At 50.6% G+C, this 57671-nt stretch carries 48 protein-coding genes and 1 riboswitch (1 of these 49 running past the window's edge); of the genes, 21 read left to right on the plus strand and 27 right to left on the minus strand.

Going from position 1 to position 57671, the window contains the following annotated elements; translation table 11 throughout:
• Nucleotides 1-205, plus strand: a 205-nt coding sequence (locus A3849_RS09640; RefSeq protein WP_178382651.1) for a transposase, incomplete at its 5' end; no start/stop codon positions are given.
• A 165-nt stretch (nt 206-370) separates the two neighbouring features.
• Here A3849_RS09640 and galU read toward each other — a convergent pair.
• The 5 genes from galU to A3849_RS09665 all read right to left on the minus strand — a co-directional run bounded on the left by galU (nt 371) and on the right by A3849_RS09665 (nt 7730).
• A complete protein-coding gene (galU, locus tag A3849_RS09645) occupies nt 371-1258 on the minus strand; it encodes a UTP--glucose-1-phosphate uridylyltransferase GalU (RefSeq protein ID WP_074111208.1) in 888 nt (295 codons plus the stop codon).
• Between the two features lie 274 nt (nt 1259-1532).
• Nucleotides 1533-4052 (minus strand): U32 family peptidase, encoded by a 2520-nt coding sequence (locus A3849_RS09650; RefSeq protein ID WP_074111209.1) that lies wholly within the window; start codon nt 4050-4052, stop codon nt 1533-1535.
• A gap of 199 nt (nt 4053-4251) precedes the next feature.
• Nucleotides 4252-6228, minus strand: a complete 1977-nt coding sequence (locus A3849_RS09655; RefSeq protein WP_083613425.1) for a stalk domain-containing protein — start codon at nt 6226-6228, stop codon at nt 4252-4254.
• Nucleotides 6197-7372 (minus strand): S1C family serine protease, encoded by a 1176-nt coding sequence (locus A3849_RS09660; protein WP_074111210.1) that lies wholly within the window; start codon nt 7370-7372, stop codon nt 6197-6199. The genes A3849_RS09655 and A3849_RS09660 overlap by 32 nt, the downstream gene beginning before the upstream one ends.
• Nucleotides 7373-7520: 148 nt before the next feature.
• The gene (locus tag A3849_RS09665) at nt 7521-7730 is read right to left on the minus strand and encodes a hypothetical protein (protein WP_074087233.1); all 210 of its coding nucleotides are present in this window, start codon (nt 7728-7730) and stop codon (nt 7521-7523) included.
• Between the two features lie 435 nt (nt 7731-8165).
• Here A3849_RS09665 and A3849_RS09670 point away from each other — a divergent pair, with 435 nt between their 5' ends.
• Both A3849_RS09670 and A3849_RS09675 read left to right on the plus strand, forming a co-directional pair.
• Nucleotides 8166-9815 (plus strand): nitrite/sulfite reductase, encoded by a 1650-nt coding sequence (locus A3849_RS09670; RefSeq protein WP_074111211.1) that lies wholly within the window; start codon nt 8166-8168, stop codon nt 9813-9815.
• A gap of 6 nt (nt 9816-9821) precedes the next feature.
• Nucleotides 9822-10058, plus strand: a complete 237-nt coding sequence (locus A3849_RS09675; RefSeq protein ID WP_074111212.1) for a DUF3977 family protein — start codon at nt 9822-9824, stop codon at nt 10056-10058.
• 103 nt (nt 10059-10161) lie between these two features.
• On the opposite strand, the gene uvrA is transcribed toward A3849_RS09675, so the two are convergent.
• The 3 genes from uvrA to uvrB form a co-directional block, all read right to left on the minus strand.
• Entirely contained in the window at nt 10162-13035 is a 2874-nt protein-coding gene (uvrA, locus tag A3849_RS09680) for an excinuclease ABC subunit UvrA (protein ID WP_074111213.1), read from the minus strand.
• Nucleotides 13036-13224: 189 nt separating this feature from the next.
• The gene (locus A3849_RS09685; RefSeq protein ID WP_218619221.1) at nt 13225-13596 is read right to left on the minus strand and encodes a hypothetical protein; all 372 of its coding nucleotides are present in this window, start codon (nt 13594-13596) and stop codon (nt 13225-13227) included.
• A 67-nt stretch (nt 13597-13663) separates the two neighbouring features.
• Nucleotides 13664-15655: an excinuclease ABC subunit UvrB gene (gene uvrB / locus A3849_RS09690; RefSeq protein WP_074111215.1), complete on the minus strand. Its 1992-nt coding sequence runs from the start codon at nt 15653-15655 to the stop codon at nt 13664-13666.
• A gap of 180 nt (nt 15656-15835) precedes the next feature.
• On the opposite strand from uvrB, the gene A3849_RS09695 reads away from it, so the two are divergent.
• The 3 genes from A3849_RS09695 (at nt 15836) to A3849_RS09705 (ending at nt 18188) form a co-directional block, all read left to right on the plus strand.
• A complete protein-coding gene (locus tag A3849_RS09695) occupies nt 15836-16621 on the plus strand; it encodes a flagellar motor protein (protein WP_074111216.1) in 786 nt (261 codons plus the stop codon).
• A complete protein-coding gene (locus A3849_RS09700; protein ID WP_074111217.1) occupies nt 16618-17481 on the plus strand; it encodes a flagellar motor protein MotB in 864 nt (287 codons plus the stop codon). Before A3849_RS09695 ends, A3849_RS09700 begins: the two co-directional genes overlap by 4 nt.
• Before the next feature lie 71 nt (nt 17482-17552).
• Nucleotides 17553-18188 carry a hypothetical protein gene (locus tag A3849_RS09705; protein WP_074111218.1) on the plus strand — a complete coding sequence of 212 codons (636 nt, stop codon included), beginning with the start codon at nt 17553-17555 and terminating at the stop codon, nt 18186-18188.
• Nucleotides 18189-18318: 130 nt separating this feature from the next.
• Here the strand turns inward: A3849_RS09705 and gcvH are convergent, their stop codons facing one another.
• Nucleotides 18319-18711 carry a glycine cleavage system protein GcvH gene (gene gcvH / locus A3849_RS09710; RefSeq protein WP_074111219.1) on the minus strand — a complete coding sequence of 131 codons (393 nt, stop codon included), beginning with the start codon at nt 18709-18711 and terminating at the stop codon, nt 18319-18321.
• 184 nt (nt 18712-18895) lie between these two features.
• Nucleotides 18896-18991: riboswitch (glycine riboswitch) on the plus strand.
• Between the two features lie 185 nt (nt 18992-19176).
• Here gcvH and gcvT point away from each other — a divergent pair.
• The 3 genes from gcvT to gcvPB are packed head-to-tail and all read left to right on the plus strand — an operon-like array spanning nt 19177 to nt 23107.
• Nucleotides 19177-20301 (plus strand): glycine cleavage system aminomethyltransferase GcvT, encoded by a 1125-nt coding sequence (gene gcvT, locus A3849_RS09715; protein ID WP_074111220.1) that lies wholly within the window; start codon nt 19177-19179, stop codon nt 20299-20301.
• Complete coding sequence (gene gcvPA, locus A3849_RS09720; protein WP_074111221.1) at nt 20298-21650, plus strand: aminomethyl-transferring glycine dehydrogenase subunit GcvPA; 1353 nt, start codon at nt 20298-20300, stop codon at nt 21648-21650. The genes gcvT and gcvPA overlap by 4 nt, the downstream gene beginning before the upstream one ends.
• The gene (gene gcvPB, locus A3849_RS09725) at nt 21647-23107 is read left to right on the plus strand and encodes an aminomethyl-transferring glycine dehydrogenase subunit GcvPB (protein WP_074111222.1); all 1461 of its coding nucleotides are present in this window, start codon (nt 21647-21649) and stop codon (nt 23105-23107) included. Before gcvPA ends, gcvPB begins: the two co-directional genes overlap by 4 nt.
• A 73-nt stretch (nt 23108-23180) precedes the next feature.
• Here the strand turns inward: gcvPB and A3849_RS09730 are convergent, their stop codons facing one another.
• On the minus strand, nt 23181-24023 hold the full coding sequence (locus A3849_RS09730) for a helix-turn-helix transcriptional regulator (protein ID WP_074111223.1): 843 nt from the start codon (nt 24021-24023) through the stop codon (nt 23181-23183).
• A gap of 223 nt (nt 24024-24246) precedes the next feature.
• Between A3849_RS09730 and A3849_RS09735 the strand changes: the two genes are divergently transcribed.
• The 6 genes from A3849_RS09735 (at nt 24247) to A3849_RS09760 (ending at nt 30843) form a co-directional block, all read left to right on the plus strand.
• Complete coding sequence (locus A3849_RS09735; RefSeq protein ID WP_074111224.1) at nt 24247-24447, plus strand: hypothetical protein; 201 nt, start codon at nt 24247-24249, stop codon at nt 24445-24447.
• Between the two features lie 51 nt (nt 24448-24498).
• Nucleotides 24499-24702: a hypothetical protein gene (locus tag A3849_RS09740; protein ID WP_074111225.1), complete on the plus strand. Its 204-nt coding sequence runs from the start codon at nt 24499-24501 to the stop codon at nt 24700-24702.
• A 49-nt stretch (nt 24703-24751) separates the two neighbouring features.
• Nucleotides 24752-25405, plus strand: coding sequence for a CPBP family intramembrane glutamic endopeptidase (locus A3849_RS09745; protein ID WP_074111226.1), 654 nt, complete (start codon nt 24752-24754; stop codon nt 25403-25405).
• 263 nt (nt 25406-25668) lie between these two features.
• Nucleotides 25669-27891, plus strand: a complete 2223-nt coding sequence (locus A3849_RS09750; RefSeq protein ID WP_074111406.1) for a peptidase domain-containing ABC transporter — start codon at nt 25669-25671, stop codon at nt 27889-27891.
• Complete coding sequence (locus A3849_RS09755; RefSeq protein WP_074111227.1) at nt 27888-29546, plus strand: beta-barrel domain-containing protein; 1659 nt, start codon at nt 27888-27890, stop codon at nt 29544-29546. Before A3849_RS09750 ends, A3849_RS09755 begins: the two co-directional genes overlap by 4 nt.
• Before the next feature lie 16 nt (nt 29547-29562).
• Nucleotides 29563-30843: a hypothetical protein gene (locus tag A3849_RS09760; protein ID WP_074111228.1), complete on the plus strand. Its 1281-nt coding sequence runs from the start codon at nt 29563-29565 to the stop codon at nt 30841-30843.
• A gap of 137 nt (nt 30844-30980) precedes the next feature.
• Here A3849_RS09760 and A3849_RS09765 read toward each other — a convergent pair whose 3' ends face one another.
• Nucleotides 30981-31790, minus strand: a complete 810-nt coding sequence (locus A3849_RS09765) for a helix-turn-helix domain-containing protein (protein ID WP_074111229.1) — start codon at nt 31788-31790, stop codon at nt 30981-30983.
• A gap of 386 nt (nt 31791-32176) precedes the next feature.
• On the opposite strand from A3849_RS09765, the gene A3849_RS09770 reads away from it, so the two are divergent.
• From A3849_RS09770 to A3849_RS09780, 3 genes are read left to right on the plus strand one after another with little or no spacing between them, the layout of a single operon-like run.
• A complete protein-coding gene (locus A3849_RS09770; RefSeq protein WP_074111230.1) occupies nt 32177-33193 on the plus strand; it encodes an ABC transporter ATP-binding protein in 1017 nt (338 codons plus the stop codon).
• A gap of 9 nt (nt 33194-33202) precedes the next feature.
• Nucleotides 33203-34018: an ABC transporter permease gene (locus A3849_RS09775; RefSeq protein ID WP_256700719.1), complete on the plus strand. Its 816-nt coding sequence runs from the start codon at nt 33203-33205 to the stop codon at nt 34016-34018.
• 18 nt (nt 34019-34036) lie between these two features.
• A complete protein-coding gene (locus A3849_RS09780) occupies nt 34037-34834 on the plus strand; it encodes an ABC transporter permease (RefSeq protein ID WP_074111231.1) in 798 nt (265 codons plus the stop codon).
• 168 nt (nt 34835-35002) lie between these two features.
• On the opposite strand, the gene A3849_RS09785 is transcribed toward A3849_RS09780, so the two are convergent.
• From A3849_RS09785 to A3849_RS09805, 5 genes are all read right to left on the minus strand, one after another.
• Nucleotides 35003-38005: an efflux RND transporter permease subunit gene (locus A3849_RS09785; RefSeq protein ID WP_074111232.1), complete on the minus strand. Its 3003-nt coding sequence runs from the start codon at nt 38003-38005 to the stop codon at nt 35003-35005.
• Nucleotides 38006-38271: 266 nt separating this feature from the next.
• Complete coding sequence (locus A3849_RS09790) at nt 38272-38595, minus strand: L-rhamnose mutarotase (RefSeq protein ID WP_074111233.1); 324 nt, start codon at nt 38593-38595, stop codon at nt 38272-38274.
• Between the two features lie 300 nt (nt 38596-38895).
• Nucleotides 38896-40056, minus strand: a complete 1161-nt coding sequence (locus A3849_RS09795; protein WP_074111234.1) for an ABC transporter permease — start codon at nt 40054-40056, stop codon at nt 38896-38898.
• The gene (locus A3849_RS09800; protein ID WP_074111235.1) at nt 40049-41218 is read right to left on the minus strand and encodes an ABC transporter permease; all 1170 of its coding nucleotides are present in this window, start codon (nt 41216-41218) and stop codon (nt 40049-40051) included. Before A3849_RS09800 ends, A3849_RS09795 begins: the two co-directional genes overlap by 8 nt.
• A 19-nt stretch (nt 41219-41237) precedes the next feature.
• Nucleotides 41238-42173 carry an ABC transporter ATP-binding protein gene (locus A3849_RS09805; RefSeq protein WP_074111236.1) on the minus strand — a complete coding sequence of 312 codons (936 nt, stop codon included), beginning with the start codon at nt 42171-42173 and terminating at the stop codon, nt 41238-41240.
• Between the two features lie 168 nt (nt 42174-42341).
• On the opposite strand from A3849_RS09805, the gene A3849_RS09810 reads away from it, so the two are divergent.
• A complete protein-coding gene (locus A3849_RS09810; RefSeq protein ID WP_083613427.1) occupies nt 42342-43514 on the plus strand; it encodes a sensor histidine kinase in 1173 nt (390 codons plus the stop codon).
• Nucleotides 43515-43555: 41 nt separating this feature from the next.
• A complete protein-coding gene (locus tag A3849_RS09815; protein WP_074111238.1) occupies nt 43556-44212 on the plus strand; it encodes a response regulator transcription factor in 657 nt (218 codons plus the stop codon).
• Between the two features lie 84 nt (nt 44213-44296).
• On the opposite strand, the gene A3849_RS09820 is transcribed toward A3849_RS09815, so the two are convergent.
• The 5 genes from A3849_RS09820 to ftsE all read right to left on the minus strand — a co-directional run bounded on the left by A3849_RS09820 (nt 44297) and on the right by ftsE (nt 50274).
• Nucleotides 44297-45616, minus strand: a complete 1320-nt coding sequence (locus A3849_RS09820; RefSeq protein WP_372237757.1) for a PDZ domain-containing protein — start codon at nt 45614-45616, stop codon at nt 44297-44299.
• A gap of 101 nt (nt 45617-45717) precedes the next feature.
• Nucleotides 45718-47187, minus strand: coding sequence for a S41 family peptidase (locus A3849_RS09825; protein WP_074111239.1), 1470 nt, complete (start codon nt 47185-47187; stop codon nt 45718-45720).
• A gap of 120 nt (nt 47188-47307) precedes the next feature.
• A complete protein-coding gene (locus tag A3849_RS09830) occupies nt 47308-48621 on the minus strand; it encodes a murein hydrolase activator EnvC family protein (protein ID WP_074111240.1) in 1314 nt (437 codons plus the stop codon).
• 62 nt (nt 48622-48683) lie between these two features.
• Complete coding sequence (ftsX, locus tag A3849_RS09835; RefSeq protein ID WP_074111241.1) at nt 48684-49598, minus strand: permease-like cell division protein FtsX; 915 nt, start codon at nt 49596-49598, stop codon at nt 48684-48686.
• Nucleotides 49588-50274, minus strand: a complete 687-nt coding sequence (gene ftsE / locus A3849_RS09840; protein WP_074087436.1) for a cell division ATP-binding protein FtsE — start codon at nt 50272-50274, stop codon at nt 49588-49590. Before ftsE ends, ftsX begins: the two co-directional genes overlap by 11 nt.
• 317 nt (nt 50275-50591) lie before the next feature.
• On the opposite strand from ftsE, the gene A3849_RS09845 reads away from it, so the two are divergent.
• On the plus strand, nt 50592-52016 hold the full coding sequence (locus tag A3849_RS09845) for a VanW family protein (RefSeq protein ID WP_074111242.1): 1425 nt from the start codon (nt 50592-50594) through the stop codon (nt 52014-52016).
• 133 nt (nt 52017-52149) lie between these two features.
• Here the strand turns inward: A3849_RS09845 and A3849_RS09850 are convergent, their stop codons facing one another.
• The 6 genes from A3849_RS09850 to A3849_RS09875 form a co-directional block, all read right to left on the minus strand.
• Nucleotides 52150-52755, minus strand: a complete 606-nt coding sequence (locus A3849_RS09850; protein WP_074111243.1) for a DL-endopeptidase inhibitor IseA family protein — start codon at nt 52753-52755, stop codon at nt 52150-52152.
• A 162-nt stretch (nt 52756-52917) separates the two neighbouring features.
• A complete protein-coding gene (gene pilO, locus A3849_RS09855) occupies nt 52918-53535 on the minus strand; it encodes a type 4a pilus biogenesis protein PilO (protein WP_074111244.1) in 618 nt (205 codons plus the stop codon).
• Nucleotides 53516-55141: a pilus assembly protein PilM gene (gene pilM / locus A3849_RS09860; protein WP_074111245.1), complete on the minus strand. Its 1626-nt coding sequence runs from the start codon at nt 55139-55141 to the stop codon at nt 53516-53518. Before pilM ends, pilO begins: the two co-directional genes overlap by 20 nt.
• 15 nt (nt 55142-55156) lie before the next feature.
• Nucleotides 55157-55906 (minus strand): prepilin peptidase, encoded by a 750-nt coding sequence (locus A3849_RS09865; RefSeq protein ID WP_074111246.1) that lies wholly within the window; start codon nt 55904-55906, stop codon nt 55157-55159.
• Nucleotides 55907-55982: 76 nt separating this feature from the next.
• Nucleotides 55983-56474: a type II secretion system protein gene (locus A3849_RS09870; RefSeq protein WP_083613428.1), complete on the minus strand. Its 492-nt coding sequence runs from the start codon at nt 56472-56474 to the stop codon at nt 55983-55985.
• Between the two features lie 133 nt (nt 56475-56607).
• Nucleotides 56608-57671, minus strand: the 3' portion of a protein-coding gene (locus A3849_RS09875; protein WP_074111247.1) for a type II secretion system F family protein. Its footprint extends 142 nt past the window's final position; only the last 1064 of its 1206 coding nucleotides appear in the window; its start codon lies beyond the right edge, outside the window — the gene reads right to left on this strand; the stop codon is at nt 56608-56610.

Raw genomic sequence — 57671 nt, forward strand, 5'->3', positions numbered from 1 at the left:
TGAGGAAGGTTACGGCCTGGCCGTACGCCGAATGACGGAACCGGAAAGTGTATTTGGACAACTGAAAAATAACCGGGGCTTCCGGCGCTTTCTGCTTCGCGGCATGGAAAAAGTGACGCTTGAGGTCGGTTGGCTTTGCCTTGCCCACAATCTCTTGAAGCAAGCTGCAAATGACCAAAAACAAAGAGCAACATTTCTCCAGTGACGGGAGAAATGTTGCTCTTTTGACCTTTTTACGGTTTTGAAAATGAGAAGGGTTTGTCTCTACTCGTAGAAAACTACTTTTGGGACAGCCCCTTTTGGGATTGAATAATTATTGATTAGAGATGAATCCGGAGACCAGGGTCAAAAAAATGCTGTCCGCAGCCCTTTACTTCGCTGCTTTCTGCGCTTCGCTGTCAATCACTGCTTTGAGGTAGTCGAGCAAGCCTTCCTTGAGCTCCTCATGCTGAAGCGCATAGTGAATGGTGGTCTGGATGAAGCCCATTTTCTCACCGACGTCATGGCGTTTGCCTTCGAAATCATAAGCAATAATGCGCTCCACTTCGCTCAAGCGGGAGATGGCGTCAGTCAGCTGAATTTCACCGCCTACACCCACCTGCTGCTCACCAAGCATGTCAAAGATACGCGGAGTCAGGATATACCGCCCCAGAATCGCGAGGTTGGACGGAGCCTCTTCTCTCTTGGGCTTCTCCACCAGACGATTGGCTTTGAAGACCCGTTCGGCCAATTCCGTACCATCCACCAGACCGTAACGGGAAACCTCTTCCCAAGGTACAGGTTGAACGCCTACAATGGAGGATTTATATTGTTCGTAAATTTCAATCATCTGCTTCAGGCAGGGTTTGTCCGCTTCAACAATATCATCCCCAAGAAGAACAGCAAATGGCTCATTGCCGATAAATTTACGGGCACACCAGATGGCATGACCGAGACCTCTGGGTTCCTTTTGACGGATGTAGTGGATATCGGCCATTTCGGAGGATTTGCGTACAGACTCCAGAAGCTCCCACTTTTGCTTCTCAGCCAGATTGAATTCCAGCTCAAATGAATTGTCGAAATGGTCTTCGATCGCACGTTTGCCTTTCCCCGTTACAATAATGATATCCTCAATACCGGAAGCAACCGCTTCTTCAACAATATACTGGATCGTTGGTTTGTCTACAATCGGCAGCATTTCTTTGGGCATGGCTTTGGTCGCGGGCAGGAAGCGGGTGCCAAGACCGGCTGCGGGAATAATAGCTTTACGGATCTTCATGACAGGACTCCTTCTATGATCTTCTCACATTTCCATTCCCATCCAAAAGGGAAAAGGCATATTTGTTTTAATTATAGCAGTTTTAGGTGTATTTTGGCAGGGATGTTAGTTGAAGCCGCAATGGATATGTACTAAAAAAGGGCCAGTGCGCTAAGAGCCTGTCTACAAGCTTCCTCACTCACACTGACCCTGGAATTGTATTAGGATGAACTACAGGCACTATATAAACAGAACCTGCTTTGTTGCTGATCGAACTCCGCCCGAACGCTCCGGTTTACTTCGCGTTCACCAATTGACCGCGCGTAACTCCAAGCTGGTTGGTAGCCTTGAGGCTTTTCCATACCTGTGTGCCGGAAATCTCTCCGCGCAGTGCACGGCTATAGAGGCTGAGAACTTCAGCAACCTGATCCGGCGTTTCTTCCAGAAATTCGACACGGAAGGAGTTCACACCGAGCTCCCGGAAATTGTTCAGATATTCCGCTCCCGACTGCTCCACTGCGTTGTAGACTGTATTCCGGCAACCCTCATCTACACGAACAGGGTGGGCCATGCCGATGCGGTCCTGCAGGGAAGCCCGCTGCTCCTCGCAGGGGCGGCCGCAGTTCGTATAGTCCGTGCCTTCGCTCATGAAGGTGCAGTAGACACAGTGCTCGGTATGGAACATCGGCAGATGCTGATGGATCACGACCTCCATTCGCGACGTATCGCTGTGTTCCAGCAGATCTACCATCTGCTGGATGTTCAGGTCGTAGGACGGTGTAATTGCGTCGCAGCCTGCGTTCAGGAACAGATCTACCGCTTTGTGATTGGCGATATTCAGGGAGAAATCGCCGATTAGGCGAGGATGTACAGCATCGGGCTGCTCCATGCGGCGCTTCAAATAGTAATAGAGCGCTCCGGTATTGCGCACCAGGACAGCATCCGGCTGCAAACGCAGGATGTTGGCATGGTAGCCGTTCTCACCTGGCATATGAATGCGTGGCGTAGCCAGTGCAATACTGGCCCCCGCAGCCCGTACAGCGTCCACCGCTGCCGGGAACTGCTTGATGAATTCGAAGTCGGCGTATATGTTCTTTACGCCGGCTTCGAGGGCAGCCTGCACCTGCGGCAGGCTGCGGCACAGCACGGTGAGCTCCGCTTCACCGCGCGGAACTGCGGCGCCCCTGCGGGAAGCGCCGCCGTAGACCTCTACCTCCCGTTTCACGTAGACGGGAGGTTTCGGGCGCTCGCCCGCAAGCAGCTCCACCGCCTGGCGGCGGATGCTGTTGAGCTCGCGCATAGGCACGATCACGTCGCCTTCCAGGTGCGACTCCATAGCCTCCAGCTGGAATACGGTCCCGCCCAGGCGGCAGAATTGCTCTTCCAGCAGGGCGGCATCCATCGGACGCTTCTGCGCGGCTTCCAGCAGCAGCTCCGAATCCACACGGACCGTCACGTTCTTCTGAACGTCGGTCCACCAGGTGGCAAGCGGCTCACCCGCCCGCCCCTCTACCTTCACATGCACCGGGAAGACCCGGTAAGGCTTCTCGGTTTCGTAGGTCTGACGCAGCGCCTTGTCCAGCGCAGGGTCATTCGTCTTCCAGATGCGGTCGCCGACATGGAGGCGGCGCAGATCCACGTCATTGCGTCCTGGCACGATATCAATGATCCAGCCTTCCCCGGCTTCTCCTTCCAGCTTCACGCCCTTACGGCGCAGATCGTAGACGCGTCCGCCTTCTTCTTTCTTCGTCGGATCACCAGCGTCAAAAACAATGCCATCTCCACGCTTCAGCGGTGCATGAATGCGGCACACTACACCATCACGCAGAATCTGCTCTACGGTCCCCATATAGACGCCGCGGCTTTTCGGGAAGGTGCCGTCCACAAGCTTTTTATTGTTTGTGCCTTCCAGGAAGCCATGCGTGAAGCCGCGGGAGAAGCTCTGCTGCAGCTCGCGGATATCTTCCTTGGAGGTTGGTGACCAATCCCCTTCAAAATACCGGTCAATTGCCTTACGATATTTACTTACCACATTAGCTACATATTCCGGACTTTTGAGGCGGCCTTCGATTTTGAAGGAGGTGACTCCTGCCTCAATAAGCTCCGGCATCAGATCTATCGCCGCCAGATCCTTAGGCGACAGCAGATAAGTGACATCACCCATCGGCTTGATCTCGCCATCCACCATCAGATCATACGGCAGACGGCAGGCCTGAGCGCATTCCCCGCGGTTAGCAGAGCGTCCGCCCCACATTTCCGAGGTCAGGCACTGGCCGGAATAGGAGACGCACAGCGCCCCATGCACAAAAACTTCCATGGGCAGGCGCGCCTGCTCCCCGATCGTACGGATTTGCTTCAGGTTATTCTCGCGTCCGAGCACTACGCGTTCCAGCCCCCAAGGCTTAGTGAACTCCACCGCCTCCGGTGAAGTAATCGTCATTTGCGTCGAGCCATGGATCGGGAAGTCCGGGGAGATCTCGCGGATCATTTTGACCAGACCTAAATCCTGCACGATAACTGCGTCCACACCCGCATCTACACAGGTATCAATCAGTTCCTTAGCGTCAGGCAGCTCATTCTCAAATACCAGTATGTTAAAGGTCAGGAACCCCTTCACACCATAGCTGTGCAGGAATGCCATAATCTCCGGCAGCTCGTCCATGCGGAAGTTGTTCGCTCTCGCCCGTGCATTAAACTTTTCCACGCCAAAAAAGACAGCGTCTGCCCCATTCGCCACCGCCGCACGCATGCAGTCCCAGTCACCCGCAGGAGCCAGCAGCTCCACGTCTTCTCTGCGTATTCCTTGCTCGTTCATTTATATCCTCCCAAACCGCTTTACCAGCGGGTCATTTAAAGCTTTTTAACCTGTTAATTGTATCAAACATCACACCAGTTCGCCATTGATTTGCCAAGATTTATAGGGATATGGTTAATTTAAAAAAAGAACGCCCCAACCTGCCAAGAATGGCAATAGGACGTTCTTAGTCAGACCACGTAATTATATTCGTAATCCCCTACTCCCCACCCTCCGTTATGTGGAAGGACTTTAGCGTTGTATCGAGAGCTGCTTGTTGGACAGGCGTCGAGTTGGCGTCATTCACGTTTATGGTGAGGGTGTAGACCAGATCATTTTTACCAAAAACCACTTGCTTCATATGTCCTGGGATACCGCCCCTAGTCTGGCGGACCGTCAGCAGCGTGGCCGGGACTCCCGCAAACGTAATCTCCTCCATGCTGATTAGCTGAGGGCCTTTGGGATCATTTTTGCTGTTCTTGTAGTAACTTTGCAGCAAGCCTACCGCATAATCCACGGAACCCTCAGGGGTAGCATTGATCTGGAAGCGTCCGCCGGTGAACCGGTATTCTACAGTCTGACTCTCAAAAACATCCTGATAAGGTATCCACAGCCGTGGAATATCTATGCTGTAGCCGTAGGTCTTGGAGCTTTTGGTTACAACTTGGCTGCGGAGCGCTATGTAATCATCGGTCTCCAGCCTGCCAAAGTTCTCCTTGATCCTGGAAAAATCAATATCTACGGAGCTTAAGATCGTCTTAAAAAGAGCCTTGTCCTCATCCTGCCCCGCTGCTGCCAAATATTCCACGTAGTAGCGGTAGCCGGATTTTTGCAAAAGGATCTGATACTCTGTACTCCAGCCGCTGCCCGGATTCAGATCCGTTTCCTTCACGCGCACAGGCTCACCGGAGACCACGGCCTCTATATCCTTCTGCATGGTATATGCACCCGGCATAAAGGTATCACTAACCTGTGAATCCAGATCTTTGCTCCAGTTCTCCAGTGTAGACCCGGATGGCGCTGAAGAAACCTTTACAAGCAGATGGCTTCCCTTGTTACTCTCGTAATACAGGTGTTGATCATCCATAGTCCAACCTGCAGGAACCTGTAGAGTTATTCCGTAATCGTCGTTGTATCCTTCGCGTAGACCGTTTTTGACCGTTGAGAGATCACGGATACTCTTGTCGCCGGCGTTAAATGAAGGGACAAATGAGTTCAACAGTGAAGCATATTGATTCAGATCCTTGTAATTCCCTGCATTATCATCAGTCAGGTAGAGCTCATATAATTTCCCGTTACTGTAATATTGACGGCCTTCCCACAATGCACCGCTGGAATCCTTACTGACAATCCGGGCGTAGGGAACCTCCGCATTCGGAAAAACCACCCGGTCCAGAATCGTCTCCCCGCCTTCTTCAGCAGCGCGAACCAGTCTCTCCAGCAATTCATCAGGATCTGCTGCTATTTCCAGCGGTGAAGCATGAACCTCCAGATAATACAGATTCTCTGTACTTGTAAAAGTAGCTACACTTTCATTGCCGCCGCTGTCGCCGACCACCAGACCGGATGGATAGTTCATACTCCACCCATAGTAACTGTTGCCAATCCGTGTTTTGCCGACATCACTGTCGATTCCGCCGCTCTCCGGCGTTTCTTCTTCAGCCTCTGACGGCGAGAGCGTGATTAGCAGTCCGCCACCGCTGCCAGGAGAAACCCGCGCTCCCAGAACTCCGGCCACAAAACGCATCGGTACGAGCAGTGTTCCCGAAACCATACGCGGGGGAACGGGTAGCGTGATCTTGACCCCGTCCTTCCAGGCGGTTGTACTGCCGATGGTCATGGCCCCGGTATGGGGCCCGTACATCACCTTGACCACATCGCCCGCTTCAAGGGAGACTCTGCTGCCGAAGGCTTTTTTGAAAACACCCAGCGGCACGAGCACCGTTCCGTTAATCTCTATGGGCTTTTGAATCACAACCTTCTCGCCGTTTACGGTTGCGGTAGTGCTACCGACCTTGAGATTCAGCTGCAGCAGCTTCTGCTCCGCTGCCTGCACCTGCTGGAGTGGCAGAACTGCCAACAGCATTAACACTGCCAGCAACGCGCACATCCCGGACCGTATCATTCTGCTTATTGTCTTCCGGCCTGCTTCCACTGGCAGTCCGCTATTCTTCTGTCTGTGCTTCAGCATCTCCATCACCTTCCGCCTCCTCTCCCCCGGTCAGCGGGTCACCTTGACCCAGCACCAGCTTACGGGTCACAATATCCCCGTCACTTTGCATCAGCAGCTTCACTGCTGTACCCGGTTTATAACTCTTGAACCACTCATTAATATCGACCAGTGAAGCAACACGATGTCCGTCAATCGCATACAGCACATCGCCTGCGGTAATCCCCGCCTGTTCTGCTTCTGCAGATACGACCTTGGTTACAGTCAGCGGGTCCTGTGCAGGCAGCCCAACAATCGCGGACCAGCTCTCCTCAAGCTCCAGGCCCAGGCTGGGACGTTTTACCTCACCATATTTGAACAACTGGTTCATAATGTACTGAACGGTATCTGCCGGAATAGAAAAACCCATATTTTCCACACCAACCGCAGCGTATTTCAGGCTGTTCACCCCCAGCACTTCCCCTTTCATGCTAACCAGCGGACCGCCGCTGTTCCCGGGGTTAATAGCCGTATCACTTTGAATCAGCCGATAGGCGGCATCGACGGCCCGGTTCAGTCCGCTGACCACACCCACCGTAGCCGAATTCCGCAGCGAAAAGGAAATAGGGGTCCCGATAGCAATTACCTTTTCTCCCACCTGGAGCTTGCTTGATGCACTGGCAAACCTGGCGGGCTTCAGGGATTTGGCATTGATTTTGATTAGCGCCAGGTCACTGACTTCATCGATATACGATGTTGTGATACTGTAACTTTTAGCGTCTGACGTTACCACTACCGCGTTCTGCAAGCCTTTTATGACATGCGCATTGGTTATAATCCAGCCGTCCGCTTTGACTATAATTCCCGACCCATGGGTCAGATTGAACCGGTCATCCGGTCCGCTGCTGTGGTCGCCGGAATATTTGCCGATAATGCCCACCACAGAGGGAGATACCTCCTTAATAATCTGCGGCACCGCGTCATCCGTCATTACGACATTCTTTTTGCCGGCAGCTGTTGCAGCTCCTACTTGTTTGAAAACCCCAAGCTTGAAGTCCTTGGCTCCAGCCGGACTACTGCCTGGAATTGCTGCTGCAAGTGCTGAATGGGCACCACTTCCCGTACCGGACAGCAGCACTCCGCACAGTAGCAGGCATAGACTCTTTCTATACTTTCGTTTCCCCCACCACATCCATCTTCACCGGCCCTCTCTGTATCTATGAATTGCTGAAATCTAATGGATATACCTTAAGTAATGATAAAAAGACGCCTTCAGCAGCGCCAGTGGCGGTTAAAGGTGTCTTCCTAGAATATAATGCTCTGCAATTGTCACTTGTGTACTAACTTATCCAGTTCATCACCATTGCATAGTCCGAAACCACGAACACCAGCAGACTCACCACTCCAAAGGCAATGGCGAATTTGTTCTTCTGGGGTGCCCGTAGCAGCCGGATCACTCCAATGAAGATCAGAACGGTGAACAAAATCATAAATACATCGAAGGTATGAAATTTAGACGGTCCTTGCGCGGCAGCTTCAGCAAGCAGCATGGCATTACCTCCCCAAGAGTATTGTCAAGCTAGTTCATCTATTCCATATCTCCTTCTATGTTATCGCTACCATTTCAGTGACGCAATAGAAAATCCTTAAAAACTTATGTAATTGTCACAAAAAATTTTTTTCTCCGGGAAAATATACTGCACATCAGCAATTTAGATCATAGAAGTTGCTGTTGTGCATCTTTGTCAAAGAACTCAGCTTATATCTATTTATTCAACGAATATACCCCTCTTTGAATCTTACGACGGACATGCTCTGCATATGCCTATTTGAACTATCAGCAAGTCCTTATTTATTGATAAACAATCGTTATACTGTAGTGCTACAACCCTCACTGCCGGCCTACTCCAGACTATGTTACCATCGGGCTTATAATCTTAGGGCTTCTTGATTCATCCGATACATAACCAGAAAGGAAGTTAGATATGGCTTACGAACCGATATGGAACGCTTCACCAGAGAAACTGAGCAAATTCGAATTCGTCAAATTGCAGAAGGACGGCCTGGATGTGATCCGCACCATTATTGAAAAATATGCCCTGGAGGGCTACAGCTCCATCCCGGCCGATGATATGGATCTGTTCAAATGGGCCGGGGTGTATCAGCAAAAGCCGCGTGATGGCCATTTCATGATGCGTGTGCGGATCAATACCGGTATTATGACTTCAGGCCAAGCCAGAGCACTGGCTGAAATCGGCAGATTGTACGGGCAGAACATGGTTGATGTCACTACACGCCAAGCCATCCAGTTCCACTGGCTTACTGTCGAGAATCTGCCGGATATCTTCAAGCGTCTCGAAGCCGCCGGACTGTATTCCTTCGAAGCTTGCGGCGACTGTCCGCGGACAATTGTCGGCAACCCGCTGGCAGGGATCGACAAGGATGAGCTGTTTGATACGACGGATATAGTAGAGCAGCTGAATGACTTTTTTATGCTGAACCGTGACTTCTCCAACCTGCCCCGCAAATTCAAAATCTCTGTGTCTGCTAACAAGTACAATAACGCACAAGCGGAAATTAATGATTTGGCTTATACACCTGCGCTAAAAGTCATCGATGGTGTTGAAACTCTGGGGTTCCATCTGATGGTTGGCGGCGGACTGTCAGCCAAACCACATCTGGCGCAAAAGCTTGATGTCTTCGTAAAGCCTGAAGAGGCACTAAAGGTAGCTGCCGGTGTTGTCACACTGTTCCGGGATTACGGCTACCGGGAGAAACGTCATCATGCCCGTCTGAAATTTCTTGTCGCCGATTGGGGCGCGGAGAAATTCAAAGAAAAACTGATTGAAGCCGTAGGCGAGCTGCCCACGCGCGGCGAGGACCAGACGATTGGCTGGCAAGCCGCTTATTTTGACGGAGTCCATCCACAGGTTCAGGAAGGTCTCAGTTATGTTGGCTTGAATGTTCCCGTCGGCCGGATGAACAGCGATGAGCTGGATCAGTTAGCTGAGCTTGCGGATCAGTACGGTGAAGGCAAGCTCCGCACCACAATGTCACAGAACATCATCATCAGCGGGGTTCCGAATGAGAAGCTCAGCGCTCTTCTGGAAGCCCCAGTGCTGCAGCGGCTGTCGCCATCAGCCAAACCCTTCATCAGCCGCACAGTCGCCTGCACGGGCAATGAATTCTGCAACCTGGCCCTCGTCGAGACCAAACAGAGAGCTGTCAGTGTCGCTGCCTATCTAGATGAGCATATCCGGCTTGATGAGAAGCTGCGCATTCACTTCATCGGCTGCCCCAATGCCTGCGGACAAAAGCAGGTTGCCGATATCGGCCTGCAAGGCACGCTGATCAAGACACCGGACGGCATGACCGATGCGTTCGATATTGCTGTTGGTGGAACGCTTGGCTGCGGAGACCATGGTCCTGCAGCTGAATTCGCCCGGCCATTGAAGGGCCGCGTACAGGCAGAACGGGTGGGACCCGTTCTGGAGCAGCTCATTTCCTTCTACACGGAACAGCGTCAAGACCAGGAGAATTTCCATGCATTTACGGGACGCGTAGGCGTACCTGCCCTTCAGGAACAGCTTACCGCTATTTTGAAAGCTGAACCTGTAACTACGTCCAAGGAGTAATGTCTTCTGAAATATATTGAGTTCGGTGTTGGCAACAGATGGCTTCTAAGAACGGAAACAGAACTGACTGATGGCACAGAGATCGAAGAAAAGGGAGTGGTGCACCCTATCAAATTCCACTCATTGTATATTAGAGTATGGATAAGAAAGACCGTATGGATTATGGATTTCAGAGAGGGCTTCAAGCGTTCAAGAAAAACGCGCAATGCCTTCAAAATCATCATCGGGGTCAGCAGTCATTAATTAGTTCCCATTTATGTAAAAGGGCCGTGGTGCATTGCCACGGCCCTTTCTTGTTTTTGGCTACAATCTGGAAACGCCACTGCCCTGCTTCGAATCCTATCGGTTATACGCTATCCGAGGTCTGCAGCTCCAGAGCTTTGGTGCGTTCGGTGTCACGGAGTAATACCGGTTTCAGGTATCTGCCGGTGTAGGACTCCTCCACTTTGATGATCTTCTCCGGTGTTCCTGTAGCAAGAACAGTCCCCCCGCCGCTACCGCCTTCTGGGCCCATATCAATGATATAGTCGGCGGTCTTGATCACATCGAGGTTATGCTCAATGACGAGCACGGATTCACCAGAGTCTACCAGACGATGCAGTACCTCAAGCAGACGGCCTATGTCATCTACATGCAGTCCCGTTGTCGGCTCATCCAGAATGTATAATGTCTTGCCGGTACTGCGCCGGTATAACTCGGAGGCCAGTTTCACCCGCTGTGCCTCACCGCCGGACAAGGTGGTTCCCGGCTGACCAATATTGATGTACCCTAGACCAACATCCAGCAGGGTCTGCATTTTACGGTGAATCTTCGGGATATTCTTAAAGAATTCTGTTGCATCTTCTACGGTCATTTCCAGTACATCGGAGATGCTTTTGCCTTTATACTTCACTTCCAGCGTCTCACGGTTGTAACGTTTACCCTTGCATATTTCGCAGGGAACATAAACATCCGGCAGGAAGTGCATCTCAATCTTAATAATGCCATCCCCACGGCACGCCTCACAGCGTCCGCCTTTGACATTGAAGCTGAACCGGCCTTTCTGGAAGCCACGCACCTTGGCTTCGTTCGTCTTGGAGAACAAATCACGAATATCATCGAAGACGCCCGTATAGGTTGCCGGATTGGAACGCGGTGTACGTCCGATTGGCGACTGGTCAATTTCAATGACTTTGTCCAGGTTTTCCAGCCCGCGGATTTCTTTGTGCTGACCCGGCCGCACCTTGACAGCCTTATTCAGCTGACGCGCTAGACTCTTATAGAGAATCTCATTAATAAGCGAAGACTTGCCCGAACCCGAAACACCGGTTACGGCCGTGAAAACACCAAGTGGAATTTTGACATTCACATTCTTCAGGTTATTCTCTTTGGCCCCGCGGATTTCAATCCAGCGATCATCTGTAGCGCGCCGATCGGAGGTAACCGGAATGAACTTGCGTCCGCTTAAGTACTCTCCGGTCAGGGAATTCGGATCATTCATAATCTCCTGAGGTGTGCCTTGTGCCATAACCTGCCCGCCATGAATACCCGCACCCGGACCAATATCGATAATATAGTCGGCAGCCATCATCGTATCTTCATCATGTTCAACCACAATCAGGGTATTGCCTAAATCACGCATATGCCCAAGTGTTGAGATGAGGCGGTCATTGTCCCGTTGATGCAGTCCAATACTCGGTTCATCGAGAATATACAGCACGCCCATCAGACTGGAACCGATCTGGGTCGCCAGCCTGATCCGCTGCGCTTCACCGCCGGAGAGCGAGCCCGCTGCACGGCTGAGCGTCAAATAGTTCAAACCTACGTTGACCAGGAAGCCGAGCCGGCTGCTGATTTCTTTGAGAATCAGGTTGGCAATGGCTGTTTCCTTCTCACTCAGAGCAATGTTGTCGAAGAATTCAAGGCAATCCCCAATCGACAGATCGGTAACATCGGCAACATTCCGTTCGTTGACTGTTACGGCGAGAATTTCCTTCTTCAATCTTTTGCCTTTGCACACATGGCAAGGTTTGGCACTCATGAAGCCTTCAATGAACTCACGAATGCCATCGGAAGCCGTCTCCCGGTATCGCCGCTCCAGATTGGGAATAATCCCTTCGAAGGCGACAAGCGCGTCCTTCCGCTGGCCAAAGTCATTCTCATAACGGAAGCGGATCTTCTCGCTGCCCGTTCCGTTCAGCAGCTTCTGCATATGTTCTGGCGACAGACTGCTTACCGGCACATTTTGCGGGATTTTGAAATGCTCGCAAACCGACTTCAGAAATTGCGGGTAGTAGTTCGAAGTGCTGCCGGTCCAGGCCAAAAAGGCGCCTTCTTCAATGCTCTTCTCTTGATCAGGAATTAGAAGATCCGGGTCGACAACCATCTTCACACCAAGCCCATCACATTCCGGGCAAGCTCCGAAGGGGCTGTTGAAAGAGAACATCCGCGGCGCTAGTTCCTCGATACTGAACCCGCAGATCGGACAGGCAAAGTTCGAGCTGAACAGCAGCTCCTCCTGGCCAATGATATCAACCAGAATTTGCCCGCCGGACAGTTTCAGCGCGGTCTCCAGCGAATCCGTCAGCCGGGTCGTCACATCCTCCTTGATGACGATCCGGTCCACCACGACCTCAATCGTATGCTTCTTATTCTTCTCGAGCACGATGTCCTCAGTAACCTCACGCAGTTCACCGTTTACGCGCACACGGACAAAGCCTTGCTTCGAGATGTCGCTGAACAGTCCCTTATGTTCACCCTTGCGCCCTGAGATTACCGGTGCCAGAATCTGCAGCCGGGTCTTCTCGGGATACTGCATAATCCGGTCTACCATCTGCTCCACGGTCTGTGACGTAATTTCGATGCCATGATCCGGACAATGCGGATGCCCTACCCGGGCAAACAGCAGCCGGAGGTAGTCATAAATCTCCGTAACCGTACCTACGGTAGAACGCGGGTTGCGGCTTGTTGTCTTCTGGTCAATGGAAATCGCCGGGGATAACCCGTCAATCGAATCAACATCGGGCTTCTCCATCTGGCCCAGAAACTGTCGTGCATACGCTGACAGGGATTCCACATAACGGCGCTGTCCTTCTGCGTAGATCGTATCGAATGCAAGCGACGATTTGCCTGAGCCGCTAAGTCCCGTCAGCACGACGAAGCGGTCACGCGGAATCGTTACGTCAATGTTCTTGAGATTGTGCGCTCGCGCACCCTTAATTACAATATTTTCATTCGCCAACGGTATAACCTCCTAAAGACCTTTTAAAATTGTAAAAATATTTTCCTGAAAAAATTTTCGATCCCTCCCAAACCCTCCCTTAGCCAAGGGAGGGCCCCAAGGGTTGCACCCTCTGGACACCCGCAATGCTACTGACGAAGGAGGGAGGACGGATGGGCTTAGTTGATGTGGACTGAAGAGCACTTGTCCCTAAAGGGACCGCTGGAATGTAGGCGCTTCTGGGAAAACCGCTGTCCCTTCGGGATGCGCAAACTGCAAACTGCGGGCTGTCCCTTCGGGATGCGCAAACTGCAAACTGCAGGCTGTCCCTTCGGGATGCGCAAACTGCAAACTGCAGGCTGTCCCTTCGGGATGCGCAAACTGCAAACTGCGGGCTGTCCCTTCGGGATGCGCAAACTGCAAACTGCGGGCTGTCCCTTCGGGATGCGCAAACTGCAAACTGCAGGCTGTCCCTTCGGGATGCGCAAACTGCAAATTGCGGGCTGTCCCTTCGGGATGCGCAAACTGCAAACTGCGGGCTGTCCCTTCGGGATGCGCAAGAAAGATGAGCAATTTATCCAAAAGGAACGGCCATATGCAGCGCCGTTCCTGTACTTTATTGTAAATCAAGTATGCATATGGCACTGCCTCACTCTGCCCGAAGCTCCAGCAGAGCATCGCGCAGCTCTGCGGCACGCTCGAATTGCAGATTCTTGGCAGCATCCTTCATCTCGGCCTCAAGACGCTGCATCAGGCTTTGACGGTCCTTCTTGCTCATCTTGCCGCCCACGCCGGTGAGATATTCGGCCTTGGACTCGGCAACCTTAGTCGCCTCGATGATTTCGCGAACTTTTTTGTTGATCGTAGTGGGTGTGATTCCATGCTTCTCGTTATAGGCAATCTGCGTTTCCCGGCGGCGCTGGGTTTCGAACATAGCCTTTTCCATCGAGTCTGTGATACGGTCACCGTACATGATTACACGGCCATTGGAGTTACGTGCCGCACGGCCGATGGTCTGAATGAGTGAACGCTCGGAGCGCAGGAAACCCTCCTTGTCGGCATCAAGAATCGCTACGAGGGATACCTCCGGCAAATCCAGACCCTCTCGCAATAAATTGATCCCCACGAGAACATGGAAGGCGCCTAACCGGAGATCACGCAGAATCGCCATACGCTCCAGCGTCTTAATGTCAGAGTGCATGTAGCGGACCTTGATTCCGATTTCCTTGAAATAATCAGTCAAGTCCTCGGACATTTTCTTGGTCAGAGTCGTAACCAGTACACGCTCGTCGCGCTCCACCCGGTCACGGATTTCACTGATCAGATCATCAATCTGCCCCTCTGTCGGACGAACCTCGATAATCGGGTCCAAAAGACCCGTAGGCCGGATAATCTGCTGAATCATCGTCTGGCAATGTTCAATTTCATAAGGGCCTGGTGTGGCGGACACATATACAATCTGAGTCACCTTGTCTTCGAATTCTTCGAACTGCAGCGGCCGGTTGTCCAGCGCGGACGGCAGGCGGAAGCCATGCTCCACGAGAACTGTCTTGCGCGCGCGGTCACCGTTGTACATCGCCCGGATCTGTGGCAATGTCGCATGGGACTCGTCGATTACAATCAGCATATCGTCAGGAAAATAATCCATAAGTGTGTATGGGGTTGCTCCCGGCTCACGGAAGGTGAGCGGTCCGGAATAGTTCTCGATCCCGGAGCAGAAGCCGACTTCCTTCATCATCTCAATATCGTAACGGGTCCTCTGCTCCAGACGCTGGGCCTCCAGCAGTTTGCCTGCATCCCGGAGCACAGCCAGCCGTTCTTCCAGCTCACGCTCAATATTAACCAGAGCCACACGCATGGTTTCTTCCTGGGTGACAAAGTGCGATGCCGGGAAAATAGCCACATGGTCGCGTTCCCCGATCAATTCTCCGGTCAATACATCAATTTCAGTAATCCGTTCCACCTCATCACCGAACAGTTCTACACGGATGGCATGCTCGCCTTGTGAAGCCGGGAAGATCTCCACCACATCACCGCGCACGCGAAAAGTGCCCCGCACAAAGTTAATGTCGTTGCGTTGGTACTGGATATCCACGAGCCGGCTCAGAATCTGATTCCGCGGCTTCTCCATACCCACACGCAGCGACAGCAGCAGGCTTCCGTATTCCTGCGGAGAACCGAGGCCGTAAATACAGGAAACACTGGCCACAATGATGACGTCACGCCGTTCGAACAAGGAACTGGTCGCTGAGTGGCGAAGCTTATCAATCTCTTCATTTATGCTGGAATCTTTCTCGATGTAGGTGTCGGAGGAGGGAATGTACGCCTCTGGCTGGTAATAATCGTAGTAACTGACAAAGTAGTCTACAGAATTGCTTGGAAAAAACTCCTTGAACTCACTCGCAAGCTGGGCAGCCAGCGTCTTGTTGTGCGCAATAACCAGCGTGGGCCGGTTCAGCTTGGAAATCATTTGTGCGATGGTAAAGGTCTTCCCTGTACCGGTCGCTCCCAGCAGCGTCTGGTGCTTCTTGCCCTGCCGGATGCCGTCTACTAATTCCTGTATGGCATGAGGCTGATCGCCCTGGGGTGTGTACTCGGACTCCAACTGAAAAGTCTGCGTACTGACGACAATATCATTCATTTGCCCGTCTCCCCTCTATCGTCTAAAATATATAAATATATTATAATTGTGGCCCTGATGATTCTCTCTCCATACGTTCTGAAATATATGGAAGATAAGAATACTTGTTCCCGTTTATTATACAGTGTTGCCCAGATTCATGCAAACCATAATATATAGAAATTTAAGGAGCTTGAACTCATGGATATTACTTCAATTATCGGCTTGCTGGCTGGTCTGGCAGCACTCATCGGCGGCTTTTTCTGGGAAGGCGGAAGCCTGTCCGGCCTGCTGCAGTTAAATGCTGCACTCATCGTATTCGGAGGCACGCTTGCCGCCGTGCTGATCAGCTTCCCGGCCTCCAGACTGCGCTGCGTGCCAGCGGCGGTGCGGGTAGCTTTTGGCAGACATGCGGACACCATGGAAGAACAGGCAGAAGAGCTGATCTCCATGGCCACAGTCACAAGACGCGGCGGTGTGCTGGCCCTGGAGAAAAGAGCCGAAGAGCATCCCGACCCCTTTACCAGTGAAGGACTCATGCTCATTGTTGACGGAACAGACCCCGAGCAGGTCCGGCAGATTCTGGAGCTGGAGATGGATGCTAAAGAGCTCAAATACGAAGGCTATGCCAAAATTTTTGAAGCCGCAGGCGGCTATGCGCCCACCATGGGCATCATCGGTACGGTTATGGGTCTGATCCGCGTGCTCAGCAGTCTTACCGATCCTTCTAACTTGGGAGCTTCCATCGCAGTTGCTTTTACAGCGACTCTATACGGTGTGGCCAGCGCTAATCTAATATTTTTACCCATTGCCTCCAAGATCAAATCCCGCAGCCAAAGTGAGCTGGGTACTATGGAAATGCTTATGGTAGGCATTCTTGCCCTGCAGAACGGGGATCATCCCCAGCTTGTGCGTAAAAAACTCCGTTCCTTCTTGAACCGTTCCGCCAAGGAACACGGCAGCGATATTACCAGAGGTCCCTCATGAGACAGAGAAACCGCAGAAAGCCTCGCACAGATGGACGGGAAAACCGCGACCGTTGGATGATCACCTATGCAGATCTGATTACACTGCTGCTTATTTTCTTCGTGATTTTGTTTGCCATGAGCAGTTTGGATACACATAAGTTCAACATCGTCACGAGCTCTTTATCGGACACTTTTAGAAGCGGAAATCCGGTATTAGATGGTGGAAATGGTGTTCTGGATGGTCAAAAAGGGCTGCAATCCGCAGGAACGGGGAATGGGAAGAACGGGGGGAGCGGAGACAGCTCTGATACAGGTCAGGAGCAGGAAAATGCAGCTACCGGCCCGGCGGCCAGTCCACCCCCTGCCGACCCGGAGCCTTCGGCGCGTGAGCAGGCCTTCCGCGAGCAGGAAGCCAAACTGGCTGCGCTCATGGGCGTCATCACCCAATATGTCAAAGACAACAATCTGGGTGACCAGATCTTTGTGGCGGATAAACCGCAAGGCATTGCGATTACGCTCAGCAACCGTTACTTGTTCGATGTCGGCAGGGCCGAGCTCAAAGCGCCCGCGCTCCCCGCGCTGCGGCAGCTGTCAGGACTATTCCGCGGCATTGGAGCAACAATCAGTATCGAAGGCCATACTGATAATACGCCGGTGTCTGCCGGTTCCCGTTATAACGACAACTGGGAATTATCCGGCGCCCGTGCCCTCTCGGTGCTGCGCTTCTTTTTAGATAAAGAGGGATTGAACCCGGATACGTTTCAATATGCCGGATATGCAGATACCCGTCCAGCAGTGAGCAATTCCACTCCAGAAGGACGGCAGAAAAACCGGCGCGTGGAGATTACGGTGCTGCGGCAACTTCAGGAAGAGGAGTAGCATTACCTTTCAGCTCAGAGTCAGCAGAAGACCAATGAATATACTTGTGCTGGTAAAGGAGACTGAACGCGATGCAGGCCACTGAAGGAGCAACACCTGACCCCACCCGTTTTTCGAGGAATTTGCGGCTTTTCGTATCATTGATGGTTACCGCTTTTTTTCAAATTTTCTTCACCCCGCTGGCTGGTGCTGCCGTCGCAATCCTGATGTTATTCTCGCCATACTCCATTTTCTGGGGGAATAGTACTGCAGCATATAGCGCCAGTGATCTGTTATGGATGGGCGGGAATTTTCTGCTGGCCGGGGGGGCATTTGCCCTGCTCTGGCTCGGGTATTGGTGGATGCTGTATGGGCTGGCAGAAGACCGGCACATCCGTTTGTTCCCCTTGCACGTCCTTTTCGCCTATTTCCCGCTTCTTTTTTTTCTGTACCAGATTGATCCTGGATATGATCCTATGGCGATGATCGTGGGCAATGCCGGGGAGTCGACCTTCATGGTATGCATGGCTATGACTCTTGCGATACTGTTCCCCTTATACTCGTTTGGCGTGTACTATTTCGTGCTAAGGCCTGCGGGACGGCCACGGAAGCGTTACCGTTTCACCCTGCTCTGCATGGTGTTCGCGGTTATTGCGATCGCCCTGCTTCCTGTGTTATGGCACATCGCACCGCTGCTGTATCCCGGGCTTCTCGAATTCCCTAATTAGCGGCAGATTCCAATGTATGAGTACACATGAAAAATCACAAAAAGACAGACCTCACACATTAGTAACACGAATTGTGATGTGAAGGCCTGTCTCTATTTTATATGCCGGAAACTAGTGTCCGCAGGGTATTCTATTCTTCAATTAACTTGCCATAAGCTGCCGCATCCAGCAGTCCGGACGCCACTTCGGCAAACTCCCCAGTGATTTCCAGTTCAAAAATCCATCCGCCGCTGTAAGGCTGATCGTTAATCAGCTCCGGGCTGGCTTCGAGTGCATCGTTGATTCTGGTCACTGTTCCCGATACCGGAGAATAGAGCTCAGATACCGTCTTGACGGATTCGATGCTGCCTACGCTGTCGCCAGCCGAGAGGGCCGCACCCACTTCAGGAAACTCCACGAATACGATATCACCAAGCAAATGCTGGGCATGATCCGTAATTCCGACACGTACTATGCGCCCTTCACCCTGCTGTGCCCATTCATGCTCTTCGCTGTACAACAGGTTGTCTAGCACTTCACTCATTCTTAAGCCGCCTCTTTTCCAAATTTGGAGTTGTAAAATTAGTTATAGACTAAGTTATTGCGCCGCTCAATGTCAATATAACTGACAGGAAAATAAAATTTGTCATCTTTTTGACGTTTTTTTGTTGACAGCGGAGTTGTATACCCGCTTTAATGGAGTCAGTAGAAAACAATACGGTTTGCGAATGATGGCATAGGGAGAGACTGTCTCTGAGAAGACAGCGCCGAAGGAGTAAGCCCGGGAGGGTGAATCTCTCAGGCAAAAGGACCTTTGCCGGACGCATCTCTGGAGAGCTATCTGAAACCTGCCCGGCAGGGATTCAGATCACCAACGGGGAAACCTGCGCGCTGGTCAGCAGGGTAACTCTCAGGTACAAAGGACAGAGCGAAAGGCTTATATGCGGGTTGTGCATATTTGTCTTTTGCCTGTCCTTTTTCGCATGTAATCAGACAAGGGAGTGAGCCGATGGATGCTTTGAAAAGAACACCTTTTTACGACCTTTACTCCGCCTATGCAGAGTCCAGATGTATTGATTTCGGCGGCTGGGAGCTGCCGGTGCAATTCACGGGAATCGTGAAGGAGCATGAGGCGGTCCGCCGGCAGGCCGGACTATTCGATGTATCGCATATGGGCGAATTCATGGTCAGCGGCAACGGCTCGGAAGCCTTTCTGCAGCGGATGACCACGAATGATGTTAGCCGTCTTCAGGATGGCGGTGCGCAGTACACCCTGATGCTCTACCCAAGCGGTGGTGTAGTCGATGATCTGCTGGTCTACCGCCTCGGCGAAGAGCGTTACATGCTGGTCGTCAATGCCTCCAATATCGACAAAGACTTCCAGTGGCTGCAGGAGCATCTCACAGATGAATTCAGCGGCGTGACGCTGAACAATGTCTCCGATGAGACGCTGCTGCTCGCACTGCAAGGCCCTCTGGCTGAGACGATTCTGGCCGAAGTTACCTCAGCTCCCATCGCGGAGCTTGCACCGTTCCATTTCATCGAGCGCGCTGTAGTCTGCGGCGTTGAGGTTCTGCTCTCCCGGACCGGGTATACCGGTGAGGACGGTTTTGAGCTGTATGCACCGCTGGACACAGCAGCTGTGCTGTGGAATGGCCTGCTTGCGGCAGGCGCTCCGCACGGTCTGACTCCCGCCGGACTCGGCGCACGCGATACGCTTCGTTTCGAAGCCAAGCTGCCGCTATATGGTCAGGAGCTGTCGGCGGACATTACACCGCTGGAAGCGGGAGTCCAGTTCTTCGTGAAGCTGGACAAAGCCGATTTCCTAGGCAAGGACGCACTGGTGAAGCAGAAGGAAGCCGGACTGCCCCGCCGCCTCGTGGGCCTGGAAATGATTGACCGCGGGATTCCGCGCTCGCATTATCCGGTCTACGCGGATGGTGTGAAGATCGGGGAGGTCACTACAGGCACACAGTCGCCAACGCTGAAACGCAATTTGGGTCTGGCGCTGCTGGACGCCGCCTATTCGGAGCTTGGAACAGAGGTATACGTGGAGATCCGCGGCAAACAGCTTAAGGCGGCCGTGGTCAAAGCGCCATTTTATAAAAAAAGCCAAGGAGTGAAGCCGCAATGAAGCACCGTTATCTGCCGATGACCGAGCAAGACCGTAACGAGATGATGGAGGCTGTCGGGATTCAATCCGTGGAGGAGCTGTTTGCCGACATCCCGCAGGCTGTCCGTTATCAGGGAACGATGCCGATGTCAGAGGCACTTGATGAATACGCACTGCTGCGCCATATGAAAGAGCTGTCTGACCGCAATGCCAGCTTCGACACCCATGCCAGCTTCCTCGGTGCAGGGCTCTATGACCATCATATCCCCGTTGTCATTAACCATGTGATTTCCCGCTCGGAATTCTATACCGCCTATACCCCTTACCAGCCGGAGATCAGCCAAGGCGAGCTGCAGGCGATCTTCGAATTCCAGTCCTATATCTGCGAGCTAACCGGCATGAAAGTAGCGAATGCCAGCATGTATGACGGTGCGACCGCCTTCTCGGAAGCTGCGGTGCTTGCCGCCGGTGCGACAAAACGCAAAAAGCTGATCGTCTCCCGCACCGTTCACCCCGAAGCACGCCAGGTACTGCGTACCTCAGCGGGTGCATGGGGCCTGGATGTTGTGGAGATTGACTACGCAAACGGAGTAACGGATCAGGCCAAGCTAGCCGCCGCAATTGACGGTGACACAGCCGCCGTACTGGTACAGTCACCGAACTTCTTCGGCGCCATTGAGGACCTTGGTGCGATGGAGCCGCTGATCCATGCCGTGAAGGGCCTGCTCGTGGTCAGTGCCAATCCGCTGGCACTCGGCATTCTCGAAACACCGGGCAAGCTTGGCGCCGACATTGTAGTCGGTGACGCCCAGCCGCTAGGCATTCCGGCTTCACTCGGTGGTCCAACCTGCGGCTTCTTCGCCGTAGCCGAGCCCCTCATGCGCCGCATGCCGGGCCGGATCGTCGGCCAGACCATTGACCGTAACGGCAAACGCGGTTTCGTGCTGACACTGCAGGCACGCGAGCAGCATATCCGCCGCGAAAAAGCGACTTCCAACATCTGCTCCAACCAGGCGCTGCTCGCACTATGCGCTTCCGTCTACCTGTCCGTCATGGGCAAAGAAGGCATGCGCGAGGTTGGGGAGCTCAACATCCGCAAAAGCCATTATGCAGCCGGCAAGCTTGGCGAATTAACTGGCGCAGCCCCAGCGTTCACGGCACCGTTCTTCAATGAATTTGTTCTGAAACTGCCGGAAGGCTCCAGCGTCAGCGAGATTAATTCCAGGCTATTGAAGGAAGGCTACCTCGGCGGCTATGATCTGGGCCGGGATTATCCTGAATTGAACGGACATATGCTGGTTGCCGTCACCGAGAAAAGAAGCAAAACGGAAATTGACCAATTCAAAGTGGCACTGGAGGGTTGTATATGAAACCGGAACAAAGTCTGATCTTTGAGCTTAGCCGTCCCGGCCGCACGGCCTATTCCCTGCCCGTGTGCGATGTTCCGCAGGAAGAGAGCATCGATGCCCTGATTCCCGCCGGACTGCTGAGAAGCGAGCCGGTAGTCTTGCCGGAAGTATCGGAAGTGGATGTCATCCGCCACTATACCGCACTGTCCCGCCGCAACTTCGGCGTGGATAACGGCTTTTATCCGCTCGGCTCCTGTACCATGAAATACAATCCGAAGATTAACGAAGACGTTGCCCGTTTCACGGGACTGGCCAAGATTCACCCTTACCAGCCGGAAGAGAGCATTCAGGGTGCCCTTGAACTGATGCATACTCTGCAAAAGGATCTGGCTGCCCTGACCGGCATGGATGCCGTGTCTCTGCAGCCAGCCGCTGGTGCCCATGGTGAATGGACCGGCCTGATGATGATCCGCGCCTACCATGAGAGCCGCGGCGAGACCCGCTCCAAGGTCATCGTGCCCGATTCCTCGCACGGCACCAACCCGGCCAGCGCCTCTGCAGCCGGCCTGGAAACGGTAACGATCCCATCCAACGATAAGGGGATGGTTGACCTTGAGGCTCTGAAAGCGGCTATCGGCAGCGATACCGCAGCCCTGATGCTGACCAACCCGAGTACACTCGGATTGTTCGAGACGCAAATCATTGAAATCGCTCAGATCGTACACGAAGCAGGCGGCCTGCTCTATTACGACGGAGCGAACTCCAATGCAATTATGGGCATTACCCGCCCCGGCGATATGGGCTTCGACGTCGTGCATTTGAATCTGCACAAGACGATGAGCACCCCGCACGGCGGCGGCGGTCCGGGAGCAGGACCGGTCGGTGTAAAAGCGAAGCTGATTCCGTTCCTGCCACAGCCGACGGTGATCCAAAACGCAGACAGCAGCTACTCGCTGAACTACGGCGGTCCGGAATCGATCGGACGCGTCAAAGCCTTTTACGGCAACTTCGGTATTCTGGTCCGTGCCTACGCCTATATCCGCACCTACGGACCGGACGGCTTGCGTGAAGTTTCTGAGAATGCCGTGCTGAACGCTAACTATATGATGCACCGGCTCGCGCCGTATTTTGAAATCCCGTATCCGGGTATTTGCAAGCATGAGTTTGTCATGTCCGGCCGGAATCTCAAGCAGTACGGGGTACGGACATTGGATGTAGCCAAGCGGTTACTCGACTTCGGCTACCACCCGCCAACCGTATATTTCCCGCTGACGGTAGAGGAATGCATGATGATCGAGCCAACCGAAACCGAAAGCAAGGAAACGCTCGACGGGTTCATCGAGACGATGATCCAAATCGTCAAAGAAGCCCAGGAAACACCGGAAATCGTGATCAATGCTCCGCATACTACGGAGATCAGCCGTCTCGACGAGACACAGGCTGCGCGCAAGCCGGTACTGAATTGTTCCTGCGGTTAACAAACTTATTTAGTTAATTAAAGGAGCCCATTTTTCACTATGGGCTCCTTTTTGAACAAGAAATAAATGCCTTTTATATAAGAAGTTTTGGGTTGTTTTCGAAATTAGGTGAAAGCTTCTTAATGAACTGCCAACGGTCAGTTACATTCATTTTATTATATATGCTCTTAATTACATTTCTCACTGTACCTTCACTAATCCCTAAACCGTTGGAAATAAATAATGCACTTTTTTCTGATAACCACATTTGAGCTACGTCTTTTTCTCGTCTGGTCAAGCTATATTCATCGAAACTCATTTCCAGCTTAAGAAACTGTAACTCGGGGTTAGTCCACATCCACTTATCGCTTACATTTTCTGCTATCTGCCTCATTAATGGGACAGCCAATTCGATTTGCTGCCCCTTATTAAAAGAGATATCCACATAACCTTGTACAACACCCTCTGAATAAAGAGGTGAACATACACAGTTCCAATCAAAAAATAAAGGATTTGTATGTTCCTTCCCTTTAACTACTCCAATAGAATTCATTTCCATAGCTAGTGAAACAGCATTCAGTCCGAGATCTTGTTTGGAAAAACTCGTTCCAACACCTAAGCCGACCTTATTGAGTTCGTCTTTTATATCAGGTGATGAAGGATACAAATCAAGGATTTCTCCCATATCATCGGTCAGAAAAGCTGCAAAGTCTACTGATATGTACTTACTAATTTTAAGCATCTCGTTATGTAAGGAAGTAATCATTGCTTTATGATATATAGAATCCGGCTTAATCTCCGAAAAAGAGAGCGCGCTCTTATTATCGTGAGCTATTGAACTGCTAATTTTACTCAATGAATAGAACGAATCCAATTGTTCCTTTTCTAGGTCTTCAGGTGAATACCAAAATTTTGTCTGATCGTAAGCTGTTGTCAATTATAGCCCTCCTGATTTCCATCATTTGTATTACCGAAAAAGAATAACATTCTAAAATGATATATTCAAGTAACTATGAAATGATTCAGAAAAGATAATACAGTAAAAGATTCCTATCATAATTAGGAAGAAATGTAAATACCCACTTCTTAACATTTAACACCAATAATTCCTATGGTAATCTTTTTTATGTAATACACTACATAAACAGGGAGGTATTTTAGTGAAAACATCTTTTACAGAACTAACCCTTTCAGAATTGGAGCAAATTCAAGGGGAAGGGGTTTGGAGCGATTTGGGATACGCTGTAGGTTATGGCTTACATCAAGCATATGAGGGGGCAAAAGATGTTGTAGGGCTAACTAAAGAAGCAATGAACCCTATGAACTGGATTAACAGTTATTACCCAGGATTCAAGCCTTGATTTGTTCATTTTCAACCTTTAAAAAACCATTATTAAAGGAGAGGTAATATTATGAATATTAACGCATTCACTGAACTTTCACAGAATGAAGCACTAGAATTAGAAGGTGGCGGTTGGTTAGACACAGTGTTGGATTTTTCTAAAGAAGTTGGAAAAACCACGCTCGGAAAAGTGGTTGCCGTTGTTAGTTTTGTTCAGCCAGCTTATGACTTTGCAAAAGGTGTAAAAGCTGGTTGGGATGGATACTATAATTAATAACACCCCCCCAATATAAATTTATATTGGGGGGCTATTGGGGATAATTATGCTTAACGACAACGGGAAATATTATTTAACAAAAGATCTGGTGCAATTAATTACACTTTTCTTTATATGTAACTTATTTCTTTCAATTAGCTTAGGTTTTATTTTCAGAAATGACTCTATTATCAACTATATTGCAATATTTGCTCAACTTCTTTCCTACATTATTACCTTAAGTTTATCAAGCAAATTAAAGAAAGATATTCTTAAATTATCCAACTTTATAGGTTTAAATCATTTGTTTACTTACATAATTGCCCTTGTCTCATTAGGACTTTTTTATTTTGCAGTTATGTTCTTTGTGGATTTTTTAAAATGGGACCACATTTCAGAACAACTAACCTTGGTTGAAACCCTTAAACCCGGATACTTAAAGAGTTTTCATATTATTTCTTTCTTAATTTTATCGTTTCCGTTTCCTTTTTTTGAAGAATTAATTTTCAGAGGTTTCCTCATTAATTTCTTTAAGGAACGCTTCTCCTATATTGCCGCAATTATAATATCATCCTTACTTTTTGGTCTTTTACATGAAGGGCATTTTTTCACAACCACTATCTTTGGAGTGATACTATGCCTTGAAAATAAAGTTACCAAATCTCTTACACCTGGAATAATAACTCATATCTTATGGAACTTTTTGAATTTAACTTTTTAACTCTGATACTTAGAATCAAGATTTTAAAAAACTTTATGGGAGCACTCCATGAAAAAAAGCAAATTTGATATATTGATACTTTTTATATTCTCAGTTCATTTATTTAATTTATTTTTTTCTTTTTTCAAAATTCATTCTATTGAATGGTTTTCTTTGTTTATTGTATTAGTGCTTCTAATTATGTATATACATTTCCATTACAATAAATCATTACAAAAAAACAAATAATAAAGAATAAAATCACATTATAGGTGGGAATTGATCTGTTCAAAAAATACGTATGCATTAAACAACATGATTATAAAGATTGCGGAGCCGCCTGCATCGCCATGGTTACGAAACATTATGGACTTAACTATCCAATTACTAAAATACGGGAAGTTGCGGGAACAGATAGTAGAGGTACAAGCGCATACGGCTTGGTTAAAGCTGCAGAAAAAATAGGTTTTACCGCCAAGGCCGTAAAAGGAAATCACGAGGCATTTTTTGAAAACTTCCCACTCCCGGCCATTGCTCACGTGGTTATAGACCAAACCCTATTGCATTATGTTGTCATTCATAAAATTACGAAAAAAACAATTGTCATCGCAGATCCCGCGAAAGGCATTGTTAAATATACACCGGAAAACTTTTTCAATATCTGGACCGGTGTTCTCATATTAATGGTACCCACTCCCCAGTTTAAAAAGGGCGACGAGTCTAAAGGGTTATTCACTCGTTTTTTTGGATTACTGATTCCTCAGAAAAGAATGCTGCTCGGCATTTTTTTAACATCTATGTTATATACAGTACTGGGTATTCTTTCAGCGTTCTATTTTCAATTTCTATTAGATGAAATTCTTCCATTTGGACTAAAGAAGACTCTTAATATCATCTCTGCCGGGGTGATAGTTTTATATATCTTTAAGGTTTTATTGAATGCTTTCCGCAGTCATATTCTACTGACACTGAGCCAGAAGCTCGACATTTCGCTAATTCTTGGCTATTACCACCATGTATTAAAACTACCCATGAACTTTTTCGGCACCCGTAAGACTGGCGAAATCATCTCAAGACTTATGGATGCCTATAAGGTTCGGGATGCTATTTCCAGCGCAACACTCACCATCATGATCGATATTATAATGGTCATTGCCGGGGGGATTATTCTTTATTCGCAGAGTTCCCTTTTGTTTGGTGTAACTGTAATGCTGATTCCTTTGTATTTAATATTAGTGTGGGGATTCCACAAGCCATTCGAACGGCTGAACCGTGAACAAATGGAGAAGAACGCACAGCTCACCTCCTACATTGTCGAATCTATTGACGGTATCGAAACGGTCAAAGCCTATCATGCGGAATCCAAGGTTGGCTTTGAGATGGAGCAGAAATTCATCACGTTTCTGAAATCTGTATTCAGCTTTGGTATTTTCAATAATATACAGGGCTCACTCAAAGGTCTGGTCCAATTGCTTGGAGGCGTAGCCATCCTTTGGGTAGGTGCCAATCAAGTAATTAAAGGAAATATGACTATGGGCCAACTAATTACATACAACTCATTACTGGCTTACTTCCTGGAGCCGATACAGAATCTCATCAACCTTCAGCCCACCCTTCAAACAGCCGTTGTAGCTGCTGAGCGATTAGGAGAAATTCTTGATTTGGAAGCGGAGAAGCTTGAAGATGAAGACAAGAAGATTCAGCCTTCTTCATTAAAAGGTGATATTAAATTTGATCGTGTCAGCTTCAGGTACGGTACACGTTCCCTTGTACTTCATGATATCGATTTGACGCTTAGACAGGGCGAAAAAATTGCATTTGTCGGTGAAAGCGGCTCCGGTAAAACAACACTAATCAAACTGATCATGCAATTTTACCAGCATGAAAAAGGCGATATCTTAATCAACAACTACAATATCAAAGATATTCATCTGGATAGCTTAAGAGAGCGGATTGCATATATCTCACAAGATACTTTCTTTTTTAGCGGAACGATACGAGAGAATCTATGCCTGGGTGTGGATCAGGATATAGATCTGGAGCAGATTGTTGCCGCCTGCCAAACCGCACAAGCCCACGAATTTATCAATCAGCTGCCTCTACGCTATAACACGATGTTGGAAGAGAATGCCACCAATATCTCTGGAGGCCAGAAGCAGCGACTGGCAATCGCCAGAGCGGTTCTTAAGCAGCCGGATATCCTTATCATGGATGAAGCAACCAGTAATCTGGATTCTACGACGGAGAAGGCTGTATCTGAGACTATCAATGCTTTTGAAGACATGACCACAGTTATTATCGCTCACCGGCTGAGTACAATTATGCGTTGTGACCGGATTTATGTGATGGACCAAGGTCGGATTATTGAGCATGGAACACATCAGGAGCTTCTGGATTACCGTGGGAAGTACTATGGACTTTGGAAGGATCAACTCCCCGGAGTTGAACAAAAACAAGAACAGCCAATTCAATACGTTGCCGGGATAGGCGAGGTGTCTCTTGTATGAGTGCAAAAATTCATAACCTATCAGAAATGTCGGATAGCAGAGAAATTATGGAGTCCAAAACCAGTCCTGTGATCTCTATTTTCATACTCATTCTATTTACTATATTGGCTGCTGCGTTAGTTTGGTCCTATTACGGCCAGATGGATGAAGTTGCCAAGGCTTCTGCTATAGTCAGACCTAATGAGAAAGTCAGTACCATTCAGACTTCATCTGCCGGAAAAGTCGAACAGGTATACATTCATGAAGGAATGCAGATTAAGCAGGGAGAACAGCTATTCAGCTTTGAACATAAAGATCTGGATATAGAATTATCCAATCGGAATTCCGAAATCAATAAGATGACTAAGAAACTGCAGTATCTACAGCTTTATAAACAAAGCATTAGCAGTTTGACCAATAAATTTTCTTCTAAAAAAGCAGACGAAGTTTACTATTATGACATGATAGAGCAATTCCTGCTTGAATACAGCCAGCAGCAGCAGAGCTTTCAGGCAAGCCAAGATCAGCTTACAGCTTCCATTCTTGAGAATAAAGGGTTGCAGGAATCTGCTGCTATCAGTACCGAATCCAGCTCAAATAAATCTCTTCAGAATAAAATAGAATTAGAGCGGAAGAAGAACCTGTTGGATGTTGAAATCGCAAACGAAAAATTGCTCGCGCAATCCATCAAAGCAAATCAAAATTTGCTTCCGCCTGAAGATACCAAACGGATAGAACAATATAACACATACCAAGGTAAATACGTCCAGTTGTCTAACCTGTCTGCCGAGAAAAAAGAAATCTACGACCGCTCGCTCAGCTTGGGGAACCGCCTTGTGCCGCAATCCCAGATTACAGACGAACAGCATCAATATGAAAGTTCATATTTGCAAATCGGCCAATTCCAAAACGAAGCTGTGCTGAGCGCAGAGAGCAATATCACCAATTTCAATCAGCAATTGACTGAGATAGAGAACAGCCTTGACTTGCTAAACAATGGACATGACCCTTCTGTCTCGGAACGAAAAACTTTTGAAATGCAAAAGAAACAGCTCGCCGAACAGCAAAATGATCTGCTGAATCAAGAGAAGCTTAACCGATCAACCGAAGAGACTTCATTGGAAAAGCTGAAACTCGACCGTATTGTTCAGATTCATTCGGTAATTGAAGAAGATAAAAAAGCTTTAACCATGCTCCAAGAGAATGTTAAGCAAATTGAGCTTGAACGAGACAAAAAGCTGCTAGTAGCACCTATTTCCGGTACAATTAATATTTTAAAAGAAACGAACACAGGGGATATGGTGCAAGCAGGCGAATCCTTGATCTCCATCATTCCCACCAATGAGTCAAAATATAAAATGAGCATTGCTGTACCTAACGCTGAGGCAGGAAAAATAGCGGTTGGAAATAAAGTCGATTTCAGCTTTTCTGCCTTTCCTAAACAAAGTTTTGGTTCCCAAAAAGGTACGATTACGTCAATAAGCACAGATTCAATTGTTCAGCAGGACGGCATGAGCTACTATCTGGTGGAGGCAACGATATCCAATGATCCACTTGTTAATCGAAGAGGTGAGCGTGGAGAACTTCGAGTAGGGATGACAGCACAAGCATCTGTTATTACCGATTCCAAGAAAATCATTGACTTTGTTCTTGAAAAAATCAATTTAAAAGAATAGCGAGGATGCCAGCTAAATGTTAAAGAGATCAATACTCTTGGTTCTGTCCTTTTTACTACTTCTTTTCCCACAATCCATTACAGTACATGCTGATACACAGGGATCTATTCCATCAAAATCACTTTCTATAGAAGAGGCAGTGCAGCTAGCATTAGCTAACTATGCAGATATTAAGCTCACGCAATGGAATATAGCGAAAACAGATTCCCAGTTGTTGTATGTATCCACTGAAAAGAAAAAGTTGGAGCAAAAAAACGTATCCGTGGCCAACGGAATGCTGCCAGTAAATCCTGATATTTTTATAAAAGGCATTCCCAATTACGATGAGTTAAGTGAAGAAGAACAAGTTGGTGTTAATCAATCTATTCTCATACAAATCATGATCAACACCTCTCTTAATCAATTCATTAGCGCTCAGTCTGAAAGCCAAAACAGCTACAATCAAGAGGCAAAAAACGCACAACTCATGGAATTGGGTGACCAGTTACGCACTTTGGAAACGGATAAAGTGATCAATCAGTTGCGGCTGCATAAGACGGAGGCCATGATCCGCTACTATGCCATACAGAAATATTATCAACTGTGTTCTTTAAAGAAAACGATTGAGTATGACAAACAAGAGAGCGAATATTGGTTTCAGCAGTCTGAGGATACCCTTAGATCCTATGAGCATGGTGTATTGTCAAAGAAAAGTTTGGAAGACTTTAATCATAAGAGCGCTGAACGAAAGTCAGTTTTTGAACGTAACCTTAGGAGTTATGAAGCCCAATTGGAGCAATTTAAGCTTGAGATAGGGTTATCATCCTATTCTGAAGTCATTTTGGATGATGTCATTTCTAGTACGTCAGAGCCCGGGAATTGGAACACAGCAATTAGCCTATCTACCAATTATGATTTACAGGAGGAGGATGCTCAAATCAAACTCGCTAAGGATAACCTTGATGCTGTTAAAGCTTCCGATACTGGACTTGCCGCCTATTATTCTGTCCTATGGTCCAGCCAAATTGCGCACAAAAATATAGTGCAACAACAACTTGAAGAGAAACTGGCAGGTTATAAGTCGGAAGCCCACGAAATTGCTCTTGAATATTCACAACTGAAAGTGCAACAACTGGAGCTCTTTCAGACGTCCCAGGATAATTCTGCTCTCTTAAGTAAAGGGCTAATCTCAGCGTCCCAAGCAGATCAGAATAAGCTGGATTTGTTAAATTTAAATCGGGAATTGGACAAGCAGAAAGTTGCGTATGCTCTATTCCAAGCAAAAGTTACTCTGGCACTTAGTGGCGTCATCCTCTAGTAACTACTCTAAGATTGCTCACTAATCTCGGCAAGTCCACGAGGATAAACCATGGTTCGGAGCAGCCAGGATCAGAGCCTCTACAGGTTCTGGTCCTGGCTGCTTTTTTTGTCCGTAAAAGCGGATTAGCAGCTTTTTCACAACCATATAAGTTTTTTGGCGAAGTGGGAGCGGTCATTTACATTCATTTTGATATAAATGCTCTTTACTACATTCCGTACCGAGCCCTCACTGATCCCCAGCGCGCTCGAGATATGCAGCGCACTTTTGTCCGCTAGCCATAGTGCAGCTACCTCCTTCTCTCTCGCAGTCAGTTTATATTCGCCAAACACCGTGTCCCGTCTGAACTTTTGCAGGCTTTCATTATTAACCATCCGTTTATACGCCACATTATCAGCCAATTGCTGTACGAACGGAATCGCAAAATCTATCTGCTGCCTGGAGTCAAAAGAAATATCCAAATAGCCAAGTGTACCACCGTCCAGAATCAAAGGTGCACATACACAATTCCAGCTCTGGAAAGCAGCGTCTGTATGCTCCTCTCCCCGAACCACCCCTATACGGTTCATCTCCATAGCCAGCGAGACCGCATTCAGGCCTGAATACCGTTTGGAGAGATTGATGCCCGCACTCATCCCTGCACGGTCCATGTTCTCCTGAAGGCTTCGTGAAGAGCAGAGCAGATCGAGAATCCAGCCCTCTTCATCCGCCAGAAACACAACATAAGGAATCGGAATGAACTGGCTGATCGCCACCATCTCTGCCCGCATGGAAGAAACCATGGCTTCACTATATATCGCTTTGTTCTCTTTCACGCAAGGGACCACTGGAGACTGCAACGGACTATATGTATTAGATGAATTACTAGGGTGAAAAGACGCAGCTTGGGCTACTGGAAGCTCATCCGGCGAACACCACATTTTCATCTTGGAATTGAAGGTAGTCAACACAAATGCCTCCTCGGTTATTATCGATAATTCATTCGGGATCATTGTGAATATATTCACTATTAATATTGAAACTGTATTTGTTATAGCCAAATTTCCTATCTCTATTATAAACTCACAAGACAGCATAGCCTTGAATAGCAGTAAATATATCATAGGATATTTAAGAGACAATTGACAGGGGATATTCTTACGAATGAACGTTGAAAATTATGAGGTCATTATCCTCTCTTTTATAGTCATCTATTTCCTTGCCCTTTTTTCATTATTCGTCATAATCTTATAAATTTTTTTACCGTCCGACCTAAACCGATAGTTTTCGACATTAGCCCGGTGCTATATTTGTTTATACGTCTTTGGAAGTTAGCAATGAAGGAGGTCTATACTTGAGTATTATTGAAGCCCGCGGGCTGTCCAAATCGTTCATGCAGGCGGTGAAAGAGCCAGGACTGGCGGGAGCCGTCAAGCATCTGTTCATCCCGAAGCATATCGAGAAGATCGCGGTGCAGCCGCTGAATCTGAGTGTGGAAGCCGGCGAGACGGTAGCCTATGTAGGGCCGAACGGTGCAGGCAAATCCACCACGATCAAAATGCTGACCGGCATCCTCATGCCCTCTGCAGGAAGTATTTCTGTAAACGGTATCAATCCTTATAAGAAAAGAATGGAAAACGCCGCGCAGATCGGAGCCGTGTTCGGACAACGCACGCAGCTGTGGTGGGATATTCCGATTGTGGAATCCTTTTCGCTGCTGAAGGATATCTATCAGATCCCGGAGCCTGTCTACAAGGCTAATCTGGATCAGTTCACGGAGCTGCTGGGCATGGATGAGTTCATCCATCTGTCTGCGCGCAAGCTCTCCCTGGGTCAACGCATGCGTGCGGACCTGGCAGCCGCCTTATTACATAACCCGCCAATTCTCTATCTGGATGAACCCACGATTGGACTGGATGTCTCCGTGAAGCAAAAAATCCGCGAATTTATCAAAAAGATCAATCAGGAGCAGCAAACCACAGTTATGCTCACTACCCACGATCTCGGCGACATTGAGGATCTGTGCAAACGGCTGATTATCATCGACCACGGCTCTATTATCTATGACGGGAGTCTTAGCGAGGTCAAATCCCGCTTTGCCAGAAACCGCGTGATTTTCTTCCAGGTGGGCGCGCCGATGCCGGAGCTGTACAATCTGCTCTCACAAACGCCCGGAATGAAGCTGGACCTACAAAATGAACAGGAATTCTCCGTCTCCTTCGACCGCTATGAATATACGGCCAGTGAAGTGGTCAGCCGGGTGATGAAGCATGGCGAAGTGATTGACTTCCGCATGGAGGATGCCAACATTGAGCAGGTGATCAAAGCGGTGTACGACGGAAACCTGGACCTTAATCAAAAAGGGGAATGAGGAGGTGTGATGGCAGCCATGCCCGTAGTCAAGCTCAAGAAATACCGCAGTATTGCCAACCGGTCCTTGCAAAATGTTCTATCCTACCGCTTCTCCTACGTCGTCACTTTCTTGTCTAATGCGATCAATCTGCTGGCGGTTTATTTTTTGTGGGCAGGCATTTATGGAGGCCGTGAGACAGTGGGCGGATACACCTGGGATCAGATGAAAACCTATCTGCTAGTCACTTTCCTGGCCAACTCTGTGCTGTCCTGGTACTCGGAAACTGCGATTTCGGGAAAAATACTCGATGGCAGCGTTGCCGTAGACTTGCTGAAGCCCATTGACTTTCAAACGGCCCGTTTCTCCGAAACGCTGGGCACAAGCCTGCTGGAAGGCGGCATAAGTACGATTATTCTGGTGATTTTCTCCTTCTTCATTTCCGGCCTGGCCCTCCCCCATTCTGCGCTCGTCTATGTGCTGTTCGCGCTCAGTCTGCTGGGGGCCATTGTGGTGAAATTCGGCGTGGTGTATCTGGCAGCCTTGCTGTGCTTCTGGTCCACCGGCTCGATGGGCATTGTCTGGACCCGGATTGCCCTAACCAATCTGTTGTCTGGAGCCTTGGTGCCTTTGGCCTTTTTCCCTGGCTGGCTGGAAAAGACTGCATTGCTGCTGCCGTTTCAGAGTATTATCCACACGCCGACTATGATTTTTCTGGAGCAGGCCGGAACCTTGGAGAGTCTGAAGCTGATCGGGATTCAATGCTTCTGGGGAGCAGCGCTCTGGATCGCCGGGAAGTTCATGTGGAACTGGGCAGTCCGCCAGGTGACTATTCATGGAGGTTAGGCGGAAGGAGGAGAAACAATGACGTTGTCACGAATGTTCTATCTATATAAAAGACTCTATACCCAGCAGCTAAAAGCAATCCTGGAATACAATAAGGACTTCTACATCTTAATGTGTTCCGCCGCTCTGACCCAGGTGCTTGGGTTTGTGTTCCTGTGGGTGATCTATGACCGGATTCCCGATATTAACGGCTGGCAGTTCTGGGAGGTTACCTTCATGTATGCGATGATTTTTCTTACGGAGGGAATCGGCTCTTTGTTCTTCGAAGGAACCTGGCGGTTGGGAAGATTGGTCAATCAAGGTGAACTTGACCGTTATCTGCTGCGGCCGGTGCCTGTTGTGCTTCAAGTCTTCTGTACGGGGATCGGCATTAATGGCCTTGGCAATCTGCTCATTGGCGGAGTGATTATCTGGCAATCGCTGGTTCACAGCCATATTCAATGGAGCTTGGCCAAAGTGGTTATCCTTATTCTGCTGCTTATGACGGCGGTTATCATTCGTGTATCGATTAATCTGGCCGGAAACTCGGCAGCCTTCTGGATCCGCAATGCCGGGAACGCCTTTCCGCTGATGGTGCATAATTTGGCCGATCTGGCAAAGTACCCGGTCACGCTATTTCCGCAGGCGGTACGGGTGTTTATTTCCACCGTGCTGCCTTATGCCTTCATCAGCTTCTATCCGGCAACTTACATTTTCGGCAAAAGCGGGTGGACCGGCTGGTGGGTGTTGGCTCCCGTTGTGGCAGCGGGCAGTGCTGCTGCAGCTTATGGCATCTTCCGGTACGGACTCTCGAAATATGAGAGCACCGGTAACTAGGGGCCTCCAAGGAGACACATCGCCTTATCAGCAGACATTCCGGATTCCCCCGCACGATTTCATATCGTCCATGCGAATATATGCCAAAGAGCAGTGCGGAAATCCGCACTGCTCTTATTATTGCTTCCTTCTTGGGTTAGGCCGCATTTGCTGATCTGCCAGACTTGCTTATGCCGCAGCTGCCGCCTTTTGCTTCTTCCGTTCTTTTGCTGATTTGCGGAAGTACAGCAGCTCGTAGATGGCCGGTACCACTACCAGCGTCAGCAGAGTTGCTGCAATCAAGCCGCCGATAACGACGATGGCCAGACTCTGCGAGACGATGCTGCCCTGCTCGGTATGACCGAACAGCAGTGGAAGCATGGCACATACCGTGGCGATAGCTGTCATTAGAATCGGACGCATCCGTGTTCCGGCTGCTTCAATGATGGCCTCGCGCACAGTCATATGCTCTTCATTCTGCTTAATCCGGTCGATCAGCACAATCGCATTCGTGACGACGATACCGATCAGCATCAAAGCTCCGAACAATGCGGTGAAGTCAGGGGTCACACCGGAAATAATCAAGGCGACAACGGCTCCGATGGCCGCGAGCGGCAGGGAGAACATAATAGCCAGCGGTGCTCGCAGGGTCTTGAACGTCAAGACCATGATCAGATACACCAGACCGATGGAGATCAGTGCCGTCATGCCAAGGTCACTGAAGTCTCCGGCCTGATCCGCCGAAGCACCGCCTGCGAACAGTGTTACGCCTTCGGGGAGTGTAATACTGTCCGTTTGTTTTTTGATATCCGCTCCAATGGCGGATACTTTCTTCGGATCTACCTCAGCTGTAATGCGCACATAAGGCTTGCCGTCCTTATGGTAGAGCATGGCTGGCTGATCGGTGACCTCAAGGGTAGCCAATTTCGAGAGCGGCTGCGGGCCTCCGGTGGTCATGATCGTAATATTTTGCAAATCCTGCTGCGACTTCGGCTGCAGCACAGGCTCCATTACCACTCCGGCAGGGGAACCCTCCAGCTCCATTTGTCCCATCGGCACCGGATTCAGCATCGCCGACAGCTGCATGGAAATTTCCTGTGCATTGGCTGCAGCGGGATTCACCTTGAACGCGAACACCGGCTTGGTATCCTCCATGTTGCTGTTGACCTTTTGTACGCCATCTACCGTTTTTACTTTGGCAGCTACGGACTGGGCGACTGCATTAATGGATGCCAGATCGTCCCCAACGATATCGACATACTCACTGGTCGAGCCTCCACCCATCATGCTGGACTCATTTGCAGTCAGGGTTGCTCCTGTATAGGACTTCTGCAGGCCCCGGATATGGTCCAGGAACACCTGCGCATCCGCATCCTTCTTCATCATCACAGTGTAATCCACCTGGGTCAGTGATTTCACTTCGCCCCATTGTGCCGAGTCTGCGCTGTTCCCGGTCATCATGATCACGGTCTCCGCCTGCGGCTGCTTCATCATTTCCGCTTCGAGCTGTTTGCCCTTCTCCAGCACTTCCTTCACTGGAACGTCGTTAGGATAAACCAGCTGAATAGTTACATTGCTGGCATCGGATGCATCCAGCGCCCCCTTGGGCATGGTAACATAAGCAGCAACCGAACCCACCAGCAGCACCAAACCGAGAGTAAGGGTAATCCACTTGTGACGCAGGTTCCATTTCAGAAAACGGCCGAATCCTCTCGACGGCTTGTGCTCCTTCAGGGAAGAGCCGCGCAGCAGCCAGGAGCTTAACAGTGGAACTACTGTGAGCGCCACTACCAGTGAAGTCAACAGGGAGTAGGTCACCGTCAGTGCGAACGGCAGCAGGAAGGCCTGCAGGGTTCCGTTCAGCAGACCCATGGGCAGGAATACAGCAACTGTAGCTATAGTCGATGTAGTGATGGCCCTTGCAACCTCGCGGGTAGCGCTGATAATCATGTCGATGGAGAAAGGCTCTTTCTGCATCCTGCGGTGAATGTTCTCAATGACGACAATACTGTCGTCTACCAGCCGCCCGACGGCGACGGCGACACCGCCCAGCGTCACAATGTTCAAGGTAATGCCGGAAACGTCCAGCAAGTATAGAGTAACCGCCAGCGAGAGCGGAATGGATACCGCTGTGATCAGCGTAGCGCGCACATTTCGCAGGAAGATCAGAATGACAATCGTCGCAAATAATGCACCGAGCAGCACTTCACGCATCATACTGTTGACGGAGGTGACGACCATATCCGCGGTGCTGAAAATGACGGCAACCTCCGCATTTTTGTTCGCTTGGGTCAGGTCTTTCGCAACCTCGCGCACCTTGTTGCCCACATCGACTGCATTGGCATTCGCTTCCTTGGTAATGATGGCGAACAATACATCCTTCCCGTTCGAGCGGCTGACACTTTCCTGGTCGGTCACCGCTTGAACAGCAGCTATATCCTGCAGGGTTACACCTGAGGCGACCGGCAGCTTTTTCAGTGTATCAATGCTGTCTATGGAAGAAACCACATTCACATTCCCCGTCTGTCCGCCAAGGGTCTGCTCCCCAATCGAAGCCGATACGCTTCGTCCCTGAAGCAGTCCCAGCACCTGGGCTGTGGCTACGCCCTTTGCAGCCATCGCCTGCGGATCAAGCTTCACATGGACCTGCGGAGCCGTTTTGCCGTATAGGGCTACATTCGCTACCCCATCAACTTTTTGCAATTCAGGAATGATCTTATCTTCAGCAAGCTTCAGATTGTCCTTGGTCATCCCTTCGTCGAAGGATATGGTAAGCTCAGAGATCGGAATCATTGAAGTGTTCAGCTGTACAACGAACGGGTCCATGACGCCTTCCGGGAAATGCAGCGCGCGGACAGCCTTTTCAACCTCCTGCGCCGCATCCTTCATATTGGTTTTCCCGTCAAAATAAATATCTACCTTTGCGTAGCCATCACCGGAAGTAGACATCTGCTCGGTTTTGCCCTTCACGACTGAGGTTGCCGCCTCAATCGGCTTCGTCACATTTGCCTCCATGGAATGCGCATCCTGGCCCGGGCCAAGCGCCGTAACGGTAACCTGAGGATTATCAGCCTCCGGCATGAACTCCATGGGCAGCGAGGTATAGCTGAGTATCCCCACCACCAGCGCCATGACAACCAGGAGGCCTACTGCCCCCTTATTGCCGAACGACCACTTTGTTAACCATGTCATTTCTCTTTTCCCCTTCCACTTCTGTATGAATTGGTTTCTGTGTGTCTGAACCTTATGTATTGCTGTCTTAGCTAAGTGTAGAGCCTTCGGTCTATCTCCAAAACCTCCCGGCGAAGGGTTTCTCTCTCGGTCTCAAGGCGGGGTTCTTCCCCTCCCGGAGACAGAGCAGCCGGGTACAGCGGTACATGCATACAGCAAAAAAAGCCCTCCTTCCTTCGAAGGAGAACTTATTACCCGCATATAGTTCATAAACAGAAAAGATAGCCCTACTCCAGATAAAACACTTCACGCAGCGGAACCATCGGAGTTCCCTCATTGAAATCAAAGGAGCCTTCAACCATCTTCGACGTAATGGCGTTCCATCTGTTGCAGGCATCACTCTGGGCTATGTAGGCAAAAGCCGCTTCTGCATCCTTACATTCAAAGCAATAGAAAAACTGATTGCCATTCTGGAAAATCGAATAATTCGTAATTCCGGCTTTGGAATGCTCCTCCAGAATTTCCGGCCAGGGATTCAGGTGCATCTGCACATACTCCTCCAGGCTCTCCTCCTTCACCCGCCAGGTCCAAGCCAATTTGTTGCTGCCCATAATCTCATCCTCCTACACATTTTGTGAAGTACCCGATTCCATTCGTAAGGATAACGCTAGATTTACTTCCTGACTGTTCCTCATCATAAAGCTTGCATCGGATGCTTCCGGGTCAGGTTGGTTAATGTCTACTTTGAAACTGCCAATAACATGGTACCGCTTACATATTTTTTATGCAATACATTTCTGGTGATAATTTTGCAAGTACTATTAAAGACAGCAAAAGAGAACAGCCCGCCGCTCCAGCCAATGACCGGATACAGCAGGCTGATCTATAACCCTTAGGCATCAAATACTGGATTATGCACTGATTCCCGTCTCGTTCGGACGAAGAATGACGGAGCCAATCGCCAGCAGAACCGCGGCCATAAGGCCCAGGATAGCAAACGGCAGCCACAGCTCATTCCATCCGCCGCCGGTTGCGGCGATATCCACTGCCTGGATCGCCCATTTCTGCGGCATGAAGTTGGCTGCTTTTTGCATATAGTCCGGCATCACTGAGAGTGGCCAGAAGCAGCCGCCCAGCATGCAGGTTGGTGTAAGAATAAGCGCGTTCAGCATGCCTGCGTTGCGCGGATTGCGGACCAGCCCGGCTACTGTGCTGGCAATACCCATGGATACGAGCATAAACGCGGCAAGCACCAGGAAATACAGATATGCGGGAACCTCATAATCATAGCGCAGCACCCATTTTCCAAGGATCAGCACAACCGCAATCTGGATGACTCCGACCATAAAGCTGCCCAGGAAGTTCCCCAGTGCAATCTCATAAGAACGGACCGGAGCACTGAACATCCGCATCATAGTCCGGCCCCTGCGGTCGTCCATAATCAGGGATACTGTGCTTGTCACCAAACCCATGAGGAACATTAAGGTCATTCCTGTAATGACACCGAGGGTTTCCCGGGGGTACAGATCATAATCCGTACGTGTACTTCCCACATGATGCTGCCCGGCCTGCTTCAGAATTGCACCAAACCCGGCTTCAGCATTTCCCGTTCCTCCGCTGACTGCATGTACGGTTTGAGCGGTTTGGAGCATTTCATTTGCGATCGTATTCACTTTCATTTTGAACATGATTGAGGTTTCTGTCGTTCTAAGCTCATAGATATTCAGCTGCGGCTGCTCTCCATGTGCAAGCTGTGCGGTGTACTCTGCCGGAATCCATATCCCCACACCACCCTCCTGCCCGATAACGCCCTCTTTGAGCGCCGCCTCATCCTTTCGCGGAACAAGCTTGTAGTCCCCGGTATTCTCCAATTCGGCAAGCAAATGCTGTCCTGCTGCGCCTGTATCCATATTGGTATATAGCACGGTTGCCGAATGGTTTTCCATGCCTCCGGTAACCGATATAATCGCGGCAACCACGATACTTGGCAGCAGGATGTACGTAAGGAATCCTTTGCGGGAGCCGATGGTCCGCTTAACCATATTCCAGGCGATCGTGAATATTTTATTCATGGTAACCCACCTTCCGGTATGAAAAAATCGCTGCACTGAACATCACGAGACAGATGATCGATATAATGAGCAAATTCGGCAAAATCTGCGACAGTTCTGAATGGAGCATCATTCGGATCACCGCCTGCATCACCCAGTGATTAATAGTAACAGCACCAATGGTATTCACCCAGGCGTCCGGCAACGGAGCCATCCCCCCGCTCAGGAAGGTCATACATACCGTAATTACACTAATGATACTGCTTGCGCTTGCCGCGGTTTTACTGAATAAGCAGATCACAATGGACAGCGTCATGGAAGCGATAATCATCAGCAGACAGAACAGCAGCAGGAGACCCTGACGATTGCCCCAGTACACGCCGAACAGCCAGTTGCTGAGCAGAATGATTGCCAGACATTGCACAATCGACACGATGCCTACTCCGAGGACTTTACCGATAAACAGCTCTGAACCCTTGACCGGCATAGAATTGATACGGTGGAGCGTATGGTTATCCTTTTCACTGAAAAGAGAACTGGTCACCGTGATTCCGCTGTAGAGCAGAAACATCAGCAGCATGGATGCCGCGTAGAATTGGGAAGCCGTATAGGTTCTGCCTCCATTATTCAGATCGCCCAGTTTGACCGCTTCATGATCAGCCGGTAAGGAAGCCGGCACCGTCAGCGCCTCTGGCCCCAGTGTTGCCACCGCTGCCTGCTTGTAATTCATTGTACTCAGGAAGTTATCAAACGCCGTTCCCGCCACCATATTGTCCGTACGGTTCTTGCCAAGAATAAACTCCAGCTGCGCTTTTTTGCCGCTCTGCACTTCACTGTCGAAGCCGTCCGGAACGATTACTGCATAGCCGTACTTTCCGGCGCGGAGTCCGCTCTCTGCCGCCTGGCGGCTCTCTGCTTCTTGCGGGATAATGACCTTCTGCACCTCCGGCAACTTCAGAAAAGCTGCAATCATAGCCGATGGCCCTGCCCCTTCACCTGAAGGATTAACTACCGCCACCCGCACAGGGTCTATCTTGGCTGCGCCTTTGACACCGACCACCCCCGACAGTGAAGCGCCCAGGAGAAAGATCAGTACCAATGGCAGCAAAAACATGTTCAACAGCATAGAGCGTGAGCGGAACAATCTGCGCAGCTCATAGATCATAATGGTCCACGTGTTCATGTAAGTCTTCCTCCTTCCTCTAATCCCGTAGGGTCCGTCCGGTCAGGTTAAGAAACAGGGTCTCCAGATCCGGTTCTTCAATATTCAGGGAAGCAATGATTCCTTCATGCTTCGCAAAGATAAATAAAATATCCTGCAATTGGCTTTGCGAGGAGGGCAAATACAGCTCTACCGTATCTTCGCTGAGTTCAACGCGGCTTATCCCGGGATGCCGGCCCAGCTCCTGGATCAGAGCAGGCGTGATTTGAGAAGCTTTTATGACAATCTTTTCTTCATGGGCTACCCGTTCCCGCAGCTCGCTTTCGGTTCCACAGGCAATGATATGACCTTTGTCCATAATCGCTACCCGGTCACAAATGGCGGCTACCTCCTCCATATAATGGCTCGTATAGATCACTGTTGAGCCGAGCTTATTCAGCGCCTTGACGGATTCGAGGATATGATTGCGCGACTGGGGATCAATGCCTACGGTCGGTTCATCCATAATGATCAGCTTGGGGCGGTGCATGATCGAGCAGGCGATGTTCAGCCGTCTTTTCATACCGCCGGAGAAGGTGGACGGTTTATCCTTAGCCCGGTCGCTGAGTCCGGTAAAGGCCAGCGCCTCCTCGACCCGTTCTTTCAGCAGCTTGCCGCGAAGACCGTACAGCTTGCCGAAAAAGCTCACATTTTCCGCCGCTGTCATATTTTCATATAAAGCGAGGTCCTGGGGGACGAGGCCGATCCGCTTTTTGACCTCTAGCGGCTGGTTCATTACGGACAGTCCGTCAATCACAATATCGCCGCCATCTGCCTTGAGCAACCCGCAGATCATGCTGATCGTGGTGCTTTTCCCTGCCCCGTTCGGGCCGAGGAGGCCGAAGATTTCCCCCTCCTGAATGCTGAAATTCACGTGATCCACCGTTAACTTCTGATCGTACCGTTTCACCACATCGGTTAGTACCGCAAATGCCATTCTTCATCTCTCCTGTTCCTTATTGCTTCTATGCCTTCATTGTAGCGTAAGAAAACCGCGGCCGAAGGTACGAAAGGTCATTCTTTGGAGGTGACTAAAGTCATCTCCTGAACCAGCGGATTCTTATGTTAAGATAAACATACCAACCCTATAAAGGATGACCTCCCTTTGAACAGAGAATTGAACGTTCTGCGTTATACGCTTATTATCATCCCTGCACTGATTGCCATCTATCTGTATGACTATGCCGACTATGAGCTGTTCACCCTTCATTTTCTGCTGCTCCTGCTGATCGTGACTCTGGGCAAGCGGCTCCCGGGTCTCCTTACCGCGCTAGCCGCCGGTGTTGAATGGCTCTATACGGCCTGGCTGTGCCAGCATTACGGGGCGCTGATGATTTTTCCGGCTATTTCGGCACTGCTCTATTACTCCCGACTGGAGCGCAGGCCGGTAGTGCTTGTCTTCTTCGCTCTTCATCTGGCGGCACTTAATACAGCACTTAGCGGAGCCGATCCACGGGTGTTAGTCTACACGAACCTCACCTTCCTGCTATCTGCCACCTTGAACAGGTTATTACTGAGATCGGGAAGGGGACGCGACGAGACCCTATTCCTCTATGATGAGCTGCGCAAAAAACATTTCCAGCTGGAAGAAGCCCGCAGCCGGCTGCTGCAGTTCAACTCCCAGATCGAAGGGGCCGCGCAAGCGGAGGAACGGGTACGGATCGCACGTCAACTGCATGACGACATCGGCCACCGCCTGATCCGGGTCAAAATGATGACCGAGGCGGCTATCCATACCCTGCCGCATTCCTCGGAGACGGGGATGGAAATGATGCATCAGATCCGGGACCAGCTCTCGGCAAGTATGGACGATATGCGCGCCGCTGTCCGGCGGATTAACTATGGCTCTCAGCTTGAAGGAGCTTACGCACTGGACCGGCTGCTGGAGGAGCTTGGCCGTCACACGGGCATTGAAACCTCCTACCAGGTGCAGGGCATGCCGTATCCGCTGTATCCCAGCGTTCAGGTTACACTCTACAAAAATGCCCAGGAGGCTCTAACCAACGCTCTTCGCCATGGCCAGGCTACTGCAGTATGGATCAAAGTATCGTACAGCGGACACGAAGTGGTGATGGAGGTAAGCAACAACGGAGAGCGCCCGCAAGACAACCCTCTTGCCAAACTCAGAGGCACGGGTGGAGCGGGCGGTATGGGCCTGCAGGGAATGACAGAGCGGACCCGTCTGGTGCGCGGAACGCTTACGTTTCAGCTCGAACCGGAGTTTGCGGTGATTACCAGAATTCCAATGCACGGGCCGCCTGAAGAGCTTCCCCAGTAAACTTTCCACAGACCATTCTGCCTAAAGGAGACAGGCCTCTTATGATCAAAGTAATCATTGTTGACGACGATTCATTTATCCGCGAGAGTCTCAAGGTGCTCGTTGCACTGGACCCGGACATTGAGGTAGCAGGTGCTGCCGGAGATGGACATGAAGCCCTCTCATTGCTGAAGCAGCTTCCTCATGCTGATGTGGTACTGATGGATATCCGGATGCCCCACTGCGACGGTGTCGAAGGTACAAAATTAATTAAGGCATCCTTCCCGGCGGTTTCCGTACTGATGCTGACGACCTTTGACGATGACGAATACATAATAGAAGCGCTGCGTAACGGGGCGAGCGGGTATTTACTGAAGAATATTCCGCCGGACCGGATCATCCAGGGTATCAAAACTGTGCATGAAGGCAATCTGCTCATTCATCCCGACATCGCCCGCAAGCTGGCTGGTTTTCTGCAGCCGGCTGCACGTCCGAAAGAGGCTCCGGCCCGGACACTGGCATCGTACGGACTGACCAAGGCCGAGCTGGCTGTGGTATCCTCGATTGCAGAAGGCCATACCAACAAGGAGATCGCTGCAGAGCTTTTTTTAAGTGAGGGAACGGTCAAAAATTACATCACCGATATTCTCAGCAAGCTGGGCCTCCGTGACCGGACCCAAATTGCCATCTTCTACTGGAAGAATCAGCGGGAACTATAATTTCGAAAAAAGGCCTGTGCGCCCTGAATATCAGGAAACACAGGCCTTTGGCTTGGTTCGATGGAGTATGCATGTGTAAAAAGACTAGAGGCCGGCGGATTCCTGGTTGGGCTCTGCAGTTTCGCCTTTGGCACGTCCCAGCCTCGCTCGCGGCTGGCTCCGGCGGCCTTCTCCAGTCTTCATGGAGATGATACTGAAGATACTGGAAGGCTTAGCCTCTGCGGTGACCGAACCGTCCGGCTCCGGTACCAGTATGATGCCGAGCTGATGATGGTCGCCATCATAGATCGCGCGCTGGAGGTATTTGCTCTCGCCTTCGCGGTTCTGCACCTCCAGCTTGCAGAACGCGGGATTCATGCGCAGCGCCTCATGCAGCTGCGCGGCTTCGGTCAACAGAACCCCGTTGACCTTCAGCAGGATCTCGCCCGGCAGGATGCCCAGCTCCTGCGCGGGGCTGTCCGGCAGCACGGCCAGCACCTTGCGGCCGGCTGCGGGATGCACGAAGATGGGGCTTAGACTGCGCTCCTCCAGAGCGCTGTACCAGCCCAGAGCTTCGTGCAGCAGCACCGCGGCGAGCGCCGCGAGCACGGTAAGCGGGCTCCACCAGGCGGCAAGCCCGCTTAACGCCAGCAGGACGATGCTGTACAACAGCAGACGTCCTGCTGTGCGGGCGCTCTTACGCCCGGGCAGCATGCCCTGGGTCATCTCGCTGAAGCCGATGATGACCGGCAGGGACACTAGGCCCAGCCCGCCGCCCAGCAGCGGGTGCCAGGGCAGATCTCCGGTTCCTGCACCCGAAGGTATCAGCAGGAACAACGGCAGCGGCCAGAAGGCCTGCAGCTGATAGCCGCCAACCACTTTACCGCGCTTGCCTTTGAGAAAGAGCGGCGTGGCCAGTCTTGCGCCTTGCCACCGCGCCAGCAGCGCTTCGGCCAGATGTAGCAGCGCGGCCAGCACCAGCAGTGCGGGGATATCCATCTCACGCAGCGCGGTGGCGATGGTACCTGCCGGTCCGTTCTGCAGGATACCCGGAAAGAACGACAGGACAAATTGGATGATTCCAAGCAAGCCTATGGAATAGGCAAAGCACAAATAACGGACACGAAAAAGCATAAGCACCAGACTAGTGACCCAAATACAGGCCACTGCTGTACCCGTGAGAGAAATCCCGAGGGCCACAGCTGCAAGAGAAACAATGAGACCCATAACGAGGCCACTCCATACCGTACGCCAGGTCTCCTGCCCCCAGCTGTGCAGCTTCACATGGATTAGCTTCCGTTCAAGCGCTATCTGTCTGCGGTAATAAACCGCAATAAAAAGGATCGCAATATAGTAATAGGGCTGTATCAGCAGATGTATCACTGCTGTGCCCCAGCTTGTAAGCAGTTCCGGCATTTCATTCAAACCGTTCGTCACACTCCTTTACGTCCGGGTGGTGATGATCTGCAGCGTGTAGCGCTCAGGCCTATTAAGGTTTTAAAAAAAGAAGGCTGGAATCAGCCTTCTTACTTTTTCGACGACGATGCCTGAATTTCCTTCTGAACCTCGGCAATTCCCTTGTTCAGCTGATTGTCATTCACCGGGTCCTGAATCACTTTGATTAGCGCGAGTTCCAGAGCTTCGGCGGTCTTGGCATCAATGCTGCCGGTCACCTTCAGCTTGGACGCACTCTGGAATTTCTTCACCGCATCCTTCGTTGCGGAATCGAAATATCCGTCCTTCCGTCCAGGCTTGTAGCCCAGACCGTCCAGCATCGTCTGTGCGCTCTTAACATCTGCGCTGTTCATGTTGTATTGCAGGGTTACGCTTTTGTTAATTGGCGCTACTGAGAAATAATCCGGCTGGGCCACCGCAATATCCGGCTTGATGCCCTTGCCGTGAATCCATGTGCCGTTTGGCGTCAGCCATTTGGCAATGGTAATCTTCAGCAGGCTGCCGTCACCAAGCTGCTTGTCGAAGCTGGTCTGGACTGTGCCTTTGCCAAAGGAGTTTTCTCCGATCAGCTTAGCTCCTGCAGATTGCTGCAGAGCTCCGGCCAGAATCTCCGAGGCACTTGCGCTGCCCTTGTTCATCAGCACGACAACCGGATAATTTTTACTTGAGCCAGCAGACTTGCTAACTTCAGTGGGCTTGCCTTTCTGCTCCACCTGAACAATCGCTTTGCCCTTGGCCACGAATTGCTCTGCCATCTCAATCACCACCGGCAGTACACCGCCCGGGTCATTACGGACATCGATGACGAGTCCCTTCATGCCCTGTTTTTCCAGCTTGCCAAGCTCTTCCTCGAAACGCTCGGCAGTATTCATGGAGAATTGGGTCACTCCAATGATACCTACGCCATCCTTACCAAGCTTGGCGTATACTGTTTCCAGCTTCACATCGTCACGGGTAAGTACGAATTCAAGCGGCTCCGCAGAACCGGTACGCTGAATCTTTAAGGTAGCCTTGCTTCCCTTGGGCCCGCGGATTTTGGCTACCGCAGCATTCAGCTCCTTGCCTTCTAGCGTTTCCCCATTGACCGACAGAATCACGTCTTTGGCCTGGAGTCCGGCTTTCTCGGCGGGAGAACCCTTAATCGGGGATACGATGACGACCTTGCCGTTATCCGAGGAGACCTCCGCTCCGATTCCAGAGAACGAGCCTTCAATGCTCTCCTCGAACTTCTCAGCGGTTTCCTTGCCCATATAATTCGAATACGGGTCGCCCAGTGCCTCCATCATTCCATTGACGGCACCGTCGATCAGCTTCGTCCGGTCTACGTCCTGGTAATAATAGCCTTCTATGAGGCTCATCGCGGTTCCGAGCTTCTGCGACTCTTTCTCCTGCAGGCCGCCAGACGGCACGACCGCTGCTGCCGCACTTTCACCCGCAGCTTGTCCGAATATATCCGCATAGCCGGTGACGCCCAAGGTTAACAGGCTGCCGCACAGCAGGGCGGCGACGATCATGAACGCCGCTGTGCTTTTCTTCAACATGATGTTCCCACCGTCCCTTCTTGTCCATCTTATGAAGCCCAAGACACAGCCGTTCTGCAAAGAACGGTATCTCTTCCAGTATATGCCGCAAAGTTAATTAATATTTATTAGTCCTTAAAATCACAGGTAAGGCATCGGATCCACCGGTTTGCCGTCAATCCGTACTTCAAAGTGCAGATGCGGACCGGTGACGCGGCCGGTTGCGCCTGACTCAGCGATGGTCTGGCCGCGCGACACCCGGTCACCTACACTAACCTTGATACCGCCCTCGCGGATATGACCATAAAGCGTCCATACCCCGCCGCCATGGTCGATCACTACGGTATATCCATAACCGCTCCACCATTCAGCCACAATGACCGTACCGGAGTCAGCAGCATGAATATCCGTCCCTTGCGGAACTGCAAAATCCGTACCGGTATGCATTTTGCCTACTTCACCCGTGACCGGATGTGTACGGACCCCATAGGGTGAAGAAATCCGCACCGATCCCACAGGAAGCAGGAATGGCCCGCCTCCACCGGCATATTCAGAGGACTCCCCGCTGCTGTCCGAGCTTGAACCTGAATCGCGGCTGTCTGCCCGGGCTTTGGCGGCCGCGGCTGCGGCGGCGGCTCTGCGTGCAGCTTCGGCTTTGGCAGCGGCTGCTTTGCGTGCAGCTTCCTCCGCTCTGATCTGGTCCTTCTTATTCTCAAGCAGCGAACGCTCGCTGGCCAGTTGCACCAGCTTCGCATCCTGCTCTTCCGTAAGACCGTCCGACTCCTGTATTTCCTTGTCATAGTAGGCGATAAGCTCCTGCTTCTCCGCTTCCTTATCCTTCAGCACACTGCGTTGGGATTCCAGATCCGTATACAGCTGCTTGGCTTGGGCGTATTGCCCTTCGAGCTCCTGTTTCTTGGCAATGACCGTCTGCTTGTCCAGCTTGTGCTGCACCAGGAGGTCCTGATCCTGATCCACAATCATTTTGAGCGAATCCGCCCGGTCCAAGAAATCGGAAAAGCTTGTCGAAGAGAGCAGCACATCCAAGTAGGAGACTGCACCATCGGTATACATCAGACGGACCCGCGATTCCAGCAGCTTCTCACGGGACGCTACACGCGCCTCCGCCTCATCCAGCTCATTCGCTGTGACCGTAAGTGATTCTTCTGTGTTGGCGATTTTGCCGGAAATATCCGTCATTTGGCCTTTAACCTGATCAATTTGATCCAAAACGTATTGAAGGTTAAGATTCGTCTTATTCAAATAATGCTTGGCTTCCTGGTTGCGTGAAGCCGCCTTATCCTGCACAGCCTTGGCATCCTGCACCTCTTGCTGCAGCTGCTTCAGCTGCTTGTCGATTTCTGCGACCGTGGTTTTTTTGGCATATCCGTCAGAGGGTTGGAATAGCGTGACAGCCAGCAACACTGCGGTCAATCCGGCAGCAATCTTCTTCAATTCGCACTCCCCGTCCTTTGTCTTGTATGATAATCAGCTTCACCTTGATGCTGGACCAGACACTATACTTTCAGGAACTTGCGGATCGACACGGTACTTCCCCACACACCGATCAGCACGCCCAGGCCAACGAGCAGCCCGCAGAGCAGAACCCAAATATCTTCGAACCGGATCAGCTGCAGCCCCAGCATTGGATCTCCCTCCACGGAAGCCACGAGACTGCTGTAGCCTACATAAAGCGCTCCTGAGGTGACCAGCGAACCGATCAGTCCAATCAGTGCTCCTTCAATAAAGAAAGGCCAGCGGATAAAATAATTCGTTGCACCCACCAGCTTCATAATCCCGATCTCCTTGCGGCGGGCAAGAATCGTAACCCGGATGGTGTTCGAGATCAGGAACATCGACATGAGCGCCAGTCCGGCTACAAAAATAAACCCGATGTTACGTACCGCCTTCGTCACTTTGAAAAGTGTTTCTACTGAGCCCTTGCCATAATTCACCTTATAAATCGGCTGTTCTTTATGAGTTTTGTTGAGTGCTTCTATCTTCTCCGCCACAAACGGAACCGTTGTCGGCTGAATAACCTCTACCAGCAGCTTGTCCGGCAGCGGATTGTTGTCTTCATCAAAGCCTTCCAACAGCTCGGCGGCATCCGGTCCCATATCCTTACGGAAATCCTTCAGCCCCTGCTCCTTGGAGATGAACGTCACCTTGCTCACCTCCGGCATGCTGCCGATTTCATTTTCCAGCGTTTCACGCATCTTTTGGTCGGTATTCAAGGTGAGATGCACGTTGATCTGCACCTGGCTGTCCGCCTTGTTAGCCACAGCGTTGACATTAAGCACCAGCAGTATAAAGACACCAAGCACGAATAGGGAGACGACAATGGATGTAATGGAAGCCACCGACATCCAGCCGTTGCGGAATACGTTTTTGAAGCCTTCCCGCACATGCCGCAAGAAGGTTTTAAAACTCATAACCATATTCCCCTCTCACTTGGTCTCTGACAATATTTCCGTTCTCGATAGCCAGTACACGCTTGCGCATTTTGTTGACGATATCCCTGTTGTGTGTTGCCATAACAATGGTTGTCCCGCGAAAATTAATTTCGTCCAGCAGCTGCATGATTCCCCACGATGTCTCGGGGTCCAGGTTACCCGTAGGCTCGTCCGCAATAATGACGGCAGGGTTATTGACAATCGCCCGGGCGATGGCAATACGCTGTTGTTCCCCGCCTGACAGCTGCGAGGGCTCACGGTTCGCTTTGCTGCGCAAGCCGACTAATTCGAGCACTTCAGGGACACGTTTCCGGATCACCTTCTTCGGAGCTTCAATAACCTCCATCGCAAACGCAACATTCTCATAGGCTGTCAGCTTCGGCAGCAAACGAAAATCCTGGAAGACTACCCCGATATTCCGGCGGACATAAGGAATTTTGCGCGGCTTCAGCTTGCCTATATTGAACCCGCCTACCGAGATCTGACCCTTGGTCGGCGTTTCTTCTCTATAAATTAATTTCATAAACGTTGATTTGCCGGCGCCCGACGGCCCGACGACGTATACGAACTCATTGCGGTCGATCTTGACGGATACGCCTTGAAGCGCATGGGTTCCGTTCGGATAGGTCTTCCACACATCCTGCATTTCGATCACTTCATCACTTCCCGATTCTGACATATTCCGCTGCAAACCGCAGAAGCTTCCATAAACTGCATGAATACCGCAGGCGTATCTATTGTAACAAATCCGTTACTGCTTGAGTACCCGAAAGTTTTTCGGATATCGCACATATACATTAAAAGAGTCCGTAACCACCTGAAAAACTGTATCTCTTCGAAATATATAACAGGTCTCTCTTCGCCGGTTCTACCTATTCATATATATCGGCTATAAAGACCGTTCGTTAAGCCTGTTACCCCTGGCCTGCGCCTTCGTTAGCGCAAAATCCGCCCAACAGAAGGAGAACATTCATGAAAATAATCCACGCCGCCCTCAGTACGGCAATTGGCCTGCTCCTGGCTGGCTCACTTATTGCCGGAGGACTTCATTTATATGGCAATCAGCACACACTGCCCCCAAAAACCCTTTTGGCTGGCTGGGATGTCGGAGGCAAAGAGATTGGCGAGGTTCGAACCGGACTTGCTGCCAGGCTGAAAATGCTGGAGGCGCTCCCCCTCGTGCTGAAAGCACAGCCCAATGCCGAACTGCCAGTTACGCTACAGCGGGCTGGTATAACGTATGAGGCAGAGGATTTCCTCCATGGACTGGACACGCTCACCGGGGGAGGTCTGCTGGATCGGGTACGCGCCCGCTGGGGCTTTTCCCGCAGCTGGGAGCTCAGGGTTCATCTGGACCTTGCTGAGCTGCAGAAAAGTCTGAGCCCGGCCTGGGAAAAAGAAACCTTCGGGGTTCCCGTGAACGCTGAGCGGCGCATCACCGCAGATGACCGTGTAGTGTATACGCCTGAAAAAACCTCCTATGAGGTGGATTGGCATGCGCTGGAGCTTACCCTGCAGGCAGCAGTTCCCGTGTCACTCCGTAGTGCCGACAGCCTTACGGGCAAGCAGATCCTGCTTGAAGTTCCACTTACCACCCAGCAGCCGGAGGTCACGCTTAGGGCACTGAAGGAGCAGGGCATTGAGCGGAAGATTTCGCAGTTCAGCACCTCCCTCGGCGCCAGCGGACCCGGTCGCACCTTCAATGTCGAGGCTGCCGCTCAGGCGGTCAACGGTACCCTGCTTCCTCCTGGCGCTGTTTTTGACTATGGTAAAGCCATCCAGAAGGCCCAGGCAGAGACCGGCTTCCGCGAAGCGCCCGTCATCGTTAACGGCAGGCTTCAGCCCGGTACAGGCGGGGGCATCTGCCAGGTATCCAGCACGCTGTATAACGCTGCACTTCGTTCAGGCCTAGAAATCGTGGAGCGGCGCAATCATTCCCTGCCGGTGGGCTATCTGCCAAAAGGGCAGGATGCCACCTTCTCCGAAGGCAATATCAACTTCCGCTTCCGCAACAATACCGGAAAATACCTGATGATCCATGCTGCTGTCCAAGGGCGCGCCTTAACCGTGAAGCTGTTCGGCACGTTCCCGAAGAATGTAACCTTCCTTATCCAGTCCCGGACCGTAGAGGTGCTTGTACCTGCTGACAAATACGTGAGCGACCCTTCACTTCCGCGCGGCGGCACCCGGGTTCTCCAGAACGGAAAAACCGGCTATATCGTTGAAACACACATCACCCGACTCGTGGACGGCAAAGCCGTAGAGAAGAGGCTTCTCTCCCGTGACACTTACTACGCGCAGAAACGTATCATCGCCATCAACCGGGGCGGCATGGGCCAGTCCATCCAGCCTGATTCCCGCAGGCAGCCCCTGGTAGAGGATGGGGTGCGGGGGTGAATGGAATGGGGCGAATGGGACATGAAGTACTTGCTGCTTGCTGCCGGGTCTCCTGCCTGCAGCAAAAGACGGCCCGGACATTCAGGGTCCGGCCGTCTTTTTGGAAAGATAAGAACTTATAGGCCTCTGTTCATCAGAACAAGGTGTCCGGGGACATGTCAATTCTCCAATAACCGTTCACCTTCTTCAGCTTCACTACTACGCTTTCGTTGGGCCCTTGACCGTTCGCCTGGGGGACACTCAACTCAAAGACAGCAGTGGTCGCCGTCTTCGACATCATATGGGCAGTCGCCTTATCATACCGCAGTGAATTGTCCACATCCGCATTCACCTGCGCCATTCTTCCGCTCTGCTCCATAAATTGCGTCTGTACATAAAACGCTGCCGCATTGTGCGTATACGCCCGTTTGATGTAGTTCATCAACTTCTGTCTGGTCCCAAGATCACTGGAGAGAAAGCGGTATTCCATCCCGTGATACTGAAATGTCTCCGGCTGATACGTCGTGCCCCCGCGATTGGAATATGTATACAGCGCCTTGGCATGGACCAGCAGCGGAATAATGCTCTTCACCGTCAGATTGCTGATCGTTCCCGGACCTTCCTTGCCTAACGCGGATACCGCTACCGACTTCACCCCTTCCAACCCGAATGAAGGCGTTGCCGCAAACACTCCATTACCCGCCGATACCAGACCCAGGGATAGGGCTAGTGAACCGAGCAGCACTTTTTTGTTCATCATCAGAAATTCCTCCTTAGAATTATGCGATAAGTACTCTATACCTTACGGCAGCTTGTAAGCTAAAATACCCCATTCATAGCCGGATGAAAACGGAAGGATCGCTGATAAAAGCAAAAAATCCGCCCCCCATTAACTGGAGGACGAATCCTGGATGCTTAGGAATTATTCAGTTGGATCGCCTGCCGCAACTTGCTGCCCGCTGTTAAGAGCTTCCGGCGCTTCCTCGTAGTAGGCAGTAAAGGTGATATTAGCGGATATGATACTGCCGGATGACTGCTGGAAACTGAAGGAATCCACATTTATAATGCGGGGCAAGAGCTGCAGCGCAGTCATCCAGTTACGGACACTTGCATAATCCCCTTCTACCAGCGCTGTCATTTTTAACTGTTTCACCGTAGGAAAAGCGGCTTCGGATGCGCCCGTCATCTCCTGTATCCGATTGCCCGCACCCACTGCAAAGCCGATATCCTTAAGCCTGGCATTCGTAAGTGTACCGATGGATCTCAGGTCCAGAATAAGCTGTTCACTGTTATCGCCGCGTGGAAGCTGTGCGAGCAGTGATTCCTGCTCCTGATGATCGGCAGCGGAGCTTTTTAGCTCATTGATTTTATTTTGCAAAAGTCCGTTTTGCTGTTCAAGCTGGGACATCTGCAAATTTTGTTCCTCAATGGTATGGTTTGTCGGACGGATTCCAAGGATAAAAACCGCGAGCAGCAGCAGAAAGAGAACAAGAACGCCAAGCACAATAGGCGAACGATATTTATTGATTTGTTCCATCATCCTCCGCCTCCCCTTGATTGTTCTGTTCAATGCCCTTCTCCGGATTCCCTTTCGCCAGGTTCACCTTATACACAGCTGTGTATGATTTAGTCAGTGATGCAGAAGCTTGTGAATTCTCCTTCATATCTCCTTCGCTTAACTTCAATATAGAAGCCTCCACGCTAAAAGACATTTTCCGGAGGTTCGCCAAATAGAGAGAAGCATCCTCCATTGCAGGCACGTTCACTGTTAAATCAATGGATGTCAGATAGATATAATTGATTGTCCGGAGCGAACTTCCCTGTGGAAGCCCCTGGGCCAGCTCGTTCAGTACAGAGACGATATTCAGCTTGTACTTCAAAATTTCATCGATGGCTGCTTTACGGTCAAGCTTTACAGAACCGCTATTATTGAGCTTGCTAAGCTCCAATTGCATCATCGCACTCCGGTCCTTCAGTCCCTCAAGCTGCTCTGCCTGATCGCTGATCCGGCCCTTGTTGGAGGCAAAATAGATCCCTGTCCCAATGGCCCCCAGCAGCCAGATCCCCGCCAGCATCATGGCCACATACGGGAAAATCCGCGCTTCGCGGTCTTCTCTGGGTAAAAGATCAATATGCCGGATAGCGCTGCCGAGCGCGGCCCCTGTAGCAACCCGGTAACTGTTCAGCTCAGCATCCTGTGCCGCTTCCGCTTCCAGCTGATCCAGATGGACCGGAACGATCTCTTGCTCATTTAAAGATTGGCGCAGCTCTTCATGAAGCTGTTTTCGTACCGTTGAAGTACCTGTAATCACGATATTACCGATTCGCGTACTGCCGTCATGCAGACTGTATTGATAGAAATTCAACATCCGCGAGATTTCAGCCGTAATCTCAACCATCTGCTCCGGCGATAGACTTACTTCCGTTTCTTCTGCAACCGCCGCTGCTTCAGCTTCATACACAGCCATATCCGGGGTAAAGGCTGTCTCTATTCTGCCCTGTTGCAGATCAGCCACATTAATCGTTCGGATAAACACGGGGTTGCCATCCCGGAACATATATATGTCCAGCATTGACCGCTCCAGATGGATCAGCATCGTTTCTGCGAATGTCTCTCCGTGAACGAGATGAATACTACGGGCTAAGGCAGTGGCCGATATTTCGACAGTGCGTACCCGTAGGCCAGCGCTCTCCAACAGATCAATATACTGCTGAATCGGCAGCCGCGGCGCCGCAAATACAAGCAAATGCGTCTGATCCCCGTCGATGTCGACTCCGGTTGTAACATAATCATAGACAGGGTTCTCAAAGGGCAGGTGAAGGCCAGTCTCGACCTCCAGCTTCACTAGCTGATCCAGCTGCTTCTCATTGGTGCTGGGAATGACCATCTGGCGGATGATGATTTGCGCCGGAGGGATAGCCAAAGACACCTTCGCCCCCCGCAGCCCCTGCTGCTTCACCCAAGGCTTGAGGACACCCAGCAGCGCCTCGCTGTCTGCGATCTGGTTCTCAACGATCATGCCTGGAGGCAGAGCCAGAGTCCCTTTTTTGCGGACCTCCCATGTCTTGTTGTGCTTTAAGCTGATATAGCGGACCGCAGATTCCTCAATGGATATCCCGATCGCCCGATGACCTGGTACAAGCATGTGATATTGATCCTCCTAACCGATAAACGAGAGATACGCGCCGATGATGTCCGAACTATACACAAAAGCAAGCAGGGTGCCTGTCACCAGAAAAGGCCCAAAAGGCACATGCTGTTTTTTGCCGATAACGCCAACTAGCTGTAAACATCCTCCCACCGCAGCACCGAGTGCACAGGCTATTAGAAAGGCTACAATGACATCTTGCCAGCCGATAACCCAGCCCAGCAGCGCAAACAGCTTAACATCGCCCATTCCCATGCCGCCAAACAGAGCCAACAGCAAAAGAATTCCGCCGCCGCACAACGCGCCAAGTAAATGATCCCAGAGTCCCCCCTCCCCCATCCAAGGCACCAGCACAAGAAAGAGAGGCAGAAAAAAGAGCAGCACTTTATTGGGAATCAGCATGTATTTCAGATCGGCTACCGTAATGATGACTGACAGGCTTATCAGAAGCAGCCCTGCGATTCCCTTCAGCGTAAGCCCCAGCTCCAGATACATCCACAGAAACAGTAGCCCGGTGGCTGCTTCCCCGAGCGGATATACAGGAGATACCTTCGCCCCGCAGTGACGGCATTTCCCGCCGGATAACAAATAGCTGAATACCGGAATCAAATCCCATGCGCCAAGCCTGGTATTGCACTTAGGACACCGCGATGGCGGATGAACCAAGGATTCACCTACCGGTACCCGCAGACCCACAACATTAAAGAACGAGCCGAGTACCAGGCCAAGCAACGTAATATAGCTTGCGATTATTATAGTCATAGGGTGTAGTTCCCTTTCGGGGATTGTGAAAAAGGAACCGGAATGGGTCCGATTCCTTTTGCAGAAAATATTTCAGTTATTTTAATTTAGTTTTTAATATCTGTTCTTTAGTGAAAGTTAAATTCTTATTGGCCGTTATCAGAGTTACGGCAGTAGTAGGATCTAGATCTCCACTTGTATATTTCACAATCCCCCCAATTATATTTTCTTTAGTGCTTGGCAGCACGAGTGGATTTTCCAAAAAGTTCATGTGCATAAGTCCTGTTGCGGGAGAAGCAGCGGTTGAACCGGAAGCGGCTACGGCAGCTGTGCCAATTATCGGGATATCACGAGTTCCTGGATTACCATCTAATTCTGTTGTTACATACATGCGTGCCGCTTCATAGGCTTGTCGGGCAGTAGCTAAGTCTGCTTTATCTCCAGTATTATTGATAATTCCACTAATCATAGGAATCGCAATCACCGCAATAATGCCCAAAATAACGATAACCGCCAAAAGCTCAATCAGCGTAAACCCTTTTTGATTTTCTTCCTTGCTGAGTCTTCTTTTCATTGCCTGCACCAACATTTGATTTCCCCCTTGATATTTAGTAGTATGTTGCAACAATTCCCCCATCTTCGAGCACCAGCAAAAACTCTTGAGACTACGCGCCGTCCTCCCCGGCGTCCCCCCTCTCCATATGTACAAGGAAGCGCAAAGGTCACATATTGCTATATAGACTGAACATCGGCAGCATAATGGCTGCCACAATAACTCCTACCACACCTGCCAGAAAAGCGATCAGCAGCGGCTCCAGCAGTGACTTCAGCCGGTCGACCGTGTTCTCTACATCCATTTCGTAGAAATCGGCAACCTTGGACAGCATTGTGTCGAGTGCCCCGGTCTCTTCTCCGATGGCGATCATCTGTGTAACCAGCGGCGGAAACACCCAGGCCTTCTTCAGCGGCTCGGAGAGCGGGTTGCCCTGACGCAAGGAATCGCCAGCGCTGCGGATGTACTGTCCAATTACTTTGTTGCCCGCCACCTCCTCCACAATCGCCAGCGATTGCAGAATCGGGACAGAGCTGGCATAGAGCGACGAGAACGTGCGGGTGAACTGGGCAATCGAGCCTTTCTGATTCAGCTTGCCGAACACCGGTACCTTCAGCTTGGCATAATCAATCGCATACGCCCCCCGCTCCGTCCGTTTAGCCACCTGGAAGGCAGTTATCAGCAGCAGCACGCCCAGCAGCCAGAAATACCACTGACCCTGAATACTTTTACTGAGGGCCAGCACCAGCTTGGTAATCGCCGGCAGCTCCGCATTCATCGACTCGAACATGGTGACGAACTGCGGCACAATCGCCCACAGAAGATATATAACTGCCCCTATAGCCATAATTCCGACGGTTATAGGGTAGGTTAGCGCAGATTTGATCTTCTCAGTTGTCGTGTGCTGCTTCTCAAAGAACACCGCGAGCCTCTCAAGCGTACCTTCCATATTGCCGGACTCCTCGCCTGCACGAATCATGCTGACGAACAGCGGAGGAAAAATTTTCTTATGGTCCTGCACCGCCTGGGAGAATGAAATCCCCCGCATCAGGCTGGAGCCGACATCCTGCAGCGCTTTGCGCAGCGGTTTGCTCTCCGTTTGTTCTGCCAGAATCCGGGTACCCTCCAGGATGGATACCCCGGCACGCATCAGCGTGGCGAACTGGCGGCAATAAATAATGAAATGGATCGTCTTGACCGGCTTTCCGATATAGAGCTCCATTTGCAGAATTG

This window comes from Paenibacillus sp. P46E (assembly GCF_001909095.1).
Lineage (GTDB): Bacteria > Bacillota > Bacilli > Paenibacillales > Paenibacillaceae > Paenibacillus_AQ > Paenibacillus_AQ helianthi.

Bases quoted from the DNA above. Each gene is read 5' to 3' on its own strand.
- galU (WP_074111208.1), bottom strand. From the start codon at position 1,258: ATGAAGATCCGTAAAGCTATTATTCCCGCAGCCGGTCTTGGCACCCGC.
- A3849_RS09650 (WP_074111209.1), bottom strand. From the start codon at position 4,052: ATGAACGAGCAAGGAATACGCAGAGAAGACGTGGAGCTGCTGGCTCCT.
- A3849_RS09655 (WP_083613425.1), bottom strand. From the start codon at position 6,228: ATGGAGATGCTGAAGCACAGACAGAAGAATAGCGGACTGCCAGTGGAA.
- A3849_RS09660 (WP_074111210.1), bottom strand. From the start codon at position 7,372: ATGTGGTGGGGGAAACGAAAGTATAGAAAGAGTCTATGCCTGCTACTG.
- A3849_RS09665 (WP_074087233.1), bottom strand. From the start codon at position 7,730: ATGCTGCTTGCTGAAGCTGCCGCGCAAGGACCGTCTAAATTTCATACC.
- A3849_RS09670 (WP_074111211.1), top strand. From the start codon at position 8,166: ATGGCTTACGAACCGATATGGAACGCTTCACCAGAGAAACTGAGCAAA.
- uvrB (WP_074111215.1), bottom strand. From the start codon at position 15,655: ATGAATGATATTGTCGTCAGTACGCAGACTTTTCAGTTGGAGTCCGAG.
- A3849_RS09695 (WP_074111216.1), top strand. From the start codon at position 15,836: ATGGATATTACTTCAATTATCGGCTTGCTGGCTGGTCTGGCAGCACTC.
- A3849_RS09700 (WP_074111217.1), top strand. From the start codon at position 16,618: ATGAGACAGAGAAACCGCAGAAAGCCTCGCACAGATGGACGGGAAAAC.
- A3849_RS09705 (WP_074111218.1), top strand. From the start codon at position 17,553: ATGCAGGCCACTGAAGGAGCAACACCTGACCCCACCCGTTTTTCGAGG.
- gcvH (WP_074111219.1), bottom strand. From the start codon at position 18,711: ATGAGTGAAGTGCTAGACAACCTGTTGTACAGCGAAGAGCATGAATGG.
- gcvT (WP_074111220.1), top strand. From the start codon at position 19,177: ATGGATGCTTTGAAAAGAACACCTTTTTACGACCTTTACTCCGCCTAT.
- gcvPA (WP_074111221.1), top strand. From the start codon at position 20,298: ATGAAGCACCGTTATCTGCCGATGACCGAGCAAGACCGTAACGAGATG.
- gcvPB (WP_074111222.1), top strand. From the start codon at position 21,647: ATGAAACCGGAACAAAGTCTGATCTTTGAGCTTAGCCGTCCCGGCCGC.
- A3849_RS09740 (WP_074111225.1), top strand. From the start codon at position 24,499: ATGAATATTAACGCATTCACTGAACTTTCACAGAATGAAGCACTAGAA.
- A3849_RS09745 (WP_074111226.1), top strand. From the start codon at position 24,752: ATGCTTAACGACAACGGGAAATATTATTTAACAAAAGATCTGGTGCAA.
- A3849_RS09755 (WP_074111227.1), top strand. From the start codon at position 27,888: ATGAGTGCAAAAATTCATAACCTATCAGAAATGTCGGATAGCAGAGAA.
- A3849_RS09760 (WP_074111228.1), top strand. From the start codon at position 29,563: ATGTTAAAGAGATCAATACTCTTGGTTCTGTCCTTTTTACTACTTCTT.
- A3849_RS09775 (WP_256700719.1), top strand. From the start codon at position 33,203: ATGGCAGCCATGCCCGTAGTCAAGCTCAAGAAATACCGCAGTATTGCC.
- A3849_RS09780 (WP_074111231.1), top strand. From the start codon at position 34,037: ATGACGTTGTCACGAATGTTCTATCTATATAAAAGACTCTATACCCAG.
- A3849_RS09785 (WP_074111232.1), bottom strand. From the start codon at position 38,005: ATGACATGGTTAACAAAGTGGTCGTTCGGCAATAAGGGGGCAGTAGGC.
- A3849_RS09790 (WP_074111233.1), bottom strand. From the start codon at position 38,595: ATGGGCAGCAACAAATTGGCTTGGACCTGGCGGGTGAAGGAGGAGAGC.
- A3849_RS09795 (WP_074111234.1), bottom strand. From the start codon at position 40,056: ATGAATAAAATATTCACGATCGCCTGGAATATGGTTAAGCGGACCATC.
- A3849_RS09800 (WP_074111235.1), bottom strand. From the start codon at position 41,218: ATGAACACGTGGACCATTATGATCTATGAGCTGCGCAGATTGTTCCGC.
- A3849_RS09805 (WP_074111236.1), bottom strand. From the start codon at position 42,173: ATGGCATTTGCGGTACTAACCGATGTGGTGAAACGGTACGATCAGAAG.
- A3849_RS09815 (WP_074111238.1), top strand. From the start codon at position 43,556: ATGATCAAAGTAATCATTGTTGACGACGATTCATTTATCCGCGAGAGT.
- A3849_RS09825 (WP_074111239.1), bottom strand. From the start codon at position 47,187: ATGTTGAAGAAAAGCACAGCGGCGTTCATGATCGTCGCCGCCCTGCTG.
- ftsX (WP_074111241.1), bottom strand. From the start codon at position 49,598: ATGAGTTTTAAAACCTTCTTGCGGCATGTGCGGGAAGGCTTCAAAAAC.
- A3849_RS09845 (WP_074111242.1), top strand. From the start codon at position 50,592: ATGAAAATAATCCACGCCGCCCTCAGTACGGCAATTGGCCTGCTCCTG.
- A3849_RS09850 (WP_074111243.1), bottom strand. From the start codon at position 52,755: ATGATGAACAAAAAAGTGCTGCTCGGTTCACTAGCCCTATCCCTGGGT.
- pilO (WP_074111244.1), bottom strand. From the start codon at position 53,535: ATGATGGAACAAATCAATAAATATCGTTCGCCTATTGTGCTTGGCGTT.
- pilM (WP_074111245.1), bottom strand. From the start codon at position 55,141: ATGCTTGTACCAGGTCATCGGGCGATCGGGATATCCATTGAGGAATCT.
- A3849_RS09865 (WP_074111246.1), bottom strand. From the start codon at position 55,906: ATGACTATAATAATCGCAAGCTATATTACGTTGCTTGGCCTGGTACTC.
- A3849_RS09870 (WP_083613428.1), bottom strand. From the start codon at position 56,474: ATGTTGGTGCAGGCAATGAAAAGAAGACTCAGCAAGGAAGAAAATCAA.